Here is a 57671-nt window from a genome sequence, read left to right on the forward strand (position 1 = left end):
CTCGCGACCCCGACCTTGGCAAGGTCGTGCTCTACCAACTGAGCTATTCCCGCATACTTCTGGCCATATTTCTATGGCGTCGTGATTTGCATTTCTGCTTCGTCACGGGAGGCGCATTATACGAGAATTCGATTTACCTGCAACCCCCCTGAGCGCAATTTTTTTCGTTTTTGGTTTAAGTGACCACTTTATCACCACACACCGGCCTGAATTGTCTAAATAACCAGCAAATGCGGCAAAATCACTTTTTCCGGGCCCGCTAAAGGCGCAAAATCGCTCAAGTTTATAGGCGGATATCGCCCGCTGACGGTCAACAACGATGACAACCAGGGAAATAAAATGAAAAAAGCGCTTACCGTCCTGCTGCTGGCCACGCTTGCCACAGGAACAGCATCGGCAACAACGCTACATTTTGGGACAACGACGGCCAATCCGCCGTATGAAACCGTCAATGGTAAAAATCAGCCCACGGGTTTTGATATCGACCTGGCCAACGCGCTGTGCAGGCAGATGCAGGTCGAATGCAAATTCACTCCCCAGGGGTTCGATACCCTCATCCCGGCGCTGCGCTTTAAGAAATTCGACGCCGTGATTGCCGGTATCGAAGTGATTCCGATGCGAGAAAAGCAGGTTGCGTTCAGCCATCCCTATCGTCAGGCGCTGTCCTGCGTAGTTGTCACAGCGAAAGACGCCGCCCATACCTTTGCCGATCTGAAGGATAAAAAAATCGGCGTCGTGAAAGGCACCCTTCATCAGCACTATCTGCGGGACAAACAAAAAGCCGTGCATGCGGTGCCTTACGACAGCGACGAAAGCGCCCTGAGCGCGCTGAAAGAAGGCGTGATTAGCGGCGTGATGGGCGATCAGGAGACGTTAACGAAATGGCTCCAGGATAACCCCGACTACGCCATGATGGACGAACGCGCCACGGATCCCGGCTACTACGGTAAGCAGTACGCCATTGCGGTACGTAAAGACGATCCTGAGCTGCTGAATAACATCAATGCCGCTCTGGATGTCGTAAAAGCCTCGCCGGAGTTCCAGGCCATGGAACTGAAGTGGTTTAAATAGTCGGGGGTATGACCGGGGAGTGTTGGCCCCGGCACGGGCGTTAAAGCTTAATAAAGTGTTCGCGATAGTAGGCCAGTTCCGCGACCGATTCGCGAATATCGTCCATCGCCTGATGGGTTCCTTGTTTCTTAAAGCCGTCGAGAATTTCCGGCCTCCAGCGACGAGCCAGCTCTTTCAGCGTGCTGACGTCCAGATAACGGTAGTGGAAATACGCTTCCAGCTCAGGCATATATTTAAACAAGAAGCGGCGATCCTGGCCGATGCTATTGCCGCAGATCGGCGACTTACCTGCCGGTACCCACTTTTTGAGGAATTCGATAGTCGCCAGTTCGGCTTCACGATCGCCCTGGGTACTCGCCTTCACCCGCTCCACCAGCCCGCTGCCGGTATGGGTACGCACGTTCCACTCGTCCATCAACGCCAGCTGCGCGTCTGACTGGTGCACCGCAATGGTCGGCCCTTCCGCCAGAATGTTCAGATTCGCGTCGGTCACCAGGGTGGCGATTTCGATGATGCGATCGCGCTCCGGATCCAGCCCCGTCATTTCAAGATCGATCCAAATCAGGTTGTTTTCATCTGCACTCATGTTATTTTCCACCCTTCTTACGTCACTATATTCATCTAAAATAGCGTGTATCATAGAGGTTTTGCCCGTACAGGGCGACCAGGAGCCAGTTCGATTGAGTAAAAATAAACTCTCCAAAGGCCAACAGCGCCGCGTGAAGGCCAACCACCAGCGCCGCCTGAAAACGACTTCGGAGAAGGCCGATTTTGATGACAACCTGTTCGGTGAGAAATCCGAAGGGACCGTCATTAGCCGCTTTGGCATGCATGCCGATGTCGAATCCGCCGACGGTAGCGTCCACCGTTGCAACATACGCCGCACTATCCGTTCGCTGGTCACCGGCGATCGCGTGGTCTGGCGGCCTGGCAAAAGCGAAGCTGACGGCGTCAACGTCAAGGGCATCGTCGAGGCCGTCCATGAACGGACCTCCGTACTGACGCGTCCGGATTTCTACGACGGCGTCAAACCCATCGCCGCCAATATCAATCAGATTGTCATTGTTTCCGCGATCTTGCCTGAGCTTTCTCCGAATATTATCGACCGCTACCTCGTGGCCTGCGAAACGCTGAACGTTGAGCCGCTGATCGTGCTCAATAAGATCGACCTGCTGGATCAGGCGAGCATGGACTTCGTCAACGAGCAAATGGACATCTATCGCCATATTGGTTACCGCGTACTGATGGTCTCCAGCCGCACGCAGGATGGCCTGAAGCCGCTTGAAGAGGCGCTCACCGATCGTATCAGTATCTTTGCCGGGCAGTCAGGGGTAGGCAAATCCAGCCTGCTGAACGCGCTGCTGGGCCTGCATGATGACCAAATCCTCACCAATGACGTTTCGGATGTCTCCGGACTGGGGCAGCACACCACCACGGCCGCGCGCCTGTACCACTTCCCGCACGGCGGCGATGTGATTGACTCGCCTGGCGTACGCGAGTTCGGCCTGTGGCATCTCGACGCGGAACAAATCACCCACGGCTTTGTCGAATTCCATGATTATTTAGGCCGGTGCAAATACCGCGACTGCAAACACGACAATGACCCGGGCTGCGCCATTCGCGAAGCGGTGGAGAAAGGCGAAATCGCCGAAAGCCGGTTTGAAAACTACCATCGCATTCTGGAAAGCATGGCGCAGGTACAGGTAAAAACGCGTAAAAGCTTTTCATCAACCGATGACTGACATTTAAGCTGAGCATCGTTAGAATCGTCCCCCTTTTTTCAGGCTCCGCTGCTCCGCGGGGCCAGGAACGACAAATAATGGCCTGGAGGCTACCTTGTTAAACGATCTTAAACTTTCACTGCAATACATTCTGCCTAAACTGTGGCTCACCCGCCTCGCAGGCTGGGGTGCACGCAAACGAGCAGGCTGGCTGACAAAACTGGTCATCGATCTGTTCGTGAAATATTACAAGGTCGATATGAAAGAGGCGCAAAAGCCTGACACCGCCAGCTACCGTACCTTTAACGACTTCTTCGTTCGCCCGCTGCGCGACGACGTCCGTCCGTTAAACACCGACCCGAGCGTGCTGGTAATGCCCGCCGACGGCGTCATCAGCCAACTGGGCGCCATTGAAGACGACAAAATTTTGCAGGCTAAAGGCCATAACTACAGCCTGGAAGCGCTGCTGGCCGGTAACTACCAGATGGCTGACCTGTTCCGTAACGGTAGCTTCGTTACCACCTATCTTTCGCCGCGCGATTACCACCGCGTGCATATGCCGTGCAACGGTATTCTGCGCGAAATGATCTACGTGCCGGGGGATCTGTTTTCCGTAAACCATCTGACCGCGCAAAACGTGCCGAATCTTTTTGCCCGCAACGAGCGCGTCATCTGCCTGTTCGATACTGAGTTTGGCCCTATGGTGCAAATCCTCGTCGGCGCCACCATCGTCGGCAGCATCGAAACCGTGTGGTCCGGTACCGTCACGCCGCCGCGCGAAGGCATCATTAAGCGCTGGACCTGGCCTGCTGGCGATAGCGAAGGCTCCGTCGCCCTGCTGAAAGGCCAGGAGATGGGCCGCTTTAAGCTGGGCTCCACGGTGATTAACCTGTTTGCTCCGGGCCAGGTGAAGCTGGTTGAGCAGTTACAAAGCCTGTCGGTGACCAAAATAGGCCAGCCGCTGGCGCTCGCGCCTGAAGCCGCGGCGCCGGTAGAGCCCGCGCCGCTAGCGGAAGAAGAAGTCCGCGCTGAACACGCCGCCAGCCCGCTGGTTGACGATAAACAAGACGAAGGTTAATTCCTGAAAAAAGGTTACGCCGTGCGCCTGATATACACTTTCCTGTTGGCCTGGTGCCTCAGTTTTGGGGCGTACGCAGCGACAGCCCCGGATGCTAAACAGATAGCCCAGGAGCTGGAACAGGCGAAGGCGGCAAAGCCCGCCCAGCCTGAAACCGTTGAAGTTCTGCAATCTGCCCTGAACGCCCTTGAGGAGCGTAATGCTTCCCTTGAGCGCGCCCGCCAGTACCAGGACGTTATCGATAACTTCCCCAAACTGTCGCAAAACCTGCGCGCGCAGCTCAACAATCTCAGCGATGAGCCGCGCCAGGTCTCCACTACACTCTCCTCCGATGCCCTGAACCAGGAGATTCTCCAGGTCAGCAGCCAGCTGCTGGAAGCCAGTCGTAAAGCCCAGCAGGAGCAGGATCGCGCCCGCGACATCGCCGACTCCCTCAACCAGCTGCCGCAGCAGCAGAGCGATGCCCGCCGCCAGCTGAATGAGGTTGAACGCCGGGTCGGCGCGCAAAGCAGCAATACCCCGCTGGCACAGGCGCAAAATCTTGGTCTGCAGGCGGAGTCCGCGCGGCTGAAAGCGCTGGTCGATGAGCTGGATCTGGCGCAGCTTTCCGCCAATAACCGCCAGGAGCTCTCACGGTTGCGATCCGAGCTGGCGCAGAAAGAGAGCGAGCAGCTCGACGCCTGGCTACAGGCGCTGAGAAATCAGCTCAATAACCAACGGCAGCGCGAGGCGGAGAAAGCGCTGGAAAGCACCGAACTGCTGGCGGAAAACAGCGAAAATCTGCCGCCGGATATCGTGGCGCAGTTTAAAGTTAACCGCGAGCTGTCGCAGGCGCTCAACCAGCAGGCGCAGCGGATGGATTTGATCGCCTCGCAGCAGCGCCAGGCGACCAATCAGACCCTCCAGGTGCGTCAGGCGTTAAACACCCTGCGCGAGCAGTCCCAGTGGCTGGGCTCTTCCAATCTGCTTGGCGAAGCCCTGCGCGCGCAGGTGGCGCGGCTGCCGGAAATCCCGCGGCCGCAGCAGTTGGATACCGAAATGGCGCAGCTGCGCGTGCAGCGTTTACGCTATGAAGATCAGCTCGGCAAACAGCCGCAGCTAAGACAAATTCGTCAGGCCAGCGGTGAACCGCTCACCGCGGAACAGAACCGTATTCTGCAGGCCCAGATGCGCACGCAGACCGAGCTGCTCAACTCCCTGCTGCGCGGCGGCGATACGCTTATGCTCGAACTGACCAAGCTGAAGGTCGCCAACGGTCAGCTAGAGGATGCGCTTAAAGAGATCAACGAAGCGACCCACCGCTATCTGTTCTGGACCTCGGACGTCAGCCCAATCGGCTTCTCATGGCCGCTGGAGATCGTTCAGGATCTCCGCCGCCTGATCTCGCTCGATACCATGAGCCAGCTCGGTAAGGCCAGCATGATGATGCTGACCAGTAAAGAGACCCTGCTGCCGCTCTTCGTCGCGCTCATTCTGGTGGGGTTCAGTATTAGCTCACGCCGCCATTTCACCAGCTTCCTTGAGCGCTCCAGCGCGCGCGTCGGTAAGGTTACGCAGGATCACTTCTGGCTCACCCTGCGCACGGTGTTCTGGTCCATACTGGTGGCCTCGCCGCTGCCGGTGCTGTGGATGACGCTGGGCTATGGCCTGCAGGCCGCCTGGCCTTTCCCGCTGGCCGTGGCGATTGGCGATAGCGTCACCGCCACGGTACCGCTGCTGTGGGTCGTGATGATTTGCGCCACGTTCGCCCGCCCTAACGGCCTGTTTATCGCCCACTTTGGCTGGCCGCGCAGCCGCGTCAGCAAAGCGATGCGCTACTACCTGATGAGCATCGGGCTGATCGTGCCGCTGATTATGGCGCTGATTACTTTCGATAACCTCAACGATCGCGAGTTCTCCGCCTCGCTGGGCCGCCTCTGCTTTATGCTGATTTGCGGCGCGCTGGCGATGGTGACCCTGAGCCTGAAACGCGCCGGCATTCCGCTGTATCTCGACAAAGAAGGCAGCGGCGACAATATGCTGAACCGGCTGCTGTGGAATATGCTGCTCGGCGCGCCGCTGATAGCGATGCTGGCGGCGGCGATCGGCTATCTCGCCACGTCGCAGGCGCTGCTCGCCAGGCTTGAAACCTCGGTCGCCATCTGGTTCCTGCTGCTGGTGGTTTATCACATCATACGCCGCTGGATGCTGATCCAGCGGCGCCGCCTGGCGTTCGATCGCGCGAAGCACCGCCGGGCGGAGATCCTCGCCCAGCGCGCCCGCGGCGAAGAGGAAGTCCAGCATACCAGCAGCCCGGAAGGTTCGATGGAAGCTGAGGTCAGCGAGGTCGATCTTGATGCCATCAGTACCCAGTCGTTGCGTCTGGTGCGCTCCCTGCTGATGCTGATCGCGCTGGTGTCGGTTATCGTGCTGTGGTCAGAAATCCACTCCGCGTTTGGCTTCCTGGAGAATATCTCGCTGTGGGACGTCACCTCCACGGTACAGGGCGTTGAGAGCCTGGAGCCGATTACCCTCGGCGCGGTGCTGATAGCCATCCTGGTGCTGATTATTACTACCCAGCTGGTGCGCAACCTGCCCGCGCTGCTGGAGCTGGCCATCCTCCAGCATCTGGAACTGACGCCGGGAACCGGCTACGCCATCACCACCATCACTAAGTATCTGCTGATGCTGATCGGCGGTCTGGTCGGCTTCTCGATGATTGGGATTGAGTGGTCCAAGCTGCAGTGGCTTATTGCCGCGCTCGGTGTGGGTCTCGGTTTTGGCCTGCAGGAGATCTTCGCCAACTTTATCTCGGGCCTGATTATCCTGTTTGAGAAACCGATCCGCATTGGCGATACGGTCACCATTCGCGATCTCACCGGCAGCGTGACGCGTATTAATACCCGCGCCACCACCATCAGCGACTGGGACCGTAAAGAGATTATCGTACCGAACAAGGCGTTCATCACCGAACAGTTCATCAACTGGTCGCTGTCGGATTCCGTGACCCGCGTGGTGCTAACGGTGCCTGCTCCGGTAGATGCCGATACCGAAGAGGTGGCGCAGATCCTGTTAAATGCCGCGCACCGCTGTTCATTGGTTATCGATACCCCGGCGCCGGAAGCGTTCCTCGTTGATCTGCAGCAGGGGATCCAGATTTTCGAGCTGCGTATCTACGCCGCCGAAATGGGTCACCGGATGCCGCTGCGCCACGAGATGCACCAGCTGATTCTGGCCGGATTCCGCGAGCACGGTATTGATATGCCGTTCCCGCCGTTCCAGATGCGCCTGGAGAGCATCGATGGCAGAAAAAGCAGCAGGGCGCTGACCTCGGCAGGGAAAACCAGCCGCACGCCCGGCAGCCTGTAAGAACGGCCTTGCCTGAACGCAGGCAAGGCCAGCGTTTTAGCTCTCCTGGACCATCAGCTGCACCGCCGTACGCCGGCGGTAATTCTCATAGATCCCCAACGCCAGCAGCGAAAAGAAAGCCGGTCCGCCGACCATCCACAGCGCGCTGCTCCAGTCACCCGCTTCCATCACCGGCTCAATCACGGTAAAGATATTGGCAAATGCCACCACCAGTACCACAACGGCGGTCGCCAGCAGCGTCGAGCCGCGGTGTTTAAAAATCACAAAGGGGCGATCGAGATCCTGCTTCGCCTTAAAAAAAGGAAATGCCAGCGTTAAAAACAGATACGGCAGCGTCATAGAGACATTCGCCATCAGCGTCAGTTTGTTATAAAACGCCGACGCGGTATCGCCCCCAAAGGAAACCAGCAGAATAAACACGCTCACCAGCAGGCACTGCCACCACATGGCGTTCGCCGGCATACCGTTAGCGTTAATTCGCGTCATTGCTGAAGGCCAGAGCGCTTTTGGCGTGCCCTGAATAATCGCCTTTAACGGCGAGTAGCTCAGGGTAAAGAAAGCGCCGGTATAAGCGAGGAACATGGCGAGTCCGGTGATTCTGGCAAACCATAATCCGCTCAGGGCGGCGACGGCGGGCGGCAGATGCATCGCATTAGCCAGGGTGGCGCCAAGGCGGGTCATCAGCACGTAGGTGATATTACCGAGGTTCGTGGAAGGGTTGCTCAATACCTGCTGCCAGTTGGCGCTCACGCCCCACAGAACAATCGCCAGCGAATAGCCAACAGAAATGACGACCGCCGCGATAACAATGCCTTTGGCAAAATTCTTTTCCGGCTGCTCGGTTTTATCCACCAGACCGCCAACCGCTTCGATTCCGCCGTAGGCAAAGATGGCAAAAACCACGAAAGATAGCATCGCCAGACCGGACTGATAGCCTGGATTAGGCGAGGCCGTGAAATCCAATGGTTGGGCAAAATGGCCGCCGTTGAGCAGTAAAATCACCAGGCTCACCAGCAGCAGGACCAGATTAAGGCCCATGACCGCGATCCCGCCGACGGCGGTAATTTTGGCGATTTTGTGCATGCCTTTTACCGCGACAAAGGTCACCAGCAGCATCCAGCACGCGGCAAGAATACCGACCGTTTGCGTGGAGGTCAGTCCGGCCAGCGCCCAGGATTGCGTTTTATCCGCGCCGAATAAGAATGTGGAAAACGGCACCCAAATTTTAGCCGCCGTGCTGACCATCCAGACCACATAGGATGAAAACCACATAAAGGCCCCCATAAACGCAAAGCGCGGGCCGACGCTATGATTCATCCATGAATAGATCCCGCCCTCCTCCTTACGATAGGCCGCTCCCATCTCCGCCATCATTAGCGCAAAAGGGATAAAGAAAAACAGAGCGGAGAAGAGATAAAACGGCATCGCGCTGTAGCCCATCAGGTAGAACGCAGAGGGGCTGTTTGCAAAACCAAATACCGAGGTGAAGATCATTAATATCAGCCCAATCAGGCTCATCTTCTTTATTTGCTGGTGCATAAATCTATCCAAACGCGGTATCGCGGCAGAGGATGCCGGATAGCCAAAAAAAATGAGCGCGGATAGTAGCAAAAACCCAAACGGTTCTTGTGGGTATTAGGGCTAAAAGGCGGGCTTCCCTTCCATCATCGAAAGGGAAGCTGAGAGAGGATCAGGCGCGGTCGACGGTGAAAGAGAGAACCTCACCGATGCTTTCTGCCCCCAGGGCCAGCATCACGACGCGGTCAACGCCCAGCGCCACGCCGGAACAATCCGGCAGCCCGGCTTCGAGAGCGGCCAGCAGATGACGATCGATTGGCTGCTGCGGCAGGCCGCGAGCGGCGCGCTTGCGGTTATCCTGCTCAAAACGCTGCTGCTGTTCGCGCGCATCGGTCAGCTCATGAAAACCGTTCGCCAGCTCAATGCCTTTGTAATAGACCTCGAAACGTTCCGCCACGCGGTGATCTTCGGTGCTGATTTGCGCCAGCGACGCCTGGCTTGCCGGGAAGTGATAAATAAACGTCGGACGATCTTTACCGATGTGCGGCTCGACGCCCATGGTAAAAAGTAGCTGAAGCAGCGTATCCCGGTCCTCTTCCGTATCGGCGATATTGCTCAGATCCAGCTTCGCCGCCACTTCACGCAGCTGCGTTTTATCCGCCGACAGCGGATCGATTTCCAGATGACGCTGGAAGGCTTGCTGATAGGAGAGGCTTTCGGCTGGCTGGCAGTCGAGGACCTGCTGGAGCAGATCGTCCACTTCATTGATCAGCCGGTACATGTCATAGCACGGACGATACCACTCCAGCATGGTGAATTCCGGGTTATGGTGGCGCCCCATCTCTTCATTGCGGAAGCTACGGCACAGCTGAAAGACCGGGCCGCAGCCGGCCGCCAGCAGGCGCTTCATGTGATACTCCGGGCTGGTCATCAGGTACAGGTTCAGCCCCTGAGAATGACCAGGACCGACGAAACGCGTCTCAAACGGGACCATATGAATATCCGTCACCGTCGCCTGACTCATGCAGGGCGTCTCCACCTCCAGCACGCCGCGGTCGGTAAAGAAACGGCGAATTTCCGCCATGACCGCTGCACGTTTTAATAGATTTGGAATGGATGCGCTCGGCTGCCAGGTTGCCGTTTCGCTCATGGTACGTTCTCCGATTTGAAACAAGGGCACGAAGTCTACTCGTAACTGGCGGATGAAACAAATTTTGTGCGAATACGTAAACGCGTTACATACACTTAATTTATTGATAACCCAAAAACATAAAGCAATGAGATAAACGACCGCACAGAACGATAAAAAAATCGAACACGTCAATTTTCCCTCATAACCCTACGGCTATACTCCTTACCTATAAAGGAGCAGTGATACGTTTTCGCCAGCCCGGCGGCGAAATAAACAAAAACTGGAGGAATGTCGTGCAAACTTTTCAAGCCGATCTTGCCGTAATAGGCGCAGGCGGAGCAGGTCTTCGCGCCGCAATAGCCGCCGCGCAAGCTAATCCAAATGCAAAAATCGCTCTAATTTCAAAAGTCTATCCTATGCGCAGCCATACCGTTGCTGCTGAAGGGGGTTCCGCTGCCGTCGCGCAGGATCATGATAGCTTCGAGTACCATTTTCACGACACCGTTGCCGGCGGCGACTGGCTATGTGAGCAGGACGTCGTTGACTACTTCGTTCATCACTGCCCGACGGAAATGACCCAGCTCGAACAGTGGGGATGCCCGTGGAGCCGCCGCCCGGACGGCAGCGTCAACGTCCGGCGATTCGGCGGTATGAAGATCGAACGAACCTGGTTCGCTGCCGATAAAACCGGCTTTCATATGCTGCACACCCTGTTCCAGACCTCGCTTCAATTCCCGCAAATCCAACGCTTCGACGAACATTTTGTTCTGGATATTCTGGTCGATGATGGGCAGGCTCGCGGTCTGGTCGCGATGAATATGATGGAAGGTACGCTGGTGCAGATCCGCGCCAACGCGGTAGTTCTGGCTACCGGCGGCGCTGGACGCGTGTATCGCTACAATACCAACGGCGGTATCGTCACCGGCGACGGGATGGGTATGGCGCTCAGCCACGGCGTACCGCTGCGCGATATGGAGTTCGTGCAGTATCACCCCACCGGCCTGCCGGGCTCCGGTATTCTGATGACGGAAGGCTGCCGCGGCGAAGGCGGTATTCTGGTCAACAAGAACGGCTACCGCTACCTGCAGGATTACGGCATGGGTCCGGAAACCCCGCTGGGCGAACCGAAAAATAAATATATGGAGCTGGGTCCGCGCGATAAAGTCTCCCAGGCTTTCTGGCACGAATGGCGCAAGGGCAACACGATCCCTACGCCGCGAGGCGATGTGGTCTATCTCGATCTGCGCCATTTGGGTGAGAAAAAGCTGCTTGAACGTCTGCCGTTTATCTGTGAACTCTCGAAAGCCTACGTTGGCGTCGATCCGGTAAAAGAGCCGATTCCGGTGCGTCCAACCGCACACTACACCATGGGCGGGATCGAAACCGACCAGCAGTGTGAAACCCGTATCAAAGGGCTGTTTGCCGTTGGCGAGTGTTCTTCTGTGGGTCTGCACGGCGCCAACCGCCTTGGCTCCAACTCCCTGGCGGAGCTGGTGGTCTTTGGTCGTCTGGCCGGTGAGCAGGCCATGCAGCGCGCAACCGAAGCGGGCGAAGCCAATAGCGCCGCGCTGGACGCGCAGGTCGTCGATATCGAGAAGCGCCTGAAAGATCTGGTTAATCAGGAAGGTAACGAGAACTGGGCGAAGATTCGCGACGAAATGGGTCTGTCGATGGAAGAAGGCTGCGGCATCTACCGTACGCCGGAGCTCATGCAGAAAACGGTCGATAAGCTCGCCGAGCTGCAGGAGCGCTTCAAGCGCGTGCGGATCACCGACACGTCCAGCGTGTTCAATACCGACCTGCTGTACACCATCGAACTGGGCCATGGTCTGAACGTCGCCGAATGTATGGCGCATTCCGCCCTCGCGCGTAAAGAGTCCCGCGGCGCGCATCAGCGCCTGGATGAAGGCTGCACCGAGCGCGACGACGTCAACTTCCTCAAGCATACCCTCGCCTTCCGCGATGCCGATGGTCACACCAGTCTGGAGTACAGTGATGTGAAAATCACCACTCTGCCGCCGGCAAAACGCGTGTACGGTGCGGAAGCGGAAGCAGCCGAGAAGAAGGAGACGACGAATGGCTGAGATGAAAAACATGAAAGTCGAAGTGGTGCGCTACAACCCGGAAGTGGACATCGCACCGCACAGCGCTTTCTATGAAGTTCCCTATGATGAGCAAACCTCGCTGCTTGATGCGCTGGGCTATATCAAAGACAACCTCGCGCCGGACCTCAGCTACCGCTGGTCCTGCCGCATGGCGATTTGCGGTTCCTGCGGCATGATGGTGAACAAGGTGCCAAAACTGGCCTGCAAAACCTTCCTGCGCGAATACACCAAAGGCATTAAAGTCGAGGCGCTGGCTAACTTCCCGATTGAGCGCGATCTGGTGGTCGATATGACCCACTTTATTGAAAGCCTGGAAGCGATTAAGCCGTACATCATTGGTAACCCGCGCACGCCCGATCAGGGGCCTAACACCCAGACCCCGGCGCAAATGGCCAAGTACCACCAGTTCTCCGGCTGCATTAACTGCGGCCTGTGCTACGCGGCCTGCCCGCAGTTTGGTCTTAATCCGGAGTTTATCGGCCCGGCGGCGATCACCCTCGCCCATCGCTACAACGAAGACAGCCGCGACCACGGTAAAAAGGAACGTATGGCGCAGCTTAACGGCCAGAATGGCGTCTGGACATGTACATTCGTGGGCTACTGCTCCGAAGTCTGCCCGAAACACGTCGACCCGGCGGCCGCGATCCAGCAGGGCAAGGTAGAAAGCTCGAAAGACTTTCTTATCGCCACCCTGAAACCACGCTAAGGAGTGCAGTATGACGACTAAACGCAAACCCTACGTGCGGCCGATGCCGTCCACCTGGTGGAAAAAGCTGCCGTTTTATCGCTTCTATATGCTGCGTGAGGGAACAGCGGTACCCACGGTCTGGTTCAGCATCGTGCTGATTTACGGATTGTTCGCACTGAAGCACGGCGCGGAGAGCTGGGCCGGGTATATCGGTTTTCTGCAAAATCCGATTGTCGTGATCCTGAACCTGATCACGCTTGCAGCCGCGCTGCTGCATACCAAAACCTGGTTTGAGCTGGCACCGAAAGCTGCCAATATTATCCTTAAAGGCGAGAAAATGGGGCCAGAGCCGGTTATTAAGGGGCTTTGGGTCGTCACTGCGGTCGTCACCGTGGTGATCCTGTTTGTCGCGCTGTTCTGGTAAGGAGGCTGGAATGATTAATCCCAAACCAAAACGTTCTGATGAACCGGTATTCTGGGGGCTGTTTGGCGCTGGCGGCATGTGGGGAGCGATTGTCGCCCCCGTTATCGTGCTGCTGGTGGGTATTATGCTGCCGCTCGGACTGGCGCCCGCGGACGCCTTCAGCTACGAACGCGTGCTGGCTTTCGCCCATAGCTTTATTGGCCGCGCATTCATTTTCCTGATGATTGTGCTGCCGCTATGGTGTGGACTTCACCGTATTCACCATGCGATGCATGATTTGAAAATTCACGTACCCAACGGTAAGTGGGTCTTCTACGGCCTCGCGGCGATTCTGACCGTCGTCACTCTGGTCGGCATATTGTTCATCTAAAGCGCTCGCCGGAGGCCGCTTTTACCTCCTCGGCGATAAGCCCGGTAGCATTATGTTACCGGGCTCGCTTCTCAAGAAAATTCTGCCGCATTTTTCCTGCCTGAATCTACACTTAGCTTAAAACTGGCAAGGAAAACATTATGCGTCTGCTACCCGTTATTGCGGTTGTTGCCGCTTCATTTCTGCTTGTAGCCTGCAGCGCGCCGACGCCACCTTCTGGCGTAACCGTGGTCAGTCCGTTCAACCCTCAACGCTATCTTGGCACCTGGTATGAGATTGCCCGCTTCGATCACCATTTTGAGAGCGGTTTAGAAAAAGTTACCGCAACCTATAGCCTGCGCGACGATGGTGGGCTGGACGTGGTCAATAAGGGATACAACCCCGACCGGGGGATGTGGCAGAAAACCGACGGCGTGGCTTACTTTACCGGGGAGCCCACGCGAGCCGCGCTGAAAGTGTCGTTTTTCGGCCCCTTCTATGGCGGCTATAACGTGATTGCGCTGGACAAGGATTATCGCTACGCGCTGGTTTGCGGACCTGACCGGGATTATCTCTGGCTACTGGCGCGAGCGCCGAAAATCCCGCCAGAAGTGAAGCAGCAGATGCTGGATATCGCTACCCGGCAGGGATTCGACGTCAGCAAACTGCTGTGGGTCAATCAGCAGTATTAATGCGCGCTCATTTTCAAGCCAATGATACCAATCACAATACACGCCAGGCTGGCAATGCGCATCGGGCTGGCGGATTCGCCTAGCAGGATAATCCCCGTCACGGCTGCGCCGACCGCGCCAATTCCGGTCCAAACGGCGTAAGCCGTCCCCACGGGTAGCGTTTTCATCGCCCACGACAACAGCGCCATGCTGATGACCATGGCGGCAATCGTTATCACGCTTGGCACCAGGCGGCTAAACCCATGGGTATATTTCAGGCCGACAGCCCAGACGACTTCCAGCAGACCCGCGATAAACAGAATAAACCAGGACATATGGCTCCTTTGATGGGGCCGTCCCCAGATGTGAAACGCTTACAGGCCGTCCCGTAAGGTAGATGATATTCCGCAGGAATTATACACGACGTGGCAACGGTGAGGAAGAACGGTACGACCAACGGCCGTACCGCCATGGTCTATTGCTGAGCTTTGGTCGCGGCGCCCGAAATCGCGCTACCGCCTTCTGAAATATCCTGACCTACACCGCGCGTGGTGTTACATGCGGTCAGTACAGAGGAAAGTGCCAAAACCGTAAAGAACGCTGCAATCGCTTTTTTTACCATAATGTCATCCTTATTAACCAGTTTTAGTTATCGTGCTCTATAAGCATAGACAAACTGGTCCAGGATGAGGGAAGCGAGACGATTTTTAAGAGAAAAAGAAGTGAAGAAAGTGAATCAGATAGAGCGTGAGTATATGAATAAGAATTGCCTGATGAAATAAGATTAGCTGACCGCGTGAGAAATAGCATGACCCAGGCTCTGGATATCCTCGCCCACGCCGCGAGCCGTATTGCACCCGGCAAGCAGAGAACCGCTCAGCAATAACAGTAGCAACAGTTTCAGTGTAGGACTCATCTTCCTTGCCTGCGGTTTCAACCTGTAGAGGCGCAGCATGGCGCTGCGCCAACTCTTTCGCCGCCTGAATTACTTCACGCGGGAGACGTATTCGCCAGAACGAGTATCGACTTTGATGACTTCGCCAATCTGTACGAACAGAGGAACTTTAACCACTGCGCCAGTGGACAGCGTTGCAGGCTTGCCGCCGGTACCCGCAGTATCGCCTTTCAGGCCTGGATCGGTTTCAACTATTTCCAGCTCAACAAAGTTTGGCGGGGTGACGGAAATAGGCTGACCGTTCCACAGGGTCACGATGCATTCAGCCTGATCCAGCAGCCACTTAGCGTTATCGCCAACGGCTTTAGCATCAGCGGCCAGCTGTTCGAAGGTAGAGTTGTTCATAAAGTGCCAGAACTCACCGTCGTTATACAGGTAAGTCAGGTTCATATCGACAACGTCCGCACCTTCAGCAGAATCGGTAGACTTGAAGGTTTTCTCAACGCGAGTACCGGTCAACAGGCGGCGCAGCTTAACGCGCGCGAAAGCCTGGCCTTTGCCGGGTTTAACGAATTCACTGGCTTCAACGGCATAAGGTTCGCCGTCCATCATGATTTTAAGACCGGCACGAAAATCGTTGCTATAGTAAGTCGCCATAAGGCCCTCTGAAATTTTGTTAATTGGTAGCTAAGCCACAAAATGGCGCATATTGTAACCCTAAATACCCCATCCAGAGAAGATTGGTTAACGCAACTTGCCGATGTTGTGACCAGTCCTGATGAACTGCTGCATCTTTTAAATGTAGACGCAGATGCGAATCTATTGGCAGGACGTGATGCTAAGCGCCTGTTCGCACTGCGTGTTCCGCGGGCGTTTATTGCCCGTATGGAGCCAGGCAATCCCAACGATCCTCTTCTACGTCAGGTACTTACCTCCCAGGAAGAGTTTATTAATGCCCCAGGATTCTCTACCGATCCGCTGGAAGAACAGCATAGCGTGGTACCCGGTCTGCTGCATAAATACAGCAACCGTGCGCTACTGCTGGTGAAAGGCGGCTGCGCGGTAAATTGTCGTTATTGCTTCCGTCGTCACTTCCCCTATGCTGAAAACCAGGGCAATAAGCGTAACTGGCAGCAGGCCCTGGAGTACATTTCGGCACATCCACAGCTGGATGAGATCATTTTTTCCGGCGGCGATCCGCTTATGGCCAAGGATCATGAACTCGACTGGCTATTGACGCAGCTGGAATCTATTCCGCACATCAAGCGCCTGCGTATTCACAGCCGGCTGCCCATTGTGATTCCTGCGCGTATAACTGATACGCTGGTTGCCCGTATTGCTGCATCATCGTTACAGGTACTGCTGGTAAACCACGTTAACCACGCCAACGAGATTGATGCGGCGTTTCGTGCGTCCATGAAAAAACTGCGTATGGCTGGCGTGACCTTATTGAATCAAAGCGTGCTGCTGCGCGGCGTAAATGATAACGCCAACACGCTTGCCGACCTGAGCAACGCGCTATTCGACGCCGGCGTCATGCCTTATTATCTGCATGTGTTAGACAAAGTGCAGGGAGCGGCGCATTTTATGGTCAGTGACGAAGAGGCCAGAGCGATCGTGCGCGAATTGCTGACGCTGGTGTCCGGCTATTTAGTACCAAAACTTGCGCGGGAAATCGGCGGGGAACCCAGCAAGACGCCCCTCGACTTGGGGTTAAAGCAGCAATAGTCAATCCGTCTGCCGGGCATGGCCAGGCAGACTGCCTATTTGCTATTACTCACTGGTATATAAATACTACTGCTTAATCATTTTCGTAAAACCAGCCGTTATCCTTTCTGAAAGAAAGTAAAAGCAAATATAAAAGCAAGCTGTTAACCCATTCATTAAAGCTACAAGAAAAGAGAAAGAATGTTTGCTGCGGTCATAACCAATAGCAGGGGTAAAATCCACTTTGGTAATTTGAACTCTGTTGCTTTATTGTCATTGAAACTTTTTTGCGCATCTTCCTGAATGGCTAAATTATGAGTCACATTGTTCTCAACCGGAGGCGAAGATGTGCTCGCGGTGATCTGCACATTTTCAGGGTTTTCTGGCTCTTTTTCGTCCGTTCGGAAGAATGACGCGATATTTGATCCTGCGGCGAGAACAAATCCCCGCTGCCTTACTGTGACAATAATATCTTGCGATAATCCTGCTTTCAGTAATGATTTTCTTAGCAAGGAAATGTTCTGATAGAACGTATTCTGAGAAACAACAATCCCTCTATTTTTCCACACTATATCCAGAAACTCCTCCCTGGATATAATCTTCCCGTTGCTTTCGAGCAAAAGTTGCAGGCAGCGTGCCGTTGGCACATTGAGGGTCACGCTGTCCCCATTCTCTCCTACAGGCTGTAGCTCATTCATATTTACATTAAAAATAACTTCATTATTAATGATATATTCATTGAATATCATAATCCCAATCCTCTCTCACCATTCCATATGAAACAAAGATGAATTAAATTCAAATTCACCTTTAGCAAACACAACACATCCCTTTTAGCCTGCCAGATTAGATAATTTCAAGGATAAATTCCCGCTCCTCCCAGAGCAAAGATAATATTATCATGATATTTGAACCAAATGGAAGACTGATTTACAACTATACGTTCCAGATACGCTCATTATTATCTACGAAGTCTACTTGTGAATTTGCAACCTTCAATAAACAAGCTTTAAATTCAAGCAGAATTCACATGCATTTTATCTACCCTGCACTTAGATTTGTTACCGCTCCGGCACAATACGCGCTGATTTGTACAATAGTGGCGGCAGGAGAAAGATAACGATAGCGCTCAGGCAGCATAGCGGAATGCTAGTTATTACTATTCATACTAATTAACATCCACGCCATGACGCTATTCAGGACTTTAGTATCTCTATATGGATTAAATAAATGAAAAAAACAATTGTAGCTGTAATGGTCGCTGCTTCAGCAGTTCTGAGTGCCCAGGCTTTTGCGGCAGGAAACAGTTCTAATCTGACTATTCTGGGCAACGTAACCGACACCGGCGAATCCTGTAACGTAACGCCGTCCGCGATGATTTCAGGCGGATCTTTAACGCTGGATGATGTAAAAGCATCCGTGCTGGAGGCCCTGGCTGTCAACGCACCGTATATGTCTACAGCAAAAGATATTGAGTACAAAATCGAAGACTGCCAGAAAGGCGCTAAAGACTTTAGTGGCAATATCAACGTCACCGTAACAGGCGACTATATCAGCGGCCAGGATGACGTGCTGACCAACTCCGCGGCCAGCCCGGCGACTAACGCTGCGGTTACCGTGGTTAATACCGATGGAACTCGCGTAAGCTTCACCGGCACTACGCCTAAGGTTATTGCATATACTGCGGGTACGCCTTCTTATCTGCGTTATAAAGCCGCATACGTTAAAACCGCAAATGGCGTTACCGATGGTGCAGTTAAGGGTGTAGCAATCTTTACTATTAGCTACTAATAAGCATGCCGGGGTTTACCTGAGGTAAACCCCATTCTTATATTCAGGGAATGAATTATGCTGAAGTCATTATTAAGGCTAACTACACTTTCTTTTATTACCATCAGCTTCGTAGCCCACAGCGGAGTCGTGGTGGATTCAACCCGTCATCTTTATAAAGAAGGCGCGCGAGAAATCAGCGCAAACATTGAAAATAAAGATGATACGCCATATCTTATTAAATCCTGGGTAGAAGCACCTGAAGGAACGAAAGACAGCTTTTTTATGGTGACGCCTCCACTTTTCCGTCTGGAGGGAAAGCAAACGAATACGGTGCGTGTTTTTCCTAATGCGTATATATCCAAAGCACCAAAGGATCGTGAAACCGTCTACTTCTTTAACGTTATGTCTATCCCGCCAACCAGCGATAGTGAAGCCGATAAAAACAAGCTACAGCTCGCCGTTCGCCACAGAATGCGCCTCATCTATCGTCCACGCGCTATTCAGGATATGAATATTACTACTGAGGCCAGAAATCTGCAGTGGCGTAAGTCCGGTAATAAAATAACGTTAAAAAACCCGACCCCATTCTTTATTTATTTTAAAACAATAACAATAAACGGCAGGGATATTACTAGTTCAGTTAATAACATTGATGCTTTTTCCAGCAAAGAATTTACTTTGCCTGCAGGTATAAATGGTTCAGAGATCGTATGGAAGGTGGCTACGGATAATGGGGGCTCGGGCCCAGCTAACACCTCATCGATTTAAATTCTTTTTCATTGGCCAGGGTGAAAAGTATGTCTATTTCAATAAAAAAGATGGGAGGGGCGCTATCCGGAACCTACCACACATTTTTCGTTCTCGTTCCGGCGCTCGCTCTCGGTTTAAGCGCTAATGCCCTGGCACGTGATTTTTTTGATCCCGCTTTTATAAAATCAGTAAATCAGGGCGATCCATCCTCAATACCGGACCTGTCCCTGTATTCAACCAGGGATGCACAGGCACCAGGGGTGTACCGCATTGACGTTATTTTAAATAATAGTCTGCAAGAAACGGCCGATCTTCGCTTTGTTGACAAAAAAGATCCGGCGACTGATGCCTTAAAACTCGCGCCATGTTTAAGCATTGCTAAATTAACCACCTATGGTTTACGTTCAGATGCATTTCCAACATTAAAAGAGGATGCTAACGGCTGTGCTGATACGAGCATCATCCCGGATTTCACCACCGATTTTAACTTTAATACTCAACAGCTGCTGATATCCATACCGCAGGCAGCCCTGTCGACGATAGCTCAGGGATTTGTTTCTCCCGATGAGTTTGATGACGGTATTAACGCCTTGCTGACCAACTATCAGTTTAGTTCGGGCAAAGACTATGAAGCGGACAATGAGTATTACAATCTTAACCTACAATCCGGCCTGAACATTGGGCCGTGGCGCCTGCGCAACCTTAGTACCTGGAATAAATCAGCAGGCACGAAGAGTGACTGGGATTCCGTCTATCTCTATGCGCAGCGAAGCATTGTGTCGTTGAAAAGCACCTTAGTCATGGGTGAAAGCACCTCTCTCTCCAGCATTTTTGACAGCGTGCCCTTCACGGGGATTCAGCTGGCAACCGATACGGACATGATTCCTGAAAGCCTGCGCGGCTTCGCGCCTGTTGTTCGTGGTATTGCCAGGACCAACGCTCGCATCGTCATTAAACAGAATGGCTATCAAATCTACCAGGCCTTTGTCGCTCCGGGCGCTTTCGAAATCACCGATCTCTACTCGACCGGCGGCAACGGTGACCTTTACGTCACCGTCGAGGAGTCCGATGGTTCCCAACAGAACTTCGTCGTGCCTTACGCCTCTCTGCCATTAATGCTCAGAGAAGGCCAGATGGAGTATGAGATCACGAGCGGTAAATATCGCCCATATGACGGCAATATAGATGAAAAACCGTTTACGCAGGCTACGATCGGCTACGGTGTCTTAAGCAACACCACTTTCTATACCGGTTTGCAGGCGGCATCCAACTATCAGGCGCTCGCTTTCGGAGTCGGGCAAAACCTTGGCGATATTGGCGCGGTTTCCGCAGACGTCACGACAGCCTGGTCCCACAAGAAAGATGAAGATAAAACGTCCGGCCAATCCTGGCGTATCCGCTATGGTAAAAATATTCTTGAGACCGGCACCAATATTACCGTAGCCGGCTACCGCTATTCGACCTCCGGGTACAATACGCTAAGCGATGTGATGAACACCTATAGCAACAGATACGGCGGCTATACTCCACGCTCTCTGCGTAACAGAACCAATATTACCGTCAGCCAAAGCCTGGGGGCCGGGTTAGGTAGCCTTTCTGTATCCGGTATATTCGAGGATTACTGGGACAGCAAGCGCCACAATAACTCGCTGAATATTGGTTACAACGGCGGGTTCCGCCGCTTTAACTATTATGCCGGCTATAGCTATAGCCGCTACAGCTGGGGAAATAGTGGCTCCGGCCGTTATGTAGAGGATGACCATGTCGTTTCATTTAATATCTCTATTCCTTTAAGCGAGTGGTTGCCTAATGCTTATGCGACCTACAACGTCACCAACAGCAGCCCGGGCTCGACCGATCAGTATGTTTCTCTGAGCGGGGTGGCGCTGGAAAATCATAACCTCGACTGGAACGTACAGCAGGGCTACAGCAATCGGGAGGATGCCAGCGGCGGCGTCTACGGCAACTATCGTGGTTCAACGGGTTCAGTTAACGCCGGCTACAGTTATGCCAAACATAGCCAGTTGATTAACTATGGTCTGAGCGGCGGCGTATTAATGCATGCCGACGGTATTACCCTGGGTCAGGAAATGTCTGAAACCGCCGTACTGGTTAAAGCACCCGGGCTGAAAAATGTACGCCTGGAAAACGACGCGACTATCGAAACGGACTCCCGCGGCTACGCGATTATTCCGTACGTTACGCCATACCATCGGACCAACGTAACCTTAGATAGCACGACTCTGGGGAATAATATGGAATTGCCAAATACGACGCAAAAAGTCGTGCCTACACGTGCAGCCGTGGTACGGGCGAACTTCGCGGGTAATATTGGCCGCCGCGCATTCCTTATCCTTAAGAGAGCATCAGGCGAAAACGTGCCGTATGGCGCAACGGTAACGTCAACTACCGATAAAAATGCCCAGGCCAGTATCGTGTCTGATGGTGGGATGGTCTACATGTCCGGTCTAAAAGATAACGGTGAAGTCTATGCCCAGTGGGGTTCAAAGACTGGCCAGCAGTGTAAAGCGGCTTATAGTCTGGCCAGGGAAATCGAAGGCATCGCGCAGACGACTGCGGTTTGCCACCAACAGGGAAAGTAATACTATGAAATGTCTTTTTTTATTATTAGTTTACTCAGCATAAGCTTACAGGCGGTGGCTACCTGCTCATATAGTAAAACGGGTGGCGGTGCGATTACCGTTAGTTTTAACGGTTCTGTCATCGCGGATTCCACATTACCTAACGGTAGCATATTAGCGTCGGCAAGACGTGGAAGTGTAAATCCCAAAACATTTTCATCGTGTAGTTCCAGCGATGTTTATGTCGTCAGAACCGTACCTGTCGTAAGCCCATCTAATATTACTAAAATTGGTGGAAAAATAGTTTATGAGACAGGTATCCCCGGTATTGGGTTTCAGATTTCTGATATTACCTTACCATCAGTTAACTATTTTTCCCCTGCAGAAATAGATCAACCAGAAATAGCCAGCAATCATTATTTTTCTAAAGCGTCTGGACAGGTCATGGTCTGGTTAGTGAAAACCGGCCCCATAACGAAACAAAAGGGAAACAAAACGGCGGTTTATTTTATGGCTGGCCCGCCAAATCAGACCAACACGGGTGCATCGAATACCGCTGAATTATTCAGAATCAATGTGGATTTGACTAACATTACTTTTAAGGAAACTACCTGCGAAATCTCGCCGCGCAATGGAGGTATCGTAAAACTATCAACCATTGATATTTCAGATTTAAATTCCGTAGCTGTCGGTAGTGCCGCAGGCAAGTCCAAAAATATCACCCTCGATATTAACTGCCCGGATTCAGAAATCAATAAAAAATATGTTTACTGGTTTAGCCCTATATCTGTAGCATCAACAAGCGTAAATGGACTATTACTAAATTCATTACCAGACGGCGCTCAAAACATAGGTATCATTCTTAAAAAAAATGGTTCTGCGATAAAATTTAACGATCTGAGTGCCTACCCCTTCGTCAGTACTAAGAGTCAGGATTTAACGCTCACTGCTGACTATTTTAAAATCGCTAAAAATGTCTCTGCAGGCATCACTGGGGAGATAAAAACAGATTTAGAGGTCATCCTGCAGGAGGAATAATTCCCCTGTGAGCAAGGATATAAGCATATACCAGCAAGTTTTACATAGACTTAATGATGAATAAAAGCAAAAACGTTATAAATCCAAAATTATTCGAGTGGTGAGTGAGAGAATACCTGGCAGTTTACTGCATTAAGTGGCTGGGCTGAGCGCGCTCAGCCAACGCTCAGGCAGCCTGAAGTGTGGCGGTTAAAATGCCTGTCGTTATCAATCCGTTCTCTCACACACAATCACGCCATCAATATTAATTCACTAAAGCTGATACATGAACCGCTAAAAATTCACTAATCAATCATCAACACGGACATTGAAAAATAACAGTCACATATTAGAATCAGCCTCGAAATACCACCTTGCACCTTCGTGTATTTCATTTTCTAAAAATGTCAAAATAGATTTTGACTTGTTGTTGTTTTCTTAAAGCACTCATATATTAAAGGAATATATAATGAAACAACTCACTGTATTTGAAATGGAAGAGATTTCTGGTGGCTACTCCTGGGACTTCTCATCGATAACTGGAGCCTTAACCAGTATTGTTTTTAATAGCGCTGAAGCTATCGGAGCATCCATTTTAGGCGCCACAGCTGGCGCACTTGCCGGTTCTGCTATGGGCGGCATCTTCGGCGGTAACGGTGGCGGCATTTTGGGTATCGGGTCAATTGGCCAGGCGGTGGGGATGATTTACGGTCTGTGCGTTGGCGGCGTTGGTGGCGCTATTGCTGGTGCCATGGTTGGCTGGGATATCACTCTCGATAAATGTATCGAGATGTTTGATGGATTTGTTGATGGTACGCTAGCCTACTGGTAAGAAAGTTTTCAGACCATAACTTTATGAAGGCTCTGACGAGCCTTCTTTTATCTTAATTCTCTATCTCAAAGCTGATAACAATGTTAAAAAATATCTATCGCAAGGAAGCGATTGAGTACAAAAAAATTCACTGGAAAGGGAAAGCATTATTGTTAGCAGGCATCCCGGCATGGTTGGTTACCTTGTTAGCATCACTTTTTCTTATTGCTCTTGTATTATCTCTCATATTTTGTACCTTCACTCAGCGCATTGATGTGCGTGGCGAAGTCATTACGCTCCCCCACTCCGTGAACGTCTTCGCACCACAGCAAGGTTTTGTTGTTAATCAGCACGTAAAAGTGGGTGATATCGTAAACAAAGGCCAACCGCTTTATGAGCTTGACGTTTCGCGTAATACCATTAATGGGAATGTGAGCGCAGCCCAAATTGAAGTGATTAATGAAAAAATTGCTAATGCGGAAGATATTATAAGCAAACTGACGCGCAATAAAGCTGAAACATTAACCGCCCTTGATAAACAGCTTAAAACTACCAGCGCCTCACTGGCTGAAACTAATCGCATGCTGGCGACGACTCAGGTAGGCTTAAACAAAATGCATACCAACTTATCCAGCTATGATAAATACCTCAAGGATGGTCTGATCACTAAAGACCAGTATAACTATCAGCATTCTTTATATTTTCAACAGCAAAGCGCCTATCAATCCCTGGTTACCCAAAAAATGCAGCTGGAATCTCAGCTCACGCAAACCAATAGCGATAAAATAACCAAAGCAGCAGACTTTGATAATCAGATCTCCAGCCAGCACAATCAAATCAATGATTACAAAAATCAGCTGGTAGAATCCAACGCGAATGGTAATCTCATTATTAAAGCAACGACCAATGGAAAGATTGAGTCGCTGGCCGTGACTAAGGGGCAGATGGTTGAGAACGGCAGCAGCCTCGCACAGATCAAACCCACAGGGGATATTGAGTATTATCTCATCCTATGGTTACCCAATAATACTATCCCTTATGTGAAGCCAGGCGACACGATTAATATTCGCTATGATGCTTTTCCTGCGGATAAATTTGGGCAATTTCCAGGAAAGGTTATTTCTATCTCCTCGGTTCCAGCATCACGCCAGGAGATGGCTGAATATACCAACGTTAATAACGGCACTAGCCAGCAGGAGTTGGCGCTCTATAAAGCCATTATAAAAATTAAAGACAAGACTTTTAACTACAACGGAAAAACGCTCACGCTCTCTAACGGCCTGAAGGCTCAGGCGGTAGTTTTTCTTGAAGAGCGTCCGCTTTATATGTGGATGTTTACCCCTTTCTATAAGATGACGCAAAGCGTGAGTGGCCCGATCGATGCATAAAGAACTGTTTAAAACGATTACCGATAAGCTAAATTTTTCGCTCCGCCATAAAACGCCGGTGATATTACAGTCGGAGGCTGCCGAATGCGGTATCGCCTGTCTGGCGATGGTTTGCGGCTTCTACGGGCTCAATATCGACCTGTTCAACTTCCGCCATCGCTACGGCAGTCCTTCTCAGGGCGTTACGCTCATGTCGTTGAGCAAAACGGCGGAACATGCCGGGTTGAAAAGCCGCGCGCTATCCCTCGACCTGGATGAAATCAAGCAGCTAAAGCTGCCCTGCGTCATCCACTGGGGTTTGAATCATTACGTGGTGCTCACTAAAGTGCGTAAAAGCAGCTTTATTGTTCACGACCCGGCGCTGGGTAAACGGGTTATTGGCATCCAGGAAATGTCCAATAACTTTACCGGCGTTGCGCTGGAGCTATGGCCGGACCAAAACTTTCAGCAGGAACAGGCGAAATCTCGTCTACGCCTGCTGGACCTGATGCGTAATATTGTTGGGCTGAAATCCGTCCTGCTCAAGATCTTTGCCTTTTCGGTAGTGGTTGAGGCTATCGGTCTGTTGTTACCCATCGGCACGCAGCTGGTAACCGACCACGTTATCATGGCGCACGATCAGAGCCTGCTTTCGGTTATCTGTATTGGCCTGGTTTTCTTCACGCTCTTCCGTACATTTATTAGTATGCTGCGGGCCTGGATCTCATTAACGTTAAATACGCTGACCAATATTCAGTGGAAGACAACGCTGTTCGATCATCTGGCGAGCCTGCCGTTATCCTTTTTTGAGAAGCGCCATCTGGGCGATATTCAGTCTCGTTTCTCCTCGCTGGATACTATCCGCTCAACCTTCACCAATAGCATTGTTACCGGCATTATCGATTCGATTATGACCGTTGGCCTGCTGATTATGCTAACGCTTTATGGCGGCTGGCTGGTTTGGGTCGTGGTGGGCTTTACTTTATGCTACGTCATCATGCGTTTTGCGACCTACAGCTTCTACCGCCGCGTTGCCGAAGAGCAGGTTATCAAGGGCGCCCGTTCCAGCTCGCACTTTATGGAGTCGCTCTACGGTATTTCAACCATTAAGGCGTTGAACTTAAAAGAACGCCGTTCGCAGCACTGGTTAAATATCAACATCGACGCCTGTAATGCCGGCATCAAACAGACTCGGTTCGATATGATGTTTGGCGGTATTAATACCTTTATTACTTCTATCGACCAGGTTGCGGTTCTCTGGCTGGGGGCAATTATGGTTATTGATAACAATATGACCCTTGGCATGTTTATGGCCTTTAATGCCTATCGCGGTCAGTTCTCGCAGCGCGCCTCAAGTTTGATCGATCTGATTATGCAGCTGCGTATGCTGTCGTTACATAATGAGCGTCTTTCAGAGATCGTCTTTAGCGAGCCGGAAAAAGAACTGCCTTCACGACGCGTTTTTGCAGAAAACACGGGCGTTAAACTGGAAGTGAAGAATCTCAGCTACCAGTACGATCCGTTCTCGCAGCCTATTTTTTCTAATTTAAATATTACCGTTGAACCGGGCGAATCCATCGCGCTGGTCGGCCCTTCCGGCGTCGGTAAAACCACGCTACTGAAAGTCATGTGCGGCCTGCTGTCCCCAACCAGCGGCGATGTGATAGCGGATAACCTCGATATTCAGAAAATCGGCATTAACAACTTCCGTCATGGAACGGCCTGCGTTCTGCAGGAAGACAGACTCTTTTCGGGTTCCCTGATCGATAATATCAGCGGCTTTGAAGATAACGCCGATATGGACTTTATCGTTGAATGCGCACGCAGATGTAATATCCATGATGAAATCATGAAAATGCCGATGGGGTACGAAACCATTGTCGGCGAGCTCGGTTTAGGCATCTCTGGCGGGCAAAAACAGCGGCTCTTAATCGCTCGCGCCCTCTATCGAAAACCCAGCATTCTGTTTATGGATGAAGCCACCAGTCATCTCGATCTTAAAAACGAGTCGGTGATTAACCAGTCTATCTCTGGGCTAAGCATTACCCGAATCATCGTCGCCCATCGGCCATCCACCATTGCCTCGGCCGATCGCATCATTGATTTATCACAGCTACGCACGCTGGCACCAGCGTAACCCTCAGGAAAAGGAGATCCGAATGCAAGGCACGTTTATTGGTTTTAATACCGCATCAATTAAATATGAAGACAAATTTTTAGCTTTAATGCTCAAAGTAAAGCTGAGTAATCAACTTTGCCAGTCTTACTATCTTCAGGCCCAGGCGCTTACCGACCTCCTGTTAGTTTTACAACACAGGATGGCCATCGTATTACAGCGCTTAAACGCTGAAGGTGAAAGTTATAAGAGTGAACTGGTCGCTTTTAATGAGCAGCTCATAGAAAACACCCCGGTTATAGATATGCCGGAAGTCCAGCAGCCCAATTCGGAAAGGCGAGTCATATCGATTACGTTAAAACCAGGAGATACCTGGTCAACGCTCATTCTTGTGCTGCAAAACGAGCAAATTGCTACGCTGCGCATTGATGATATGCAGGTTGAAGCGCTGCTGGTTGGAGTTCAGCAATCTCTTAAAAACGCCGGTGATAACGAACTGATTAAAAATTTAACGTCATCACTGGAAAGCCTGATGCTATATGCCCTGGATTTAACGAATAACAAGAATGTTGATTATCAACAGTACATCCAGGATGAGTGGAAGCTCAATCTGTTTTCCCATTATCTGGGCGTGCTGTACTGCTGTGATACGGAGGCAGGACGAAAAATCATCTCCGGCGCGGTGATTAAAACCAACGCCGCCCATCCGTCAGAGCAGGAGAATAGCGTAGTGATGCGCTTAATTGAGAAGAGCCCAAAACTGAAAGAAGTGCACGCAAAGCATCAGCCCTGCCAGATTTTTAGCCAAATTATTCCTTCTCAGCCGGGAAGAATGCTGTCGCTGGAGGAGTGCCTGCGGCCTTTACATGCGTTCTACATGGCGACACAGGCGAAAATCAACGCGCGCTAAAAAATATGCCAGGTGCCTCTATTGGCTCAAGAGAGGCACCTGTTAAATCAATTCGGGCACTTATAAACCTGGCCGTTCATTTGGCTATCGGTCGGGACAAAGCTGGACAACAGATTCTGCGTCGGGCTGCTGACGCCGTAAATCACGTTGCCTCCCATTTCTGCCGCATGGTTACGCAGAGCGTTTGCCGCACCGCGCATAGAGCCGCCTTCATCACCATTCTGCCCGGACAGCCAGTTGCTCTGCGTACCGGTCGCAGTGCCTAACAGCTGGCATTCGGAACCCGGTTTATCCTCAACAAAGCGTACGTTCTGGCCACCAGAGGTCAATTCGTTGCTGGAGCTGCAACCTGCTAACAACAATGCTGCGCCGACAATCCCTGCTAAATATTTTACCTGCATGTTATTCCCCACGATCAATGAGCTGGACGCACTGGCCCGGATGTACAACCTTATACTAAAAAGACGACAAAAAGAAAAACCCCCGAGCATTTCTGCCCGAGGGTTCTTTATTTCTAAGGGGTATAGCGCACGATTACATCATGCCGCCCATACCGCCCATGCCACCCATACCGCCAGCAGCACCTAAGTCAGGCGCGTCGCTTTTCGGCAGGTCAGTAACCATGCACTCGGTGGTGATCATCAGACCAGCAACGGATGCTGCGTACTGCAGAGCAGAACGCGTCACTTTGGTTGGGTCCAGGATACCGAAGTCGATCATGTTGCCGTATTCTTCAGTTGCGGCGTTGTAACCGTAGTTACCCTCACCGGCTTTCACGTTGTTAGCAACAACTGACGGCTCTTCACCGGCGTTGGATACGATCTGACGCAGCGGAGCTTCCATTGCGCGCAGCGCAACTTTGATACCGACGTTCTGATCTTCGTTCTGAGCGGTCAGGCCAGCCAGTTTAGCCGCAACGCGAACCAGCGCTACGCCACCACCGGCAACCACGCCTTCTTCAACCGCAGCACGGGTCGCGTGCAGGGCATCGTCAACGCGGGCTTTCTTCTCTTTCATTTCAACTTCGGTCGCTGCGCCAACTTTGATTACCGCAACGCCGCCTGCCAGTTTCGCAACGCGCTCCTGCAGTTTTTCACGGTCGTAGTCAGAAGTCGCTTCTTCGATCTGCTTACGGATCTGAGTAACGCGGCCCTGAATCGCAGCTTCTTCACCCACGCCATCGATGATGGTGGTGGTGTCTTTGTTGATAACAACGCGTTTCGCCTGACCCAGGTCTTCCAGAGTCGCTTTTTCCAGCTCCATACCGATCTCTTCAGAGATAACGGTACCGCCGGTCAGGGTTGCGATGTCCTGCAGCATAGCTTTACGACGGTCGCCGAAGCCCGGAGCTTTAACCGCAGCCACTTTAACGATGCCGCGCATGGTGTTCACCACCAGGGTCGCCAGCGCTTCGCCTTCTACGTCTTCAGCGATGATAACCAGCGGTTTGCCAGCTTTCGCCACGGCTTCCAGAACCGGCAGCATTTCGCGGATGTTGGAGATTTTTTTGTCAGCCAGCAGGATGAACGGGCTTTCCAGCTCAACAGCACCGGTTTCCGGCTTGTTGATGAAGTACGGGGACAGGTAGCCGCGGTCAAACTGCATACCTTCAACCACGTCCAGTTCGTCTTCCAGACCGGTACCGTCCTCAACGGTGATAACGCCTTCTTTACCGACTTTGTCCATCGCTTCCGCGATCAGTTTACCTACGGTTTCGTCGGAGTTAGCGGAGATGGTACCTACCTGAGCAATGGCTTTAGAGTCAGAGCACGGTACGGACAGCGTTTTCAGTTCTTCAACGGCGGCAACGACAGCTTTGTCGATACCACGTTTCAGGTCCATCGGGTTCATACCCGCAGCAACGGCTTTCAGGCCTTCAGCGATGATAGCCTGAGCCAGTACGGTTGCGGTGGTGGTACCGTCGCCTGCAGCGTCGTTCGCTTTAGAGGCAACTTCTTTCACCATCTGCGCGCCCATGTTTTCGAACTTGTCTTCCAGCTCGATTTCACGCGCTACGGAAACGCCGTCTTTAGTGATGGTTGGCGCACCGAAGGATTTGTCCAGAACCACATTACGGCCTTTCGGGCCCAGGGTTACTTTAACTGCGTCTGCCAGTACGTTTACGCCGCGCAGCATTTTCACACGAGCGTCGTTACCGAATTTTACGTCTTTAGCTGCCATTTTATCTTTCCCTTAAATTCGTATGTTCAGTGTCGTTCGCGGATTACGCTTCAACAATTGCCAGAATGTCGCTTTCGGACATGATCAACACTTCTTCATTGTCGATCTTCTCGGACTTCACGCCATAGCCATCGTTGAAAATGACGATGTCACCAACTTTAACGTCCAGAGGCTGCACGGTTCCGTTTTCCAGGATGCGGCCCTTACCGACAGCGATGATTTCGCCACGAGTTGATTTTGCTGCCGCAGAACCGGTCAGAACGATGCCGCCAGCAGACTTCGTTTCAACTTCTTTACGTTTGACGATCACACGATCATGTAACGGACGAATACTCATTTTGATAGCTCTCCTTTGAGAAAGTCATTATCAGTTATGGATGACGCCGGTCCGCACACGGTTTTCCGGCTAGTGCCCTGAGAGATGGGGATGGGGTTTTACCGCTTCAAGGGGAAACGCAAAAAAAAATTTGTCCTCGTGCTCGGACGCACATAAATTTGCCGTCCTCGCCCGACGTCATAAGCAAAAGCGATTGTGATACCATCCTTTTTTTGCCGGGCGCAAGGTTGAATCATGAGTGGTTTAAAACAGGAGTTAGGGCTGGCTCAAGGCGTGGGATTACTCTCCACGTCATTACTGGGAACCGGGGTCTTCGCCGTTCCGGCACTGGCCGCGCTGGTCGCCGGCGATAACAGCCTCTGGGCCTGGCCGGCGCTGATTTTACTGGTGTTTCCCATCGCTATCGTCTTTGCGACGCTGGGCCGCCACTTTCCCAGCGCCGGCGGCGTGGCGCATTTTGTGAATATGGCCTTTGGCCCGCGTCTGGCGCGCGTCACCGGCTGGCTCTTTTTATCGGTGATCCCGGTGGGATTACCCGCGGCCCTGCACATCGCCACCGGCTTTGGTCAGGCGCTTTTTGGCTGGCACGACAGCCAGCTGCTGCTGGCCGAGCTGGGAACGCTGGCGATTATCTGGTGGGTCGGTTCCCGCGGAGCCAGCTCCAGCGCCAATCTACAAACGCTGGTTGCCGTGCTGATTGTCGCCCTGATCGTCGCCATCTGGTGGCGCGGCGCGATCAATCCCGCGCAGATCCCCTTCCCCGCGCCCGCTGAAATCGATAGTTCGCAGCTTTTCTCCGCGCTTTCCGTGATGTTCTGGTGCTTTGTCGGGCTGGAGGCTTTTGCACACCTGGCCTCTGAGTTTAAGCAGCCGGAACGCGATTTCCCCCGCGCGCTGATGATTGGCTTATTACTGGCGGGTTCCGTCTACTGGGCCTGTACCGTGCTGGTCCTGCATTTTCATGCCTTTGGCGAGGAGATGGCCGCCGCCGCGTCGCTGCCCAATATCGTGGTGCACCTGTTTGGCGTGCAGGCGCTGTGGATTGCCTGCGTTATCGGCTATCTCGCCTGCTTCGCCAGCCTCAATATCTATATTCAGAGTTTTGCTCGCCTGGTCTGGTCGCAGGCGCAGTACAAACCCGAGAGCTATCTGGCCCGGCTGTCGCCGCGACAGATTCCGCGCAACGCGCTGAACGCGGTGCTCGGCTGCTGCGTCATTAGCGCGTTATGCATTTATGCGCTCAATATCAATCTTGATGCGCTGATCGTCTACGCCAACGGCATTTTTATTATGATCTATCTGCTGTGCATGCTGGCGGGCTGCCGTTTGCTTGAGGGACGTTATCGCGCGTTAGCGGCGTTTGGCAGCCTGCTGTGCCTGCTGCTGCTGGCGATGGTGGGCTGGAAGAGCCTTTACGCGTTTATCATGCTGGCGGTACTGTGGCTGTTTTTACCGAAGCGCAGGCTGGCGGAGGGGTATTCCAGGCCGGAGTAACCGGCCCGGGCAATGCATGTTAGTCGCGGCGATCGTCTTTATGATCGAGACGGTCGCGTTCGTCGTCTTTACGCTGGTATTCGCCTTCAAAGGTATCGCCGCCGTCCGTTCCGGCGCTAAACCCGCCGCCCGGCATTCGGCTAAAGCGCAAATGCGGCATCAGTTTTAAGGTCAGATGCTTCTGTACCGGAGGTAACAGCAGCAGCAGCCCCAGGAAATCGGTAAAGAACCCCGGCAGAAGCAACAGCAAACCGGCGATAATCAGCGACACGCTTTTGATCATCTCTGCGGCCGGGCTCTCCCCCGCCGCCATCTTCTGCTGCATCAGCATGAGGTTTTTAAAGCCCTGGTTTTTCACCAGCGATATCCCCACCACCGAGCTGAAGATCACCAGAATCAGCGTCAGCAGAACGCCAAGCACATGAGCGACCTGGATAAAGATCGAGATTTCAATGTAAACGTATAAAAAAACGGCAATTAACGGAATCCAACGCACCGGCGTCTCCTTCATTAACAGACGCCAGCATCGGCGCCCGTAGTCATAGATGTGCTATTCGCATCAGCAAGATGTTGGGCCAAAACGTCACTTTTCAATCGTAAAAAAAGCTTATTTTTTTCAAAATTAGAAAACCGGTGACTCATTTCACAGATTAATAATTCTTATAAGATTCACTACATAATAAGTGATCAGGGCGGCTGATATTCGCTATCATCAGCATATGATCGTGGGCACCGGGCCGATTAAGGAAATAATCTGCGGCCAGAAAATGCGCTAGATCCCATTAATTCTGCGTATTTGGTGAATTCATAGGCAGCTTGAAAGAGAAGGTTCACATGTTAAACAACATTCGTATCGAAGAAGACCTGTTGGGTACAAGGGAAGTTCCAGCTGACGCTTACTACGGCGTCCATACTCTGAGAGCGATTGAAAACTTCTACATCAGCAACAACAAAATCAGCGATATCCCTGAATTTGTCCGCGGAATGGTGATGGTGAAGAAGGCCGCTGCGCAGGCTAACAAAGAGCTGCAAACTATCCCCAAAAGCGTCGCCAATGCCATTATCGCCGCCTGCGATGAGGTCCTGAATAACGGTAAATGCATGGACCAGTTCCCGGTCGATGTGTTCCAGGGCGGCGCGGGCACTTCCGTTAACATGAACACCAACGAAGTACTGGCGAACATCGGCCTTGAGCTGATGGGCCACCAGAAAGGCGAATATCAGTATCTCAACCCGAACGACCACGTTAACAAATGCCAGTCCACCAACGATGCCTACCCGACCGGTTTCCGCATCGCGGTCTACGCCTCCATCCTCAAACTGATCGATGCGATTAATCAGCTGGGCGAAGGCTTCCAGCAGAAGGCCGTAGAGTTCCAGGACATTCTGAAAATGGGCCGGACTCAGCTACAGGATGCGGTACCGATGACCCTCGGTCAGGAGTTCCACGCGTTTAATGTTCTGCTTAACGAAGAGACCAAATGCATTCTGCGCACCGCGGAACTGCTGCTGGAAGTGAACCTTGGCGCGACCGCTATCGGCACCCGTCTGAACACCCCGGATGGCTATCAGCAGCTGGCGGTACAAAAACTGGCGGAAGTCAGCAACCTGCCGGTTGTCCCCGCGGAAGATCTGATCGAAGCGACCTCCGACTGCGGCGCCTACGTGATGGTCCACAGCTCTCTGAAGCGTCTGGCGGTAAAACTGTCCAAAATCTGTAACGACCTGCGCCTGCTCTCTTCCGGCCCGCGCGCTGGCCTGAACGAAATCAACCTGCCTGAACTGCAGGCGGGCTCTTCCATCATGCCCGCCAAGGTTAACCCGGTGGTCCCGGAAGTGGTCAACCAGGTATGCTTCAAAGTAATCGGTAACGACACCACCGTCACCATGGCTTCCGAAGCGGGCCAGCTACAGCTGAACGTGATGGAACCGGTGATTGGCCAGGCGATGTTTGAATCTATCCATATTCTGACCAACGCCTGCTACAACCTGCTGGAAAAATGCGTCAGCGGCATCACCGCCAACAAAGCGGTATGTGAAAGCTACGTCTACAACTCTATTGGCATCGTCACCTACCTCAACCCGTATATCGGCCACCACAATGGCGATATCGTCGGCAAAATCTGCGCTGAAACGGGCAAAAGCGTCCGGGATGTGGTGCTTGAACGCGGCCTGCTGACCGCGGCGGAGCTGGACGATATCTTCTCTGCGCAAAACCTGATGCATCCGGCCTATAAAGCGAAGCGTTATACCGATGAAAGCGAACAGTAGGTTTTCCGATTAAACTAACCACGGGCATGTCAGCAATGACATGCCCTTTTTGTTCTTATTGATTTACTAAATTACAACAACCCAATATCAACTTGTTAATAAAACAAGGAAGGCAAATATGTTTGGTGCAGAACTCGTTATTGTCCTGCTGGCGATTTATCTGGGAGCCAGGCTCGGGGGAATCGGCATCGGTTTCGCCGGTGGCCTGGGCGTCCTCGTCCTGACCCTCGTGTTTCAAATTAAACCTGGCGCGATCCCCTTCGACGTCATCGAAATCATTATGGCGGTTATCGCCGCTATCGCCGCCATGCAGGTCGCCGGAGGGATGGATTACCTGGTCAGCCTTGCCGAACGTATGCTCCGGCGTCATCCCAAATACATCACCTTTCTCGCGCCGCTGGTCACCTGGTTTATGACCGTGCTTGCCGGAACCGGGCATACGGCGTTCTCAACCTTACCGGTTATCACCGAAGTGGCAAAAGAACAGGGCATCCGCCCCTCACGCCCGCTCTCCATTGCGGTGGTCGCTTCGCAGATTGCCATTACCGCCTCGCCGATTTCCGCAGCGGTGGTCTTCTTTGCCGGTATTCTCGAGCCCCTGGGCGTCAGCTACCTGACGCTACTGGCGATCTGTATTCCGGTTACCCTGATTGCCGTCATGCTTACCGCCATCGTCTGTAACTTCCTCGGCTGTGAGCTGAAAGACGACCCGATTTATCAGGAGCGGCTGGCAAAAGGGGAAGTCAAACTGCGCGGCAGCCAGGTTTTTGAACTGAAGCCGCACGCCAGACGCTCGGTATTACTGTTTCTGATCGGTATCGTCGCGGTGATGTTCTACGCCACCGCCATCAGCGATACCGTAGGGCTGATCCAGAATCCGGTCCTGCCGCGTAACGAAGCGATCGTGGTGTTTATGCTGACTATCGCGACGCTGATAAGCATCACCTGCAAAATCGACACCGGTGAAGTGCTCAACGCCAGCACCTTTAAATCCGGCATGAGCGCCTGCGTCTGCGTTCTCGGCGTCGCATGGCTGGGGGATACTTTCGTGAAAGCCCACATCAGCGATATCCAGACCGTGGCGGGCGACCTGCTGCACAACTACCCGTGGCTGCTGGCGGTGGTGCTGTTCTTCGCCGCGACCCTGCTATATTCCCAGGCCGCGACCACTAAGGCGCTGATGCCCGCCGCGCTGATGCTGGGAGTGAGCCCGCTTACCGCCATCGCCTCATTTGCCGCCGTCTCCGCCCTTTTCGTTCTGCCGACCTACCCCACCCTGCTGGCGGCGGTCGAAATGGATGACACCGGCTCCACCCGCATCGGCAAATATGTCTTTAACCATGCCTTCCTGATCCCCGGCGTCATCGCCATTACGCTATGCGTGATCCTCGGGTTTATTTTCGGCGGCATCATGCTGTAAATCTCTTCAAATTCGGGCCAGAACCTGGCCCGTTTCGTTAATCCTCCCTATCTTGCATGCTATAGTGCCTCTTTTCGCTGATACGAGGTTCACGATGACGATGCCTGATGCTGTTGTTGTACTCTGTACCGCGCCGGATGAAGCGACCGCCCAGGACCTGGCGGCCAAAGCGCTGGCGGAAAAACTCGCCGCCTGCGCCACTCTCCTGCCGGGAGCGACATCGCTCTACTACTGGGAAGGAAAACTGGAGCAGGAGTATGAAGTGCAAATGCTGCTGAAAACCGACCTTGCCCATCAGCAGGCGCTGCTGGACTGCCTGAAGTCCCATCACCCGTATCAAACCCCTGAACTTCTGGTTCTGCCCGTTATTCACGGAGACAACGATTACCTCTCATGGCTCAACGCATCATTACGCTGATCCTGCTGCTTTGCAGCACATCGGCCATTGCCGGCCTGTTCGACGCCCCTGGCCGCTCGAACTTTGTTCCTGCTGACCAGGCTTTTGCCTTCGATTTTCAGCAGAATCAACACGATCTTAATCTGACCTGGCAAATCAAGGATGGTTACTATCTTTACCGTAAACAGATAAAGCTGACGTCCGCAGATGCGGCGTTTACCGACCCCTCGCTGCCTGCAGGCGAATGGCATGAGGACGAGTTTTACGGTAAAAGCGAAATTTACCGCCAGCGCCTGACCGTGCCGGTCACTCTGACTCACGCCGCCGCCGGCGCGACTCTTACCGTGACTTATCAGGGATGCGCGGATGCCGGTTTCTGCTATCCGCCGGAAACCAAAATCGTGCCGCTCGGCAACGCGCTCGCGCGCTCCAGCAGCGATACCGCCGTCGGGCAACCCGGGCTGACCCCGCCTCTGCCGCTGGAAACGCGCCCGGCGCTGCCGGTAGAGTCGCCGTCCGACCTTCCGCCCCCCGCTGTGGACAATAAAGATGCCGCTCTCCCCTTTAGCGCGCTGTGGGCGCTCTTGATTGGTATCGGCATCGCGTTTACCCCATGCGTGCTGCCGATGTATCCGCTGATTTCCGGCATCGTGCTGGGCGGGCAAAAACGCCTCTCCACCGCCCGCGCGCTGCTGCTGGCCTTTATCTACGTCCAGGGCATGGCCCTAACCTACACCGCCCTGGGGCTGGTCGTTGCCGCTGCGGGCCTGCAGTTCCAGGCGGCGCTACAGCACCCTTATGTGCTGATCGGCCTGTCGGTGCTGTTTATCCTGCTGGCGCTGTCGATGTTTGGTCTGTTTACGCTCCAGCTGCCTTCGTCGCTGCAAACGCGCCTGACGCTGATGAGCAATAAACGCCAGGGCGGTTCACCTGGCGGCGTATTCGCCATGGGGGCGATTGCCGGATTAATCTGCTCGCCCTGTACCACCGCGCCGCTGAGCGCCATTCTGCTCTATATCGCCCAGAGCGGTAATCTGTGGCTGGGCGGCGGTACCCTGTACCTCTACGCGCTCGGTATGGGGCTGCCGCTGATCCTGGTGACCGTATTCGGTAACCGTCTGCTGCCGAAAAGCGGCCCGTGGATGGCCCACGTCAAAACCGCCTTTGGCTTTGTGATCCTGGCGCTGCCGGTATTTTTACTCGAGCGTGTCGTGGGCGAACCGTGGGGCCTGCGGCTTTGGTCGCTGCTTGGCGTCGCCTTTTTTAGCTGGGCGTTTATTACCTCGCTGGGCGGCACGCGCCCCTGGCTGCGTATTGTGCAAATAGTGATGCTCGGCGCCGCGCTGGTCAGCGCCCGTCCGCTGCAGGACTGGGCTTTCGATGCGCCGGTCGCGCAACGGCAGTCCCATCTCCAGTTTACCCGTATCCATAGCGTCGATGAGCTCAACCAGGCGCTGGCGCAGGCGAAAGGTAAACCGGTGATGCTCGACCTGTACGCCGACTGGTGCGTGGCCTGCAAAGAGTTCGAGAAATACACCTTTACCTCACCTGAGGTTCAACAGGCCCTGAAAGAGACCGTTCTGCTGCAGGTTGATGTCACCAAAAATAGCGCGCGGGACGCGGCGCTGCTGAAGCACCTCCAGGTGCTCGGCTTGCCCACCATTCTGTTTTTCAATGAACAGGGCGAGGAGCAGCCCATGCAGCGCGTCACCGGCTTTATGGATGCCGCGGCATTCAGCGCCCATTTGCGCGATCGACAACCGTGAGCGACACTGTAGGAGGAATAATGGAGGAAAAGACCGTGCAACGTGAAGATGTCCTGGGTGAAGCCATCCAAATCCTCGAAATCGAGGGTATCGCTAACACCACGCTGGAAATGGTCGCCGAGCGCGTGGCTTACCCGCTCAATGACCTCAAACGTTTCTGGCCTGACCAGGAAGCGCTGCTGTACGACGCGCTTCGCTATCTCAGCCATCAGGTCGATGCCTGGCGCCGCCAGCTTTTACTGGACGAGTCGCTCAGCGCGGAGCAGAAGCTGCTGGCCCGCTACGCCGCGCTGACCACCTGCGTAAGCAACCATCGTTATCCCGGCTGCCTGTTTATTGCCGCCTGTACTTTTTATCCGGACCCTCAGCATCCGATCCATCAGTTGGCCGAGCAGCAAAAGCAGGCTTCGCTGGCCTATACCCATGAACTGCTTAGCCAGCTCGAAGTTGACGATCCGGCAATGGTCGCAAAGCAGATGGAGCTGATCGTTGAAGGCTGCCTGAGCCGACTGCTGATCAAGCGCAGCCAGACGGATGTCGATACCGCGCGTCGCCTGGCAGAAGACATTTTGCGTTTTGCCCAGTGCCGTATGGGCGGCGCCCTGACCTGATTCCGATATCTTAACCAATTCATCGCGCATATAATCCCCTCCTCATCGATATGCTGACAGGGTTTGATATGCGCTCTCTTCTTTGGGTTGCCATCATGGGGCTGTGTTCGACACCGCTCCTGGCAGCTTCTCCGCAAGGCTTTTCTTTCGCGCACAAAGACTGGGAGCTCGCCTGCGACAACACCGGGACCTGCCGAGCCGCCGGCTATGGCGCCACCATGGGCGAAGTCAGCGTTCTGCTGACCCGCAATGCGGGCGCGGCGCAGCACGTCATCGCTGTGGCGACTTTCGCGCAAACCGAACGCGATATCCCCCCTGACGCAACGGTAAATCTGTTCATTGACGATCGGGATAACGGCCCACTTGAGGCCGCCGACGAGAGCCACTTTCGCTTTGATGACACCCAAACGGCGGCCCTGATTCAGGCCCTGGAGCACAACGGCAAAATTGAGCTTGCCCTTAACGGCGAGCGTAAGACGCTCTCCGACGCGGGCAGCAGCGCCGTATTCCTGAAAATGGATGAGTTTCAGCAGCGCCTGGGCACTGCCGATGCGCTGTTACGCCAGGGCGACGCCGGTGATGACAATATTTTATCAGCCGCGCCCGCACCGGAAATTATCGCCGCACCGGTCATCCACAATGCCGCCACCGTAGCGCTGACGGCAAAGCAGCGGCAGAAACTCCGTCCCCAGCTCGTCCCTCTGCTAAATAGCCATTGCGACGACTGGCAAAACGCGGATATCCCGGCATCTGAGCGCCAGATCACCGCAACGCCGTTGGATAAAAGCCACACGCTGATTCAGGCGCTGTGCTGGCGCGCTGCCTACAACGACGGCTATGCAACGTGGGTGGTCGACAAGGCGTTTATGACCCAGCCTCAGCTGGTCACCACCGACGCCTCCAGCTATGCCGACGGCGTGCTCACCTTTTTCAATAAAGGCCGCGGTATCGCCGACTGCATCAGCGGTGAAGAGCGCGTCTGGGATGGCAAAACGTTTGTCCAGAGCCTGAAATACTCCACCGGCGACTGCCGGGAGATCGCCCCCGGCGGCGCGTGGATGCTGCCCACCTTTGTGAGCCAGGTTATCCCGAAGCAGCAGAAAGATGCCGATAACAACGCGCTGAAAGCGCTGTATAACGCCGTATTAAAGGAGCAGAAGGCCAATCCTGAACTGGATCTGAATAATATCGCCGAGCAGTTCCCCCTCAGCGGGAACGTCAGCCATTTTACGCTGACCTACGCGGACGACTCTCTGGTATCAACGACGAAGCCGTCCGCCGATATCAGCGATGATGAGTGGCAGGCGTTTCTCCAGTCCGATATCAGCGCCGACTCCGAAAACGGTAAAGTGAGCTTTACGCTGGTCGACCTCGACGGAGACGGTAAACGCGATTTAATTATCGACAGCTACGTTGGCGGCACCGGACTCTTTAGCTATACCGGGATACTAAAACGCAGCGACGACGCTTTTGCTGCGGTTAACAGCGATGATAGCGGCAATGGCGATGATTTTGACGCAGGCGTTCCGGGCGCGCTCTATTCTCTCAACGGCCGCGGCGCCAACCAGTGGAGTCACTGGGTGCGCATTAACGGCCAGGTTTATGCGCTCTGGTACAACGGCCAGTTTGGCGAAGACAATCTCTATCTGTTGCGCCCGTTTGGCCCCTCAGGCAGTACGCCGGCAGTGACAATCCGCTATCGCTACACCCTTAACGACATTCGCTCGCCGGAAAAAGACCAGCCTCTGACGCCCGTGCTGAATGAGCGGGAAAAGTCAGACCTGCTGAAGTCGCTGGAAGTGATGCAGAGCAACCTGCTCAAGGATAAGCCGCAGAGCGACAGTGACGCGCCAATTTGCCCTATTCCTCCGGGCACATCATCCGACGACGCGGAAAACTACTACAGCGGGGTAGCGTCGAACTATATCTATGAAACCGTGGCATATATCCCGGTCTGGCTGAACGATAAATGTTTTATCGGCACCATCTTTAGCCACCACGGCGCCTATCGTCACGGCGTCGATGCGGAAATCACGATCAGCTCGCCGCGCGATGACGAAGACATTGTTGGCGACTACGCGATTTCCGGATTACGCCGCGCTATCTCGGTGACCAGCGGCTGGAAAATCCGTGAAGGCGACAACGGTATGATGTAATTTTCAGCAAAAAAGCGTCTTCAGGCGCAGAATTGCCGCAAACTTAAGCAACCGGTAGATAAATCGAGAAATTTGATTGACGCCGCGTACGGATTACGGTTTAATGCGCCCCGTTGCCCGGATAGCTCAGTCGGTAGAGCAGGGGATTGAAAATCCCCGTGTCCTTGGTTCGATTCCGAGTCCGGGCACCACTATTCAGAGAACCCAGCCTATGGCTGGGTTTTTGCTTTTCTGCGGCCGGACTCTCCATCGAACTGCATTTGCCGAAGTTAGGCCCCTCACAACGTTAAATTCCGTAAGGCGTGTCGGCCCGCTTAGGGACGTACCAGACGATGCAGCAAAGCCGGAATTCCGCAATTACGGTAGATGAGGAGCAAACTTCGTTGGAGATTGTCGTCGTAGGGGGCTGCCCTCCCATAGATGCTAATCCAAAAGCAGCCTAATCGCGGAATAAGCTGAAGTTGGTATCCGGGGTGAGCTGAGTGCGTCGAACAATTAAACTTCATTAAAACTCTTTTTTGCGGAGCCCTTTCGAGCTCCGCGGACGCTGCTATTTCAACAGGGATTTAACTTTCCCCCCCACCCGACGAACCAGACTTCTGCCTCTGTTGGCGCCCTGAACATGAATGGCTTCATAAAGGGCATTAAAGCGGTCATGGGCCCAGCCATCTCTTTGCTGGGAAATAAGACCATCAATCTTATGATTTAAAAGCTGCAGTTCATTGCTGACAGAGTGGCCGCCATTGATGCCACGCAGTCGGCTCACCTCGCTCTCAAGCTCATGAATTTTTTCGAGATAAGCAGGAATCAACCCCATCGCATAGTTATATTTCACATTTTCATCCATAAATGGACGGAAACTACGATAGTTATTTTTGCTCTTATTTCCGCTTAACAACATTCCGGAGTTTGCTACTCTGTACCAAAATAGCGGTTCAGGAACGAGCTGCAGTTTATAGCCTTGTAAGGAGACTTTCGCAAAAAACTCCCAATCTTCATGGCCTAAACCATAATCTTCAGTAAAACCACCGATATTGTCGAAAGCGTCTTTGCGAATAAGGGCATTAGCATCGCCAAAGCAGTTGCTAAAGCTGGCGATATTTAAATCCGGGCCTAACGGCAGCCAGCAGTGCGTCATTTTACGGAACGGAGAAGGGAACTCTTCACCAAAAATAAGATCGCTTGGGGTGGTTAACACATCGGCCCCGGAGTTTAATGCTGCCGTGACAAATGTCTCAACCTCAAAAGGTTTAGCGACATTATCATCGTCCATAAACATCAGATATTCACCGGAGGCGTGTCGCGCAGCCAAATTTCGCGCTGCGCCCAGGTAGTTATTAGAACTACGGATGATTTTCCAGCCTCGAGCGTTAAAATCGTTCTCGATAAGGTTCAAATAACGATGAGATTCTTCTTTTGTACTTCCATCATCAACTAAAATGACTTCAATATTTTGATACGTCTGCGTTTTAATTGAGGCAATTGCCTGCTGGAGCAAATGGTGACGATCGAAATGAGTGATACACACGCTAACTAACGGGCGATTCGATTCATCTATTTTCTTGAAAACGCAGTTATCTTTTCGCTCAATAGCGGCAAACCACGCTGCCTGGATATTTTCCTGTGACTCAACCAGCCCAGGCTTGATATTTATATTTTTTAAGCGATAGTGGATTTTACCGTACAAATCAACCGGCGTTGGGGTAAACAGAACCTCAGCATGATGCTCTTGCGGAATCAGTTCTGGAATTCCTCCGACGTTTGAGGCGAGGAAGTTAACGTTATTAACCAGACACTCATAAACTGTATACGGGGAGTTTTCAACGAGCGATGGGATGATGACTAATACATTTTTTCTTTTTATATATTCATTAGCATTAGTACGATCGTAATCGCTGATGATATTGACTGCCAGACCCAGATTTTTGGTCTGGTTCATGATATAGGTAAAGGAATCAATTTTACCCAGCGTGACATTCTTCCCGAGGAAGGTCACGCCAGAGATCGTCTCTTTGTCTTCGTCAGAGATTTTTCTTAATGCGCGCAGGAAGATATCGAGCCCTTTACGGGTTTCAAGCCGGCCGAAAAATACAAGCTCAACGCCTGAAGTGGGTGTTTCATTTGTTTTTACGACAACATCACTTCTCGTCTCAAACCCTTGAAATGGCTCACAATTTAAAATAACGTGGCGTTCTTCAGGAACGTTCCAGTGTTTACTCAACATCCAGTCAATTAAATACTGAGAAGGACTAACGACTTCATCAGCCATCTCAACAACCATTTTCTCCATATAATAGAGTTCAAGATGATTCTGATCATATGGGAGCTGGTAATTACCTTCATCAGCCCATAATGTTGAGCTATGAGTATTGACAATGAATTTTGTATTCTCAAAATCAGTGCCATTCTTTTTACTTAATAAAGCGTAATACAGATCTGCCTGCCATTCACAAGAAATAATAGTGTCGTAGACATTATTTTCTTTCAGCCAGAGCAGAATTGAGTAACTTTTTCTTCTAAAATAAGGCGCATCAATATTAATCTCTTTTACCAGACCGGTACTTAGCAGATTAATACCAAAGGTGCTATAAATACGTGACCAATCGCTAAAAGTTGATGCAGAAGACTCCGAATAGTCACCACATGTATACAATACATCGACATCATAACCCTTTTTTGCCAAAGTAGTGGCAAGGGCAGTGAAAGCAGTACCAATGCCGCCGTTACGGACAGGCCCCTCTATGTCCGGCGTCATTATAAGAACTTTTTTCATTGTGATCTTTCCTTAGTAACCTAGACTTTTCTATAATAATGAGTGAGTTGAAGTAATATTAAGATAGCAATCAATAGCTTCTGTTAAACAGGATAAAAAATGACCAGTGCAGAGTTAAAATTTGATTTATTTCTAAAATCCTATCATCCATCTCATCGATTTGTCTATAAGGCAAACCCCGGTAACGCGGGTGATGGCGTGATTGCATCGGCAACGTACGACTTTTTCGAACGAAATGCGCTTACCTATGTTCCTTACAGGGCCGATGAGCGCTACAGCGCTGATACTGATATTTTAATTTTTGGTGGCGGAGGAAACCTCATAGAAGGACTGTACGCTGAGGGCCGCGATTTTATTCAAAGTAATATTCACAAATTTCACAAAACGATCATTATGCCTTCGACCATCAGAGGGTATAGCGATTTATTCACTAATAATATAGATAAGTTAGTTGTCTTTTGCCGAGAAAATACCACTTTCGATTATATAAAATCTCTCAGCTATGAGCCAAATAAGAACGTATTCATTGCTGATGACATGGCATTTTATCTCGATCTTAGCCAGTACCTGTCTCTTAAACCTGCCTATAAACAACAGGCAAACTGTTTCAGAACAGATTCAGAGTCTCTGACAGGAGAACATAAAGAAAACAATCATGATATTTCGCTCACGTGGAATGGCGACTATTGGGATAATGAATTTCTGGCACGAAACTCTACCCGCTGCATGATCAACTTTCTTGAAGAGTATAAAGTTGTAAATACCGATAGACTTCACGTGGCAATTTTAGCCTCCCTGCTGGGAAAAGAAGTCAATTTCTACCCTAACTCATACTACAAGAATGAAGCCGTTTATAATTACTCGCTGTTAAATCATTACCCAAAAACGTGCTTTATTACTACCAGCTAAAAAATGCAGCGTATATTAATACGCTGCAAAAAAATTCACATAACCTTTACAGCATTATCAATTATTGCCTGCCAGCCTTCACGCGAGTATTCATTTGCCCGGCTATAGTCGGCAAATCTATCGATTGCGCCAATAAAAAGATTATCAGTCACTTTCTTGATTTCACCTGGAGCTGAACTTTCCACGTTACTTTTCACGTAAAGTATTTTACTGTTACCGTGCTTCTTAAACTCTTTTGCTAAAGCGAATACTATATCATCAAGATTATTGCCATTGCTTTTTACGACAAAAATTTTATTGTCATCAACAAGGCTTTTCTTAAATTTGCTTATCAGGTAATTAATCTTCTCTACTTCTTTTTTATAAATAAGATCATTTTCCTGTTCAGAATAACGCCAGACCCAGCCATCATTTTTATTATCGCTATACATTTCAGTATGAAAACAAATATCATACTGCTGATCAAGCACCATATCCTGCCAGGATGGGGTCAGGTTTTCATAGACATACAAACCAGCAAAATCAGATTCTATTAGTTTTAGAAGAGCATGATAGTTTTTTATTAAAGTCCAACGAAACAAGCTGCCTTCATCATAACCTGACTCTCTGAGAAAGAAAGCAAACTCACAATTATCACCGAGACTTTCGAAACGCTGTAATTTATTCATCATTGTTTTCCAGAAGGGGAACCGGAGGATTATACAATAAGGTACCTCTGGCTAACACCAAAAATGTCGTCAGATGCCGTCCGCGCAGGGCAACATAACGCGGTGAAAACATGGCATATTAGCATGACGCCCCCTCGTGAGATTATCGCGCGTTCTGTCCCGATATGACGCATATAACCCATTGATAATATATTTTTTTCAGGCCGGGCCCGGATAAAGCCGCCCGGCGGAAACCCAGGCTCGGGAGCGAAGCGAGCCTCAGGCAAACATCTTTCTTCCCAGCTGGCGCCCCGCCTCCAGATGCGCCTCCGCCGTTTTCAGGTCCGGCAACAGCAGCATCTGCGAACTGGCTACCGTCGCCCCGCAGTAATCAAAAATCCCGTGGACAATCTGCGCATTAAAAGCATCGGTAAATCCGTGCTTGTCATACGTTTGTTGACTCGCTGCGCCTAATGCCACCAGATGCACCCGCAGGCGGCCCAGCTTCTTCACGACATCGCCGTCGGCGGTCTCCTCATAGGCCCAGCCGTTTGAAAACACGCGGTCAACCCAGCCCTTTAACAGCCCAGGCATCGACCACCAGTAAACGGGAAAAACCAGCACCAGCGCGTCGGCGTTATCAATTCTGGCCTGCTCGGCCATCACGTCGGGCGGCGTGTCGCCGGTTTGCAGAAATGCGGCGATATCCGGCTCGGCAAATACCGGGTTAAAGCCTTCCTGCGTTAAATCCGCTATGTCAGCCGTATGCTGCGAGGCGGATTCGGCAATTCCTTGCGCAATCGCCGTTGCTACGCTGTGAGTCAGCGACGTCTTGAGAGGATGAGAAACCACGATTAATGCATGCATGACGGATACCCCAGTTGCGCTATAACGATATTGGACGTAGTCTTATATACCAACAGTAACCTACCATTAGTAAGTTACCTTTAGTATATTAATATGTCAACGGGAGAATGTTTCCATGTCTGAACCACTCGTACGTCAGCGTTTAACGCGAGAAGAGCGGCGCAAGCAGCTGATTGATGTCGCCTGGCATATTATTCGGCAAGAAGGGACCGATGCTCTGACGTTGGGTTATCTGGCGACGCAGGCGGGCGTGACTAAACCCGTGGTTTACGATCACTTTGACAGCCGTTCAGGGCTTTTCGCGACGCTTTATCGCGAATACGACCAACGCCAGACGGCGCGAATGGATGAGATACTGCGCAATACCGAACCGAATGCGGAGAAGCTGGCCTCGGCGATCGCCAACGCCTATATCGAGTGCGTGCTGCTTCAGGGGCGCGAGATGCCCAGCGTCATGGCCGCGCTGGCCGGGACGCCAGAGCTGGAGAAGATCAAACAAGAGTGCATCGCCGCCTTTACCGGAAAATGTCGGGACTATTTTTCGCCGCTTTGCGAGAGTGAGAATCTCAGCGAGGCGGCCATTCTCGCCATGCTCGGCTCCGCCGACGGGCTATCGGCCGCGGTAGTGAACGGCGTCATCACGGAGCAGCAGGCTAAAGATGAGCTCTTTCAGGTGATTATGTCGATGCTGCAGCGCTGCTGTCATCGCTAAATCGCGCCCGCCGTCCGGCGGACGCGTTGATTATCAGCCGCCCGCTTTCTTGATCGCCGCATCCAGCGAGGCTTTATCCGCCAGCCCCGGGAATACGGTGATCGTCGCTTCCGTGGCGCCGGTAGTCGGCATCACGATAACGCCCGGCGTCCCGCTCAGGCCAATTTCCTGCGCCAGCTGATTGGTGCTTTCCAGTACCGGCTCAACGTCCGCCGCTTTCTTCGCGTCGAAATTCACTTTCTTCGCCTGCTGCTGGATGTCGGCAGCCGTCAGCTTGCCTTCGTTATGTCCGGTGGAATAGATCCCGTTATGGTAGGTCAGATAAGCCTCTGCGCCCTTCTGCTGATAAATCTGCAGGCCGGTTTTGGCCGCTTCAAGCGAGGTTTCCCAACGGCTGCCAAAAATCGGCCACTCTTTAAAGGCAAAGCGGGTCTGCGGGTGCTCTTTAATCACCTGCTCCATTACCGGCGCCAGACGACTGCAGTAAACGCACTGATAATCAAAGAATTCAATGACGGTGACTTTGCCCTCTTTCGGGCCGTAGGTTGGCGTATTTTTATCCTGGGTCAGCGCAGCCGCATTCTTCAGTACCGCCTGGGTCGCGGCGCTGGCCTGCTGCTGTTGCTGAATTTGCTGTAGCTTCTGGCTGGCCTGCAGCAGCACTTCCGGATGCGCGACTAAGTAATCCGCGGCGATTTTGCCAATACGGGCCTCTTGTTCAGGCGTAAAAGTCGGCGCATCAGCAGCGGTCGCCATAAGCGGAAACAGGGTAGCGCCGATAAAGGCAAATGTGAGTAAATTCTTATGGCCGGGCATGTAGTTAGTCCTTGCGATAGGTGAACGGCAGATGTATTTCTACGAACAAAATATCATCCTTTGCCTGCGAATCATTGCCGGACCATGCAATGATTGGTAACGATATTTTTCAATCACTCGCTGCGCGCGGTCTCTCGGTAAGGTGGCCAGAGTGCCCTAACGAGAGTACGCTTCGCCCCTGCGTTTTTCTGTAGGTTCTCTTTTTTGGTTCGATGAGTTGGGTATGAATGCGTTTTTCAGTCAGTGGGACGTGGCGGTTATTCTGCTGCAAATTATTGCTATCGATCTGTTATTGGGTGGCGACAACGCGGTGGTGATCGCGATGGCCTGCCGTAAACTGCCGCCTCAGCAGCGTACCAAAGCGATTATCATCGGCACCGTCGGCGCAATAGCGGCGCGCGTGCTGCTTTTAGCTATCGCGATCTATTTACTCTCATTGCCGTGGCTTAAAGTGGTCGGCGCGCTGATGCTACTGTGGATTGGCATCAAGCTGGTGACCAATCAGGAAGAAGAGAATGATGTCAGCAGCTCCAGCAGCCTGTGGCGTACCGCGGTCACCATTACCGTTGCCGATGTCATAATGTCGCTGGATAACGTGCTGGCGGTGGCCGCCGCCGGAAAAGGCCATCTGCTGCTGGTCGCGCTGGGCGTATTGATCAGCATTCCGATTATCGTCCTCGGCAGCAAGCTGGTGCTGGCTATCCTCAACCGCTTCCCGTCCGTGGTGATGCTGGGCGGGGCGCTCATCGGCTGGACAGCCGGTTCCATGATGGTGACCGATGTGACCATCGTTCATCTGTTCCCCAACGCGCCCGCCGCGCTCCCCGTGATGGGCGGAGCCATTGGCGCCGCCCTTGTGCTGCTGGAAGGGTTGCGCAGAAACCGCCGGCGCTCCAGCGAATAGCTGGCGTTCACGCTTGGCCGCCGTCAATCCCGACGGCGTCAAGTTTGCGCCATTTTTCCCCCACATCCGCCCTCATTTGCCCTACGCTTAGTAAAGACACCTGATCCAGGGATCTGTAACCATAATATTGCGCATAAATGAGATAAAACCATGGAATTAAAGGATTATTATGCCATTTTAGGGGTTCAGCCAACGGACGATCTGAAAACCATTAAGACCGCCTATCGCCGTCTGGCACGTAAATACCACCCCGATGTCAGCAAAGAAAACGATGCCGAAGCCAAATTCAAAGATCTCGCCGAAGCCTGGGAAGTGCTTAAAGATGACCAGCGCCGCGCCGAATACGACCAGCTCTGGCAGCACCGTAACGATCCGCAGTTTGGCCGTCAGCAGCAGCATTCCCACGAGCAGAGCTATAGCCAGCAGGACTTCGACGACATCTTCTCCTCCATGTTTGGCCAGCAGGCGCACCATAGCCGCCGCCAGCACGGCGTCCGCGGTCATGACTTAGAGATAGAAGTCGCGGTATTCCTTGAGGAGACCCTGGCCGAGCAGACGCGCACCATCAGCTATAAGCTGCCGGTTTATAACGTCTTTGGCATGGTCGAAAGCGAAACGCCGAAAACCCTGAACGTGAAAATTCCCGCGGGCGTCGTCGACGGCCAGCGGATCCGCCTGAAAGGCCAGGGCACCCCTGGCGAAAATGGCGGCCCTAACGGCGACCTGTGGCTGGTGATTCATATCGCCCCGCATCCGCTGTTTGATATCGTCGGACACAACCTTGAAATCGTCCTGCCGCTGGCGCCGTGGGAAGCAGCGCTAGGCACCAGGGTCACTATCCCGACGCTGAAAGAGAGCATCCTGCTGACCATTCCGCCGGGCAGCCAGGCCGGTCAGCGGCTGCGGGTGAAGGGCAAAGGGCTGACCAGCAAAACCACCACCGGCGACCTGTATGCGGTGATCAAAATCGTCATGCCGCCAAAACCAGAGGAGAAGAGCCGTGAGCTCTGGCAGCAGCTGGCGGATGCACAATCCAGCTTCGAGCCGCGTAAGACATGGGGGAAAGCCTGATGGCTAAGATAACAGTGACGTTCACGATTACCGAGTTTTGTCTCCACACCGGCCTTTCCGAAGAGGAGCTTAACGAGATTGTCGGCCTCGGCATGATCGAGCCGCGCCAGCCGCAGCGGGAAAACTGGCTGTTTGACGATAGCGCGGTGACCATCGTTCACCGCGCCGTACGCCTGCGAAAAGAGCTGGAGCTGGACTGGCCGGGCATCGCTGTGGCCTTAACGCTGCTGGACGAGAACGCGCGCCTGAGCCGCGAAAATCAAATTCTGCAGCAGCGGCTGGCGCGCTTTCTGACCCATAGCTAAGCCGTAGCCCGCTCTCTTCCTGTGGCACCGCCCGGTCCTCACCGGGCCCGGGCGGTCCGCGAATGACCTCAAGCCCGTAGCCGCTCAGGACATAAAAAATGCCGCCGGGGGAAGCCCGCGGCGGCATGAGTTACCAGCAAAACGATTTAGTCGTTGATGCGCGGATGCTGCTGCACCAGACGAGAACGTTTTTCCTGCAGGTCGGCGATTTCCTGATCGATATCTTCGATTTTATGTTCGATGTTATCGTAGTGCTCGCCGAGAATTTCTTTCGCTTCCTGAATATCCGAAGCCGCTGGCGTCGCCCCTTTCAGCGGACGATTGGCGGTCTCTTTCATCGACAGGCCGGTAATCAGACCAATCAACGCCACCACCATCAGATAGTAAGCCGGCATCATCAGGTTCTGCGTGCTTTCCACCAGCCACGCCGCCAGAGTCGGCGTCAGACCGGCAATCAGCACCGAGATGTTAAAGGCGCTGGCCAGGGCGCTAAAGCGGATGTGAGTCGGGAACATCGCCGGCAGCGACGAGGCCATCACCCCGATAAAGCAGTTCAGCACCACCGCCAGCAACAGCAGACCGGCGAAAATCAGGCCAAGGACGTTACTGTTAATCATGATAAAGGCCGGAATCGACAGCGCGAACAGCGCCACGCTACCAATCAGGATGAACGGACGACGGCCAAAACGGTCGCTGAGCATACCGATAACCGGCTGAACGAACAGCATCCCGACCATGATGGCGATGATGATCAGCACCCCGTGGTCTTCAGAATAGTGCAGGTTATGCGACAGGTAGCTCGGCATGTAGGTCAGCAACATGTAGTAGGTCACGTTGGTGGAAATCACCAGACCGATACAGGTCAGCAGGCTACGCCAGTGTTTGGTCGCAATCTCTTTGAAAGAGACTTTCGGCCCATCCTGCAGGCCCTCGCGGTCGCCCTGCTCCATTTTATCAACGTGCTGCTGGAACGCCGGCGTCTCTTCCAGCGCATGACGCAGATAAAGACCGATAATCCCTAACGGCAGCGCCAGGAAGAACGGAATACGCCAGCCCCAGTCGAGGAAGTTCTCTTCGCCCACCACGCTGGAAATCAGCACGACTACGCCCGCGCCCATGACAAAACCGGCTATCGAACCGAAGTCCAGCCAGCTGCCCATAAAGCCGCGTTTACGGTCAGGCGAGTACTCTGCAACAAAGATAGAGGCACCGGTATATTCGCCGCCCACCGAGAAGCCCTGCGCCATTTTACACAGCAGCAGCAGGATCGGCGCCCAGATACCAATCGTGGCATACGACGGAATAAGGCCGATACAGAATGTACTTATCGACATGATAACGATGGTTATCGCCAGAATCTTTTGTCGACCGTATTTATCGCCCAGCATCCCGAAGAACAGGCCGCCTAATGGACGAATTAAGAAGGGAACCGAGAAAGTACCGAGCGCGGCAATCATCTGCACGCTGGGGTTGGCATCGGGGAAAAAGACCTTACCAAGCGCATATGCAACAAAACCATATACCCCAAAATCGAACCATTCCATCGCGTTACCCAGCGACGCTGCGGTAATCGCTTTCTTCAGTTTGCTATCATCAATGATGGTCACATCCCGAAGCGTGATGGGTTTTACTTTTTTCCTTTTAAGCATAATTATCCTCTTTTGCTCTCGCCTTGAGCGCACGAATCTCCGCCGAATGACAAGGTCATTCGCGTCATGCGTTGGGAGCGGCGAATTGCTGTGCTCCACATTTCAAGCGTAGCAGGTTTGCCTGCACTGTCTGCTGACAGTCCGTACAACCGAACCTGTTGACGCCTGCTCTGGCCATAATGAAATAAGCGGTACCGCTAATAAGTGTAGTGAATTTGCGTTCTCGCCTTTTTACCCTAACAGCGTTTAAATTTGGGATCAACTTCACAAAAATTTACCTACCCTTAAACAGAGTCATCCAAAAGCAATAAGTTCAATGAATATTGGAACTTAGCGATACATTTCCGGAAATATCCTGCGCTTTTTATGAAAATAAGCCCGCCAGGCCTCACGATATATATCCTCTTTCTCCGCTGCGATAAGTCATAAAAAAGGCCCGACAAAAGTGCGGGATTGCGCTATAATCAGCATTACTTTCGGCTATCAGCCGCCATTTAAAGGACCAACGTCCTGTTTTACCCAGTAATCGCGAGGAACGTCATGCAACTGCCACACTGCCCAAAATGCCATTCTGAATACACTTATGAAGACGGCGGCATGTTTATCTGCCCGGAATGCGCCCACGAATGGAACAATGCCGAGCCTGCGGACGATAACGACGCGCTGGTGGTCAAAGACGCCAACGGTAATTTACTCGCCGACGGCGACAGCGTCACCGTGGTAAAAGATCTGAAGGTTAAAGGCAGCTCTTCGATGCTAAAAATCGGCACTAAAGTGAAGAATATCCGCCTGGTTGAAGGCGATCATAATATTGACTGTAAAATAGATGGTTTTGGCCCGATGAAGCTAAAATCCGAATTTGTTAAAAAGAACTGATTTTATTCCCCCGACGCCCGTTGTCGGGGGGAAATATATTTTCCCGTGGCCTCCCGGAATCCCTCGCTGCCGCCTGGCTTAATTCTGCAATCCCCTTCTACGCTTAATGGAATATTCGTTACCTGAGGTAATGGTTATGCCCTTAAGTCCCTATATCGCTTTTAGCGGCAACTGCGCTGCCGCCATCGCTTTCTACCAGCAGGCGCTGGGCGCGGAGCTCATCCACAAAATCACCTGGGGTGAAATGCCGCAGAATACGCAGGACGCCGAAGATGGCTGCCCTTCCGGCCAGCATCTGGCTGCCGACGGTATCGCGCACGCCAGCCTGCGCATTGCCGATAGTATCCTGATGCTCAGCGACAGCCCCTCCAGCAACATGGAGCGCTACGCCGGATTTACCGTCGTGCTGGACTCGCAGGATGTTATTGAGGGTAAACGCTGGTTTGACGGCCTCGCCGACGGCGGGCAGATTGAGATGGCCTGGCAGGAAACCTTCTGGGCGCACGGCTTCGGTAAAGTTATCGACCGCTTTGGCGTCCCGTGGATGGTCAACGTGGTGAAAGAGCCTTAACGCTGGCCTTTTCCCCTCACCCTGTGCTCCCCCCGAAAGGGAGAGAGGGCGGAGTGAGGGCATCTGTGCATTCACTCCCCCTTACCCTGTCATTCCACCGGCATCAACTCTTCATCCCCCGGTCATCATGAGTTAACCGAAATGTAACAAAAAACCGTCAGGATCGGCCCACGCTCAAAGGGAAATACTTCCTTGTCCTTAGTGAGGCTCGATTGACATGTACCTATCCAGACATCCGACCAGTTATCCAACGCGATATCAGGAAATTGCCGCCAAACTGGAGCAAGAACTTCGCCATCATTACCACTGCGGCGACTATCTGCCCGCCGAGCAGCAGCTGGCGTCCCGCTTTGAGGTTAACCGCCACACCCTGCGCCGGGCCATCGATCAGCTCGTCGAACGCGGCTGGGTCCAGCGCCGTCAGGGCGTCGGCGTGCTGGTGCTGATGCGCCCGATAGATTATCCGCTCAACTCCCAGGCCCGCTTTAGCCAGAATCTTCTCGAACAGGGCAGCCACCCGACCAGCGAGAAGCTGCTGTCGGTGGTGCGTCCGGCCAGCAGCCACGTTGCCGAGGCGTTTGCTATCAGTGAAGGCGATAACGTCATTCACCTGCGCACCCTGCGCCGCGTGAACGGCGTCGCCCTGTGTCTGATCGATCACTACTTTACCGACCTGCAGCTGTGGCCGGTTCTGCAAACCTTTACCCACGGCTCTCTCCATGACCTGCTGCGCGATCGGCTGGATATCGAACTGACCCGCGTGCGCACCAAAATCAGCGCCCGCCGCGCGCAGGCCAAAGAGAGCAATATTCTCGGCATTCCCAACATGGCGCCGCTGCTGTGCGTGCGCACCCTGAATCATCGCCAGGGCGAGCAGATCGCGACGGAGTACTCCGTCAGCCTGACCCGCGCCGACATGATTGAATTCACCATGGAGCACTGAATGCACTTTGATACCGCAACCCGCCAGCGCTGGATGTCCGTGCTGGCCCACAGTGAACCACAAGAACTGGCGGCGCGGATGCAGACGCTGCAGCTCGCGCCGCAGTATGAGCTGATTCGCGCCCCGGAGACCGGGCTGGTGCAGCTGCAGGCGCGTATGGGCGGCATCGGCGACCGATTCTTCGCCGGAGACGCCACCTTAACCCGCGCAGCTATTCGCCTGGCCGACGGCACCCTCGGCTATAGCTGGATTCTGGGCCGCGACCGCCCGCACGCTGAACGCTGCGCGGCCATTGATGCCCTGATGCAGTCGCCACACCATTTTCACACCCTGATGGAAACCCTGATAACCCCGCTGGAAGAACAACGCAGCGCGCGCATTGAAGCCCGACGCGCCGAAGTCAACGCCAGCCGGGTCGACTTCTTTACTCTGGTTCGCGGAGATAACGCATGACATTACAACCCGCCTTTACCCTGGCTGTGCAGGATGCCCAGCACAGTTTCCGCCGCCTGCTGAAGGCGATGAGCGAGCCGGGAGTGATTGTCTCCCTGCAGCAGCTTCAGCACGGCTGGCAGCCGCTGAACGTCGCCTCCACCAGCCTGCTGCTGACGCTGGTGGATCACGATACGCCGGTCTGGCTCGCTCCCGCGCTGCATAACGATCTTGTCGGCCAGAATCTGCGCTTCCATACCGGCGCGCCGCTGGTTGAGCAGCCGCAGCAGGCGACCTTCGCCGTCGCCAGCGACAGCATCAGCGCCGAGCAGCTGAACGTGCTTTCCGCCGGTACCGTCGTCGCCCCGGAAACCGGCGTCACGCTGGTGGTTCAGCTTGCCAGCCTGAGCGGCGGCCGGATGCTGCGGCTGACCGGCGCGGGGATCGCCGAAGAGCGGATGATCGCCCCGCAGCTGCCGGAATGCATTATTGAAGAATTGACCGAGCGTCCGCATCCGTTCCCGCTGGGAATCGATCTGATCCTCACCTGCGGCGAACGCCTGCTGGCGATTCCGCGCACCACTCACGTCGAGGTCTGCTAATGTACGTAGCCGTCAAAGGCGGCGAGAAGGCGATCGTCGCCGCTCACGCCCTACAGGAACAGAAACGCCGAGGCGAGGGACGGCTTCCTGAAATCAGCGTTGATCAGATTAGCCAACAGCTTAATCTGGCGGTGGACCGGGTCATGACCGAAGGCGGCATCGCCGACCGGGAGCTGGCGGCGCTGGCGCTGAAGCAGGCCAGCGGCGACAGCGTCGAAGCGATTTTTCTGCTGCGCGCTTATCGCACCACCCTGCAAAGGCTGGCGGTCAGCGAGCCCGTCGACACCGCCGGTATGCGCCTTGAGCGCCGTATCTCGGCGGTCTATAAAGATATCCCCGGCGGCCAGATGCTCGGCCCGACCTACGATTACACCCACCGTCTGCTCGATTTTACCCTGCTGGCCAACGGCGAAACGCCGCCGCTGGCGACCGATAGCGCACCGCAGGAAGCGACGCCGCACGTCTTTAATCTGCTCGTCCAGCAGGGGCTGGCGAAAGCGGAGCGGGATACCGACGCGCAGCCCGACGATATCACCCGCCATCCGCCGGTTTATCCCTGTTCGCGCTCTTCCCGCCTGCAGCAGCTGGTGCGCGGCGACGAGGGCTACCTGCTGGCGCTAGCCTACTCCACCCAGCGCGGCTACGGACGCAACCATCCGTTTGCCGGTGAAATTCGCAGCGGCTACGTCGCGGTGGAGATCGCACCCGAAGAGCTGGGCTTCACCGTCACTATCGGCGAACTGCTGATGACCGAATGCGAGATGGTCAACGGCTTTGTCGACCCTCAGGATGAGCCGCCGCACTTTACCCGCGGCTACGGCCTGACGTTCGGCATGAGCGAGCGCAAAGCGATGGCGGTGGCGCTGGTTGACCGCGCGCTCCAGGCGCCGGAGTACGGCGAAGAGGTGGCGGGCCCTGCCCAGGATGAAGAGTTTGTGCTGGCCCATGCCGATAACGTCGAGGCCGCCGGTTTCGTTTCACACCTTAAACTTCCCCACTATGTCGATTTCCAGGCCGAACTGGCGCTGCTTAAACGCCTGCAACGGGAGAATCAACGTGGCTAACGCACTGACCGGCTATAACTTTGCTTATCTCGACGAGCAAACCAAACGCATGATCCGCCGCGCCATCCTGAAAGCGGTGGCCATCCCCGGCTACCAGGTGCCCTTCGGCGGTCGCGAGATGCCGATGCCCTACGGCTGGGGAACCGGCGGTATCCAGCTTACCGCCAGCGTCATCGGGGAAAATGACGTGCTGAAGGTGATCGATCAGGGCGCCGACGACACCACCAACGCGGTATCGATTCGTCAGTTTTTCAAACGCGTGACCGGCGTCGCGACCACCGAGCGCACCGAAGACGCCACGCTGATCCAGACCCGCCACCGGATCCCGGAAACGCCGCTGACTGACGATCAGATCCTGATCTTCCAGGTGCCGATCCCGGAGCCGCTGCGCTTTATCGAGCCGCGCGAAACCGAAACCCGCACCATGCACGCGCTGGAGGAGTACGGCGTGATGCAGGTGAAGCTGTACGAAGATATTGCCCGCTTCGGCCATATCGCCACCACCTACGCCTACCCGGTGAAGGTCAACGGCCGCTACGTGATGGATCCGTCGCCGATTCCAAAATTCGATAATCCGAAGATGCATATGATGCCTGCGCTACAGCTGTTCGGCGCCGGACGCGAAAAACGCATCTACGCGGTACCGCCGTATACCCCGGTTGAGAGCCTCGATTTCGACGATCATCCGTTTACCGTTCAGGAGTGGGATGAACCCTGCGCCATCTGCGGATCTCGCCATAGCTATCTTGATGAAGTGGTGCTCGACGACAGCGGCAAACGGATGTTTGTCTGCTCCGATACCGACTATTGCCGCCAACAGAGCGAGGAGCAGAAAAAATGAGTCATCCGTTACTGGCGGTGAACAACCTGACCCACCTCTACGCGCCGGGCAAAGGCTTCAGCGACGTCTCGTTCGAGCTGTGGCCGGGGGAGGTGCTGGGTATCGTCGGCGAATCCGGCTCCGGAAAAACCACGCTGCTGAAAGCGATCTCCGCCCGCCTGGCCCCGCAGCAGGGAGAAGTGCTGTATCAACAGCGCTCGCTATACGCCATGAGCGAAGCGGATCGCCGACGTCTGCTGCGCACCGAATGGGGCGTGGTGCATCAGCATCCGATGGACGGCCTGCGCCGCCAGGTCTCGGCCGGCGGCAATATCGGCGAACGCCTGATGGCCACCGGGTCCCGTCACTACGGCAATATTCGCGCCACCGCCGGACAGTGGCTGCAGGAGGTGGAGATCCCGCCTTCGCGCATTGACGACCTGCCCACCACCTTTTCCGGCGGGATGCAGCAGCGCCTGCAAATCGCCCGCAATCTGGTGACGCAGCCGAGGCTGGTGTTTATGGATGAGCCCACCGGCGGGCTGGACGTATCGGTGCAGGCGCGACTGCTCGATCTGCTGCGCGGCCTGGTCGTCGAGCTGAACCTGGCGGTGGTGATTGTGACCCACGACCTCGGCGTCGCCCGCCTGCTGGCTAACCGTCTGCTGGTGATGAAGCAGGGCCAGGTAGTCGAAAGCGGCTTAACCGACCGGGTGCTCGACGATCCCCATCACCCCTATACCCAGCTGCTGGTGTCGTCGGTGTTGCAGAACTGAGTGAATGTCCACTCCCCGGTGGCGCTGCGCTTACCGGGGCTACGGATCCCGGGCCGTCTGCGAGCCGGTAGCCCGGACAGGCGCAACGCGCCGCCTCCGGGACTCCCCGGTCGCGCTTCGTGAGTTAATGCATCAGGTAGCCCGGATAAGGCGTTCACGCCGCGATCCGGGGAAATTCAGGCACGATGAGGCTAAAAATGAACGCCATCCGCGTTGAAAACATCCATAAAACCTTTGTTCTGCACCAGCAGCACGGCGTCCGTCTGCC

56 protein-coding genes and 1 tRNA gene (1 of these 57 running past the window's edge) are annotated in these 57671 nt (G+C 53.4%); 40 read left to right on the forward strand and 17 right to left on the reverse strand.

Annotation, left to right across the window (positions count from 1 at the left end; all coding sequences use genetic code 11):
• Positions 1-339 precede the first annotated feature (339 nt).
• Positions 340-1071, forward strand: coding sequence for an arginine ABC transporter substrate-binding protein (locus ABLU87_RS13910; protein WP_122116886.1), 732 nt, complete (start codon positions 340-342; stop codon positions 1069-1071).
• A gap of 40 nt (positions 1072-1111) precedes the next feature.
• Here the strand turns inward: ABLU87_RS13910 and orn are convergent, their stop codons facing one another.
• Positions 1112-1657, reverse strand: coding sequence for an oligoribonuclease (gene orn / locus ABLU87_RS13915; protein ID WP_122116885.1), 546 nt, complete (start codon positions 1655-1657; stop codon positions 1112-1114).
• A 94-nt stretch (positions 1658-1751) separates the two neighbouring features.
• On the opposite strand from orn, the gene rsgA reads away from it, so the two are divergent.
• The 3 genes from rsgA (at position 1752) to mscM (ending at position 7218) form a co-directional block, all read left to right on the forward strand.
• Positions 1752-2813, forward strand: coding sequence for a small ribosomal subunit biogenesis GTPase RsgA (gene rsgA, locus ABLU87_RS13920; protein WP_004097952.1), 1062 nt, complete (start codon positions 1752-1754; stop codon positions 2811-2813).
• Between the two features lie 94 nt (positions 2814-2907).
• Positions 2908-3870, forward strand: a complete 963-nt coding sequence (gene asd, locus ABLU87_RS13925) for an archaetidylserine decarboxylase (protein ID WP_048262026.1) — start codon at positions 2908-2910, stop codon at positions 3868-3870.
• Positions 3871-3891: 21 nt separating this feature from the next.
• Positions 3892-7218 (forward strand): miniconductance mechanosensitive channel MscM, encoded by a 3327-nt coding sequence (gene mscM, locus ABLU87_RS13930; RefSeq protein ID WP_049082936.1) that lies wholly within the window; start codon positions 3892-3894, stop codon positions 7216-7218.
• Positions 7219-7254: 36 nt separating this feature from the next.
• On the opposite strand, the gene yjeM is transcribed toward mscM, so the two are convergent.
• Both yjeM and epmA read right to left on the reverse strand, forming a co-directional pair.
• The gene (gene yjeM, locus ABLU87_RS13935; RefSeq protein WP_032695146.1) at positions 7255-8757 is read right to left on the reverse strand and encodes a glutamate/gamma-aminobutyrate family transporter YjeM; all 1503 of its coding nucleotides are present in this window, start codon (positions 8755-8757) and stop codon (positions 7255-7257) included.
• Between the two features lie 151 nt (positions 8758-8908).
• Complete coding sequence (gene epmA, locus ABLU87_RS13940; RefSeq protein ID WP_025107640.1) at positions 8909-9886, reverse strand: elongation factor P--(R)-beta-lysine ligase; 978 nt, start codon at positions 9884-9886, stop codon at positions 8909-8911.
• Between the two features lie 275 nt (positions 9887-10161).
• Between epmA and frdA the strand changes: the two genes are divergently transcribed.
• The 5 genes from frdA to ABLU87_RS13965 all read left to right on the forward strand — a co-directional run bounded on the left by frdA (position 10162) and on the right by ABLU87_RS13965 (position 14126).
• Complete coding sequence (gene frdA, locus ABLU87_RS13945) at positions 10162-11952, forward strand: fumarate reductase (quinol) flavoprotein subunit (protein WP_025107641.1); 1791 nt, start codon at positions 10162-10164, stop codon at positions 11950-11952.
• Entirely contained in the window at positions 11945-12679 is a 735-nt protein-coding gene (locus tag ABLU87_RS13950; RefSeq protein WP_004097940.1) for a succinate dehydrogenase/fumarate reductase iron-sulfur subunit, read from the forward strand. Before frdA ends, ABLU87_RS13950 begins: the two co-directional genes overlap by 8 nt.
• Positions 12680-12689: 10 nt before the next feature.
• Complete coding sequence (gene frdC, locus ABLU87_RS13955) at positions 12690-13085, forward strand: fumarate reductase subunit FrdC (protein ID WP_004097939.1); 396 nt, start codon at positions 12690-12692, stop codon at positions 13083-13085.
• Between the two features lie 10 nt (positions 13086-13095).
• Positions 13096-13455, forward strand: a complete 360-nt coding sequence (gene frdD, locus ABLU87_RS13960; RefSeq protein WP_004097938.1) for a fumarate reductase subunit FrdD — start codon at positions 13096-13098, stop codon at positions 13453-13455.
• A 140-nt stretch (positions 13456-13595) separates the two neighbouring features.
• Entirely contained in the window at positions 13596-14126 is a 531-nt protein-coding gene (locus ABLU87_RS13965; RefSeq protein WP_025107642.1) for a lipocalin family protein, read from the forward strand.
• Here ABLU87_RS13965 and sugE read toward each other — a convergent pair.
• The 4 genes from sugE to efp all read right to left on the reverse strand — a co-directional run bounded on the left by sugE (position 14123) and on the right by efp (position 15657).
• Positions 14123-14440, reverse strand: coding sequence for a quaternary ammonium compound efflux SMR transporter SugE (gene sugE / locus ABLU87_RS13970; RefSeq protein ID WP_014227609.1), 318 nt, complete (start codon positions 14438-14440; stop codon positions 14123-14125). The genes ABLU87_RS13965 and sugE overlap by 4 nt on opposite strands.
• A gap of 140 nt (positions 14441-14580) precedes the next feature.
• Entirely contained in the window at positions 14581-14727 is a 147-nt protein-coding gene (ecnB, locus tag ABLU87_RS13975) for a lipoprotein toxin entericidin B (RefSeq protein ID WP_004097935.1), read from the reverse strand.
• A gap of 162 nt (positions 14728-14889) precedes the next feature.
• On the reverse strand, positions 14890-15021 hold the full coding sequence (locus ABLU87_RS13980; protein ID WP_025107643.1) for an entericidin A/B family lipoprotein: 132 nt from the start codon (positions 15019-15021) through the stop codon (positions 14890-14892).
• 69 nt (positions 15022-15090) lie between these two features.
• Positions 15091-15657, reverse strand: a complete 567-nt coding sequence (gene efp / locus ABLU87_RS13985) for an elongation factor P (RefSeq protein ID WP_004097931.1) — start codon at positions 15655-15657, stop codon at positions 15091-15093.
• A 42-nt stretch (positions 15658-15699) separates the two neighbouring features.
• Between efp and epmB the strand changes: the two genes are divergently transcribed.
• Positions 15700-16728, forward strand: a complete 1029-nt coding sequence (gene epmB / locus ABLU87_RS13990) for an EF-P beta-lysylation protein EpmB (RefSeq protein ID WP_032695144.1) — start codon at positions 15700-15702, stop codon at positions 16726-16728.
• 161 nt (positions 16729-16889) lie between these two features.
• Here epmB and ABLU87_RS13995 read toward each other — a convergent pair whose 3' ends face one another.
• Positions 16890-17456, reverse strand: a complete 567-nt coding sequence (locus tag ABLU87_RS13995; protein WP_004097927.1) for a winged helix-turn-helix domain-containing protein — start codon at positions 17454-17456, stop codon at positions 16890-16892.
• A 481-nt stretch (positions 17457-17937) separates the two neighbouring features.
• Between ABLU87_RS13995 and ABLU87_RS14000 the strand changes: the two genes are divergently transcribed.
• The 8 genes from ABLU87_RS14000 (at position 17938) to yjeJ (ending at position 28033) form a co-directional block, all read left to right on the forward strand.
• On the forward strand, positions 17938-18498 hold the full coding sequence (locus tag ABLU87_RS14000) for a type 1 fimbrial protein (RefSeq protein ID WP_122116884.1): 561 nt from the start codon (positions 17938-17940) through the stop codon (positions 18496-18498).
• 57 nt (positions 18499-18555) lie between these two features.
• The gene (locus tag ABLU87_RS14005; protein WP_048262030.1) at positions 18556-19248 is read left to right on the forward strand and encodes a molecular chaperone; all 693 of its coding nucleotides are present in this window, start codon (positions 18556-18558) and stop codon (positions 19246-19248) included.
• A 50-nt stretch (positions 19249-19298) separates the two neighbouring features.
• On the forward strand, positions 19299-21833 hold the full coding sequence (locus tag ABLU87_RS14010; RefSeq protein ID WP_183129314.1) for a fimbria/pilus outer membrane usher protein: 2535 nt from the start codon (positions 19299-19301) through the stop codon (positions 21831-21833).
• A gap of 9 nt (positions 21834-21842) precedes the next feature.
• Complete coding sequence (locus ABLU87_RS14015; RefSeq protein ID WP_196942039.1) at positions 21843-22850, forward strand: fimbrial protein; 1008 nt, start codon at positions 21843-21845, stop codon at positions 22848-22850.
• 448 nt (positions 22851-23298) lie between these two features.
• Positions 23299-23661: a hypothetical protein gene (locus ABLU87_RS14020; protein WP_004097919.1), complete on the forward strand. Its 363-nt coding sequence runs from the start codon at positions 23299-23301 to the stop codon at positions 23659-23661.
• Positions 23662-23741: 80 nt separating this feature from the next.
• Complete coding sequence (locus tag ABLU87_RS14025) at positions 23742-25028, forward strand: HlyD family secretion protein (protein ID WP_064405839.1); 1287 nt, start codon at positions 23742-23744, stop codon at positions 25026-25028.
• Complete coding sequence (locus tag ABLU87_RS14030; RefSeq protein WP_004097913.1) at positions 25021-27144, forward strand: peptidase domain-containing ABC transporter; 2124 nt, start codon at positions 25021-25023, stop codon at positions 27142-27144. The genes ABLU87_RS14025 and ABLU87_RS14030 overlap by 8 nt, the downstream gene beginning before the upstream one ends.
• A 22-nt stretch (positions 27145-27166) precedes the next feature.
• A complete protein-coding gene (gene yjeJ / locus ABLU87_RS14035; RefSeq protein WP_025107651.1) occupies positions 27167-28033 on the forward strand; it encodes a YjeJ family protein in 867 nt (288 codons plus the stop codon).
• Positions 28034-28080: 47 nt separating this feature from the next.
• Here yjeJ and ABLU87_RS14040 read toward each other — a convergent pair whose 3' ends face one another.
• From ABLU87_RS14040 to ABLU87_RS14050, 3 genes are all read right to left on the reverse strand, one after another.
• A complete protein-coding gene (locus ABLU87_RS14040; RefSeq protein ID WP_004097909.1) occupies positions 28081-28434 on the reverse strand; it encodes a DUF4156 domain-containing protein in 354 nt (117 codons plus the stop codon).
• A gap of 133 nt (positions 28435-28567) precedes the next feature.
• Complete coding sequence (gene groL, locus ABLU87_RS14045; protein WP_032747587.1) at positions 28568-30214, reverse strand: chaperonin GroEL; 1647 nt, start codon at positions 30212-30214, stop codon at positions 28568-28570.
• Between the two features lie 43 nt (positions 30215-30257).
• Positions 30258-30551, reverse strand: coding sequence for a co-chaperone GroES (locus ABLU87_RS14050; RefSeq protein WP_003855929.1), 294 nt, complete (start codon positions 30549-30551; stop codon positions 30258-30260).
• A 234-nt stretch (positions 30552-30785) separates the two neighbouring features.
• Between ABLU87_RS14050 and yjeH the strand changes: the two genes are divergently transcribed.
• Positions 30786-32045, forward strand: coding sequence for an L-methionine/branched-chain amino acid transporter (yjeH, locus tag ABLU87_RS14055; protein ID WP_025107653.1), 1260 nt, complete (start codon positions 30786-30788; stop codon positions 32043-32045).
• Positions 32046-32064: 19 nt separating this feature from the next.
• On the opposite strand, the gene ABLU87_RS14060 is transcribed toward yjeH, so the two are convergent.
• Positions 32065-32541 carry an FxsA family protein gene (locus ABLU87_RS14060; RefSeq protein ID WP_122117097.1) on the reverse strand — a complete coding sequence of 159 codons (477 nt, stop codon included), beginning with the start codon at positions 32539-32541 and terminating at the stop codon, positions 32065-32067.
• 338 nt (positions 32542-32879) lie between these two features.
• On the opposite strand from ABLU87_RS14060, the gene aspA reads away from it, so the two are divergent.
• The 7 genes from aspA (at position 32880) to ABLU87_RS14095 (ending at position 40857) form a co-directional block, all read left to right on the forward strand.
• Positions 32880-34316 (forward strand): aspartate ammonia-lyase, encoded by a 1437-nt coding sequence (gene aspA, locus ABLU87_RS14065; RefSeq protein ID WP_004097898.1) that lies wholly within the window; start codon positions 32880-32882, stop codon positions 34314-34316.
• Between the two features lie 118 nt (positions 34317-34434).
• Entirely contained in the window at positions 34435-35736 is a 1302-nt protein-coding gene (locus ABLU87_RS14070) for an anaerobic C4-dicarboxylate transporter (protein ID WP_004127992.1), read from the forward strand.
• A 94-nt stretch (positions 35737-35830) separates the two neighbouring features.
• Positions 35831-36154 carry a divalent cation tolerance protein CutA gene (gene cutA / locus ABLU87_RS14075; RefSeq protein WP_004097896.1) on the forward strand — a complete coding sequence of 108 codons (324 nt, stop codon included), beginning with the start codon at positions 35831-35833 and terminating at the stop codon, positions 36152-36154.
• Complete coding sequence (locus ABLU87_RS14080; RefSeq protein ID WP_122117096.1) at positions 36130-37899, forward strand: protein-disulfide reductase DsbD; 1770 nt, start codon at positions 36130-36132, stop codon at positions 37897-37899. Before cutA ends, ABLU87_RS14080 begins: the two co-directional genes overlap by 25 nt.
• A gap of 20 nt (positions 37900-37919) precedes the next feature.
• Positions 37920-38510 carry a transcriptional regulator gene (locus tag ABLU87_RS14085; RefSeq protein WP_004097892.1) on the forward strand — a complete coding sequence of 197 codons (591 nt, stop codon included), beginning with the start codon at positions 37920-37922 and terminating at the stop codon, positions 38508-38510.
• Between the two features lie 68 nt (positions 38511-38578).
• Positions 38579-40666, forward strand: a complete 2088-nt coding sequence (locus ABLU87_RS14090; RefSeq protein WP_122117095.1) for a DUF1176 domain-containing protein — start codon at positions 38579-38581, stop codon at positions 40664-40666.
• A gap of 115 nt (positions 40667-40781) precedes the next feature.
• Positions 40782-40857, forward strand: a tRNA-Phe gene (locus tag ABLU87_RS14095).
• A 359-nt stretch (positions 40858-41216) separates the two neighbouring features.
• Here the strand turns inward: ABLU87_RS14095 and ABLU87_RS14100 are convergent.
• The gene (locus tag ABLU87_RS14100) at positions 41217-43439 is read right to left on the reverse strand and encodes a glycosyltransferase (protein WP_122117094.1); all 2223 of its coding nucleotides are present in this window, start codon (positions 43437-43439) and stop codon (positions 41217-41219) included.
• 99 nt (positions 43440-43538) lie between these two features.
• On the opposite strand from ABLU87_RS14100, the gene ABLU87_RS14105 reads away from it, so the two are divergent.
• Positions 43539-44348 carry a polysaccharide pyruvyl transferase family protein gene (locus ABLU87_RS14105; RefSeq protein ID WP_004097886.1) on the forward strand — a complete coding sequence of 270 codons (810 nt, stop codon included), beginning with the start codon at positions 43539-43541 and terminating at the stop codon, positions 44346-44348.
• A gap of 35 nt (positions 44349-44383) precedes the next feature.
• On the opposite strand, the gene ABLU87_RS14110 is transcribed toward ABLU87_RS14105, so the two are convergent.
• Together ABLU87_RS14110 and ABLU87_RS14115 are read right to left on the reverse strand one after the other, a co-directional pair.
• Positions 44384-45019, reverse strand: coding sequence for a hypothetical protein (locus ABLU87_RS14110; RefSeq protein WP_223852518.1), 636 nt, complete (start codon positions 45017-45019; stop codon positions 44384-44386).
• A 255-nt stretch (positions 45020-45274) separates the two neighbouring features.
• Entirely contained in the window at positions 45275-45862 is a 588-nt protein-coding gene (locus tag ABLU87_RS14115; RefSeq protein WP_048262036.1) for an NAD(P)H-dependent oxidoreductase, read from the reverse strand.
• A 115-nt stretch (positions 45863-45977) separates the two neighbouring features.
• On the opposite strand from ABLU87_RS14115, the gene ABLU87_RS14120 reads away from it, so the two are divergent.
• Positions 45978-46574, forward strand: a complete 597-nt coding sequence (locus tag ABLU87_RS14120) for a TetR/AcrR family transcriptional regulator (protein ID WP_025107665.1) — start codon at positions 45978-45980, stop codon at positions 46572-46574.
• Between the two features lie 33 nt (positions 46575-46607).
• Here the strand turns inward: ABLU87_RS14120 and ABLU87_RS14125 are convergent, their stop codons facing one another.
• The gene (locus ABLU87_RS14125; RefSeq protein WP_025107666.1) at positions 46608-47390 is read right to left on the reverse strand and encodes a DsbA family protein; all 783 of its coding nucleotides are present in this window, start codon (positions 47388-47390) and stop codon (positions 46608-46610) included.
• Between the two features lie 223 nt (positions 47391-47613).
• Between ABLU87_RS14125 and ABLU87_RS14130 the strand changes: the two genes are divergently transcribed.
• The 3 genes from ABLU87_RS14130 (at position 47614) to cbpM (ending at position 49670) form a co-directional block, all read left to right on the forward strand.
• Positions 47614-48294: a TerC family protein gene (locus ABLU87_RS14130; protein ID WP_122117093.1), complete on the forward strand. Its 681-nt coding sequence runs from the start codon at positions 47614-47616 to the stop codon at positions 48292-48294.
• Between the two features lie 150 nt (positions 48295-48444).
• Positions 48445-49365 carry a curved DNA-binding protein gene (gene cbpA, locus ABLU87_RS14135; protein ID WP_064375657.1) on the forward strand — a complete coding sequence of 307 codons (921 nt, stop codon included), beginning with the start codon at positions 48445-48447 and terminating at the stop codon, positions 49363-49365.
• Entirely contained in the window at positions 49365-49670 is a 306-nt protein-coding gene (cbpM, locus tag ABLU87_RS14140) for a chaperone modulator CbpM (RefSeq protein WP_004097873.1), read from the forward strand. The genes cbpA and cbpM overlap by 1 nt, the downstream gene beginning before the upstream one ends.
• Before the next feature lie 146 nt (positions 49671-49816).
• Here the strand turns inward: cbpM and proP are convergent, their stop codons facing one another.
• The gene (gene proP / locus ABLU87_RS14145) at positions 49817-51319 is read right to left on the reverse strand and encodes a glycine betaine/L-proline transporter ProP (protein ID WP_048262038.1); all 1503 of its coding nucleotides are present in this window, start codon (positions 51317-51319) and stop codon (positions 49817-49819) included.
• A gap of 540 nt (positions 51320-51859) precedes the next feature.
• Between proP and ABLU87_RS14150 the strand changes: the two genes are divergently transcribed.
• From ABLU87_RS14150 to phnL, 9 genes are all read left to right on the forward strand, one after another.
• A complete protein-coding gene (locus ABLU87_RS14150) occupies positions 51860-52195 on the forward strand; it encodes a zinc ribbon domain-containing protein YjdM (RefSeq protein ID WP_004097870.1) in 336 nt (111 codons plus the stop codon).
• Positions 52196-52331: 136 nt separating this feature from the next.
• A complete protein-coding gene (gene yjdN, locus ABLU87_RS14155) occupies positions 52332-52766 on the forward strand; it encodes a VOC family metalloprotein YjdN (protein WP_004097869.1) in 435 nt (144 codons plus the stop codon).
• 217 nt (positions 52767-52983) lie between these two features.
• A complete protein-coding gene (gene phnF, locus ABLU87_RS14160) occupies positions 52984-53709 on the forward strand; it encodes a phosphonate metabolism transcriptional regulator PhnF (protein ID WP_122117092.1) in 726 nt (241 codons plus the stop codon).
• On the forward strand, positions 53710-54162 hold the full coding sequence (gene phnG / locus ABLU87_RS14165) for a phosphonate C-P lyase system protein PhnG (RefSeq protein ID WP_004097867.1): 453 nt from the start codon (positions 53710-53712) through the stop codon (positions 54160-54162). It begins immediately after the preceding gene.
• The gene (gene phnH, locus ABLU87_RS14170) at positions 54159-54743 is read left to right on the forward strand and encodes a phosphonate C-P lyase system protein PhnH (RefSeq protein WP_004097865.1); all 585 of its coding nucleotides are present in this window, start codon (positions 54159-54161) and stop codon (positions 54741-54743) included. Before phnG ends, phnH begins: the two co-directional genes overlap by 4 nt.
• Positions 54743-55807 (forward strand): carbon-phosphorus lyase complex subunit PhnI, encoded by a 1065-nt coding sequence (locus ABLU87_RS14175; RefSeq protein WP_122117091.1) that lies wholly within the window; start codon positions 54743-54745, stop codon positions 55805-55807. The genes phnH and ABLU87_RS14175 overlap by 1 nt, the downstream gene beginning before the upstream one ends.
• Complete coding sequence (locus tag ABLU87_RS14180; RefSeq protein WP_004097861.1) at positions 55800-56648, forward strand: alpha-D-ribose 1-methylphosphonate 5-phosphate C-P-lyase PhnJ; 849 nt, start codon at positions 55800-55802, stop codon at positions 56646-56648. Before ABLU87_RS14175 ends, ABLU87_RS14180 begins: the two co-directional genes overlap by 8 nt.
• The gene (phnK, locus tag ABLU87_RS14185) at positions 56645-57403 is read left to right on the forward strand and encodes a phosphonate C-P lyase system protein PhnK (RefSeq protein ID WP_004097860.1); all 759 of its coding nucleotides are present in this window, start codon (positions 56645-56647) and stop codon (positions 57401-57403) included. Before ABLU87_RS14180 ends, phnK begins: the two co-directional genes overlap by 4 nt.
• A 197-nt stretch (positions 57404-57600) precedes the next feature.
• Positions 57601-57671 carry the start of a phosphonate C-P lyase system protein PhnL gene (gene phnL / locus ABLU87_RS14190; RefSeq protein ID WP_122117090.1) on the forward strand. Its footprint extends 616 nt past the window's final position, so only the first 71 of its 687 coding nucleotides appear in the window; the start codon lies at positions 57601-57603; its stop codon lies beyond the right edge, outside the window.

The organism is Klebsiella sp. CB_Kp196, from assembly GCF_040061575.1.
GTDB classification, from domain to species: Bacteria; Pseudomonadota; Gammaproteobacteria; order Enterobacterales; family Enterobacteriaceae; genus Klebsiella; species Klebsiella michiganensis.

Excerpts from the sequence above, each read along its gene's own strand:
- frdD (WP_004097938.1), top strand. The coding sequence starts at position 13,096 with ATGATTAATCCCAAACCAAAACGTTCTGATGAACCGGTATTCTGGGGG.
- cbpA (WP_064375657.1), top strand. The coding sequence starts at position 48,445 with ATGGAATTAAAGGATTATTATGCCATTTTAGGGGTTCAGCCAACGGAC.
- yjdN (WP_004097869.1), top strand. The coding sequence starts at position 52,332 with ATGCCCTTAAGTCCCTATATCGCTTTTAGCGGCAACTGCGCTGCCGCC.
- efp (WP_004097931.1), bottom strand. The coding sequence starts at position 15,657 with ATGGCGACTTACTATAGCAACGATTTTCGTGCCGGTCTTAAAATCATG.
- ABLU87_RS14175 (WP_122117091.1), top strand. The coding sequence starts at position 54,743 with ATGTACGTAGCCGTCAAAGGCGGCGAGAAGGCGATCGTCGCCGCTCAC.
- cutA (WP_004097896.1), top strand. The coding sequence starts at position 35,831 with ATGACGATGCCTGATGCTGTTGTTGTACTCTGTACCGCGCCGGATGAA.
- ABLU87_RS13910 (WP_122116886.1), top strand. The coding sequence starts at position 340 with ATGAAAAAAGCGCTTACCGTCCTGCTGCTGGCCACGCTTGCCACAGGA.
- ABLU87_RS13980 (WP_025107643.1), bottom strand. The coding sequence starts at position 15,021 with ATGAGTCCTACACTGAAACTGTTGCTACTGTTATTGCTGAGCGGTTCT.
- ABLU87_RS14150 (WP_004097870.1), top strand. The coding sequence starts at position 51,860 with ATGCAACTGCCACACTGCCCAAAATGCCATTCTGAATACACTTATGAA.
- epmB (WP_032695144.1), top strand. The coding sequence starts at position 15,700 with ATGGCGCATATTGTAACCCTAAATACCCCATCCAGAGAAGATTGGTTA.
- ABLU87_RS14020 (WP_004097919.1), top strand. The coding sequence starts at position 23,299 with ATGAAACAACTCACTGTATTTGAAATGGAAGAGATTTCTGGTGGCTAC.
- epmA (WP_025107640.1), bottom strand. The coding sequence starts at position 9,886 with ATGAGCGAAACGGCAACCTGGCAGCCGAGCGCATCCATTCCAAATCTA.
- ABLU87_RS14030 (WP_004097913.1), top strand. The coding sequence starts at position 25,021 with ATGCATAAAGAACTGTTTAAAACGATTACCGATAAGCTAAATTTTTCG.
- phnK (WP_004097860.1), top strand. The coding sequence starts at position 56,645 with ATGAGTCATCCGTTACTGGCGGTGAACAACCTGACCCACCTCTACGCG.
- orn (WP_122116885.1), bottom strand. The coding sequence starts at position 1,657 with ATGAGTGCAGATGAAAACAACCTGATTTGGATCGATCTTGAAATGACG.
- ABLU87_RS14025 (WP_064405839.1), top strand. The coding sequence starts at position 23,742 with ATGTTAAAAAATATCTATCGCAAGGAAGCGATTGAGTACAAAAAAATT.
- ABLU87_RS13965 (WP_025107642.1), top strand. The coding sequence starts at position 13,596 with ATGCGTCTGCTACCCGTTATTGCGGTTGTTGCCGCTTCATTTCTGCTT.
- yjeH (WP_025107653.1), top strand. The coding sequence starts at position 30,786 with ATGAGTGGTTTAAAACAGGAGTTAGGGCTGGCTCAAGGCGTGGGATTA.
- ABLU87_RS14100 (WP_122117094.1), bottom strand. The coding sequence starts at position 43,439 with ATGAAAAAAGTTCTTATAATGACGCCGGACATAGAGGGGCCTGTCCGT.
- ABLU87_RS14105 (WP_004097886.1), top strand. The coding sequence starts at position 43,539 with ATGACCAGTGCAGAGTTAAAATTTGATTTATTTCTAAAATCCTATCAT.
- ABLU87_RS14130 (WP_122117093.1), top strand. The coding sequence starts at position 47,614 with ATGAATGCGTTTTTCAGTCAGTGGGACGTGGCGGTTATTCTGCTGCAA.
- ABLU87_RS14085 (WP_004097892.1), top strand. The coding sequence starts at position 37,920 with ATGGAGGAAAAGACCGTGCAACGTGAAGATGTCCTGGGTGAAGCCATC.
- ABLU87_RS14005 (WP_048262030.1), top strand. The coding sequence starts at position 18,556 with ATGCTGAAGTCATTATTAAGGCTAACTACACTTTCTTTTATTACCATC.
- ABLU87_RS14070 (WP_004127992.1), top strand. The coding sequence starts at position 34,435 with ATGTTTGGTGCAGAACTCGTTATTGTCCTGCTGGCGATTTATCTGGGA.
- ABLU87_RS14115 (WP_048262036.1), bottom strand. The coding sequence starts at position 45,862 with ATGCATGCATTAATCGTGGTTTCTCATCCTCTCAAGACGTCGCTGACT.
- phnG (WP_004097867.1), top strand. The coding sequence starts at position 53,710 with ATGCACTTTGATACCGCAACCCGCCAGCGCTGGATGTCCGTGCTGGCC.
- ABLU87_RS14040 (WP_004097909.1), bottom strand. The coding sequence starts at position 28,434 with ATGCAGGTAAAATATTTAGCAGGGATTGTCGGCGCAGCATTGTTGTTA.
- frdC (WP_004097939.1), top strand. The coding sequence starts at position 12,690 with ATGACGACTAAACGCAAACCCTACGTGCGGCCGATGCCGTCCACCTGG.
- ecnB (WP_004097935.1), bottom strand. The coding sequence starts at position 14,727 with ATGGTAAAAAAAGCGATTGCAGCGTTCTTTACGGTTTTGGCACTTTCC.
- ABLU87_RS14090 (WP_122117095.1), top strand. The coding sequence starts at position 38,579 with ATGCGCTCTCTTCTTTGGGTTGCCATCATGGGGCTGTGTTCGACACCG.
- aspA (WP_004097898.1), top strand. The coding sequence starts at position 32,880 with ATGTTAAACAACATTCGTATCGAAGAAGACCTGTTGGGTACAAGGGAA.
- ABLU87_RS14000 (WP_122116884.1), top strand. The coding sequence starts at position 17,938 with ATGAAAAAAACAATTGTAGCTGTAATGGTCGCTGCTTCAGCAGTTCTG.
- yjeM (WP_032695146.1), bottom strand. The coding sequence starts at position 8,757 with ATGCACCAGCAAATAAAGAAGATGAGCCTGATTGGGCTGATATTAATG.
- cbpM (WP_004097873.1), top strand. The coding sequence starts at position 49,365 with ATGGCTAAGATAACAGTGACGTTCACGATTACCGAGTTTTGTCTCCAC.
- ABLU87_RS14010 (WP_183129314.1), top strand. The coding sequence starts at position 19,299 with ATGGGAGGGGCGCTATCCGGAACCTACCACACATTTTTCGTTCTCGTT.
- yjeJ (WP_025107651.1), top strand. The coding sequence starts at position 27,167 with ATGCAAGGCACGTTTATTGGTTTTAATACCGCATCAATTAAATATGAA.
- phnH (WP_004097865.1), top strand. The coding sequence starts at position 54,159 with ATGACATTACAACCCGCCTTTACCCTGGCTGTGCAGGATGCCCAGCAC.
- ABLU87_RS13950 (WP_004097940.1), top strand. The coding sequence starts at position 11,945 with ATGGCTGAGATGAAAAACATGAAAGTCGAAGTGGTGCGCTACAACCCG.
- groL (WP_032747587.1), bottom strand. The coding sequence starts at position 30,214 with ATGGCAGCTAAAGACGTAAAATTCGGTAACGACGCTCGTGTGAAAATG.
- ABLU87_RS14015 (WP_196942039.1), top strand. The coding sequence starts at position 21,843 with ATGTCTTTTTTTATTATTAGTTTACTCAGCATAAGCTTACAGGCGGTG.
- phnF (WP_122117092.1), top strand. The coding sequence starts at position 52,984 with ATGTACCTATCCAGACATCCGACCAGTTATCCAACGCGATATCAGGAA.
- ABLU87_RS14080 (WP_122117096.1), top strand. The coding sequence starts at position 36,130 with ATGGCTCAACGCATCATTACGCTGATCCTGCTGCTTTGCAGCACATCG.
- ABLU87_RS14110 (WP_223852518.1), bottom strand. The coding sequence starts at position 45,019 with ATGATGAATAAATTACAGCGTTTCGAAAGTCTCGGTGATAATTGTGAG.
- proP (WP_048262038.1), bottom strand. The coding sequence starts at position 51,319 with ATGCTTAAAAGGAAAAAAGTAAAACCCATCACGCTTCGGGATGTGACC.
- sugE (WP_014227609.1), bottom strand. The coding sequence starts at position 14,440 with ATGTCCTGGTTTATTCTGTTTATCGCGGGTCTGCTGGAAGTCGTCTGG.
- ABLU87_RS14050 (WP_003855929.1), bottom strand. The coding sequence starts at position 30,551 with ATGAGTATTCGTCCGTTACATGATCGTGTGATCGTCAAACGTAAAGAA.
- ABLU87_RS13995 (WP_004097927.1), bottom strand. The coding sequence starts at position 17,456 with ATGATATTCAATGAATATATCATTAATAATGAAGTTATTTTTAATGTA.
- ABLU87_RS14125 (WP_025107666.1), bottom strand. The coding sequence starts at position 47,390 with ATGCCCGGCCATAAGAATTTACTCACATTTGCCTTTATCGGCGCTACC.
- ABLU87_RS14120 (WP_025107665.1), top strand. The coding sequence starts at position 45,978 with ATGTCTGAACCACTCGTACGTCAGCGTTTAACGCGAGAAGAGCGGCGC.